At 64.5% G+C, this 51,953-nt stretch carries 51 protein-coding genes, 1 tRNA gene and 1 pseudogene (1 of these 53 only partly in view); 32 read left to right on the plus strand and 21 right to left on the minus strand.

Annotated features, from left to right (window positions below; all coding sequences use genetic code 11):
* The 3 genes from AB4Y92_RS08820 to AB4Y92_RS08830 all read right to left on the minus strand — a co-directional run.
* Positions 1-1,846 carry the 5' portion of a type I restriction-modification system subunit M gene (locus AB4Y92_RS08820; RefSeq protein WP_441819267.1) on the minus strand. 608 nt of this gene lie to the left of the window's left edge, so only the first 1,846 of its 2,454 coding nucleotides appear in the window; it begins with the start codon at positions 1,844-1,846; the stop codon falls past the left edge of the window.
* A 20-nt stretch (positions 1,847-1,866) separates the two neighbouring features.
* Entirely contained in the window at positions 1,867-4,608 is a 2,742-nt protein-coding gene (locus tag AB4Y92_RS08825; RefSeq protein ID WP_441819268.1) for a type I restriction endonuclease subunit R, read from the minus strand.
* 445 nt (positions 4,609-5,053) lie between these two features.
* Positions 5,054-5,140 (minus strand) — tRNA-Leu (locus AB4Y92_RS08830).
* Positions 5,141-5,254: 114 nt separating this feature from the next.
* Between AB4Y92_RS08830 and AB4Y92_RS08835 the strand changes: the two genes are divergently transcribed.
* Together AB4Y92_RS08835 and AB4Y92_RS08840 are read left to right on the plus strand one after the other, a co-directional pair.
* A complete protein-coding gene (locus AB4Y92_RS08835) occupies positions 5,255-5,647 on the plus strand; it encodes a VOC family protein (RefSeq protein ID WP_441819269.1) in 393 nt (130 codons plus the stop codon).
* Between the two features lie 349 nt (positions 5,648-5,996).
* Positions 5,997-7,190 carry a S1 family peptidase gene (locus tag AB4Y92_RS08840; RefSeq protein ID WP_441819270.1) on the plus strand — a complete coding sequence of 398 codons (1,194 nt, stop codon included), beginning with the start codon at positions 5,997-5,999 and terminating at the stop codon, positions 7,188-7,190.
* Between the two features lie 62 nt (positions 7,191-7,252).
* Here AB4Y92_RS08840 and AB4Y92_RS08845 read toward each other — a convergent pair whose 3' ends face one another.
* From AB4Y92_RS08845 to AB4Y92_RS08905, 13 genes are all read right to left on the minus strand, one after another.
* Complete coding sequence (locus AB4Y92_RS08845; protein ID WP_441819271.1) at positions 7,253-7,705, minus strand: DUF2214 family protein; 453 nt, start codon at positions 7,703-7,705, stop codon at positions 7,253-7,255.
* A 247-nt stretch (positions 7,706-7,952) separates the two neighbouring features.
* The gene (locus AB4Y92_RS08850) at positions 7,953-8,549 is read right to left on the minus strand and encodes a cysteine dioxygenase (protein WP_441819272.1); all 597 of its coding nucleotides are present in this window, start codon (positions 8,547-8,549) and stop codon (positions 7,953-7,955) included.
* Positions 8,546-9,706: a homoserine O-acetyltransferase MetX gene (gene metX, locus AB4Y92_RS08855; protein WP_441819273.1), complete on the minus strand. Its 1,161-nt coding sequence runs from the start codon at positions 9,704-9,706 to the stop codon at positions 8,546-8,548. The genes AB4Y92_RS08850 and metX overlap by 4 nt, the downstream gene beginning before the upstream one ends.
* Before the next feature lie 313 nt (positions 9,707-10,019).
* On the minus strand, positions 10,020-11,030 hold the full coding sequence (locus AB4Y92_RS08860) for a tetratricopeptide repeat protein (RefSeq protein ID WP_441819324.1): 1,011 nt from the start codon (positions 11,028-11,030) through the stop codon (positions 10,020-10,022).
* A 26-nt stretch (positions 11,031-11,056) separates the two neighbouring features.
* Entirely contained in the window at positions 11,057-11,506 is a 450-nt protein-coding gene (locus AB4Y92_RS08865; protein WP_441819325.1) for a cytochrome c-type biogenesis protein, read from the minus strand.
* 152 nt (positions 11,507-11,658) lie between these two features.
* Complete coding sequence (locus AB4Y92_RS08870) at positions 11,659-12,225, minus strand: DsbE family thiol:disulfide interchange protein (protein ID WP_441819274.1); 567 nt, start codon at positions 12,223-12,225, stop codon at positions 11,659-11,661.
* On the minus strand, positions 12,222-14,240 hold the full coding sequence (locus tag AB4Y92_RS08875; protein ID WP_441819275.1) for a heme lyase CcmF/NrfE family subunit: 2,019 nt from the start codon (positions 14,238-14,240) through the stop codon (positions 12,222-12,224). The genes AB4Y92_RS08870 and AB4Y92_RS08875 overlap by 4 nt, the downstream gene beginning before the upstream one ends.
* Before the next feature lie 216 nt (positions 14,241-14,456).
* Positions 14,457-14,924, minus strand: coding sequence for a cytochrome c maturation protein CcmE (gene ccmE / locus AB4Y92_RS08880; RefSeq protein WP_441819276.1), 468 nt, complete (start codon positions 14,922-14,924; stop codon positions 14,457-14,459).
* On the minus strand, positions 14,921-15,085 hold the full coding sequence (gene ccmD, locus AB4Y92_RS08885) for a heme exporter protein CcmD (RefSeq protein ID WP_083512512.1): 165 nt from the start codon (positions 15,083-15,085) through the stop codon (positions 14,921-14,923). The genes ccmE and ccmD overlap by 4 nt, the downstream gene beginning before the upstream one ends.
* On the minus strand, positions 15,085-15,861 hold the full coding sequence (ccmC, locus tag AB4Y92_RS08890) for a heme ABC transporter permease CcmC (RefSeq protein ID WP_441819277.1): 777 nt from the start codon (positions 15,859-15,861) through the stop codon (positions 15,085-15,087). The genes ccmD and ccmC overlap by 1 nt, the downstream gene beginning before the upstream one ends.
* 122 nt (positions 15,862-15,983) lie before the next feature.
* A complete protein-coding gene (ccmB, locus tag AB4Y92_RS08895; RefSeq protein WP_057945457.1) occupies positions 15,984-16,661 on the minus strand; it encodes a heme exporter protein CcmB in 678 nt (225 codons plus the stop codon).
* A 47-nt stretch (positions 16,662-16,708) separates the two neighbouring features.
* Complete coding sequence (gene ccmA, locus AB4Y92_RS08900; protein ID WP_441819278.1) at positions 16,709-17,353, minus strand: heme ABC exporter ATP-binding protein CcmA; 645 nt, start codon at positions 17,351-17,353, stop codon at positions 16,709-16,711.
* Between the two features lie 167 nt (positions 17,354-17,520).
* Positions 17,521-17,994, minus strand: coding sequence for a DUF3293 domain-containing protein (locus AB4Y92_RS08905; protein WP_441819279.1), 474 nt, complete (start codon positions 17,992-17,994; stop codon positions 17,521-17,523).
* A 211-nt stretch (positions 17,995-18,205) separates the two neighbouring features.
* Between AB4Y92_RS08905 and AB4Y92_RS08910 the strand changes: the two genes are divergently transcribed.
* The 29 genes from AB4Y92_RS08910 to AB4Y92_RS09050 all read left to right on the plus strand — a co-directional run bounded on the left by AB4Y92_RS08910 (position 18,206) and on the right by AB4Y92_RS09050 (position 47,526).
* A complete protein-coding gene (locus AB4Y92_RS08910; RefSeq protein ID WP_441819280.1) occupies positions 18,206-19,354 on the plus strand; it encodes a pyridoxal phosphate-dependent aminotransferase in 1,149 nt (382 codons plus the stop codon).
* A gap of 373 nt (positions 19,355-19,727) precedes the next feature.
* On the plus strand, positions 19,728-20,210 hold the full coding sequence (locus AB4Y92_RS08915; RefSeq protein WP_441819281.1) for a hypothetical protein: 483 nt from the start codon (positions 19,728-19,730) through the stop codon (positions 20,208-20,210).
* A gap of 95 nt (positions 20,211-20,305) precedes the next feature.
* A complete protein-coding gene (locus tag AB4Y92_RS08920) occupies positions 20,306-21,346 on the plus strand; it encodes a virB8 family protein (protein ID WP_441819282.1) in 1,041 nt (346 codons plus the stop codon).
* A complete protein-coding gene (locus AB4Y92_RS08925; RefSeq protein ID WP_441819283.1) occupies positions 21,343-22,116 on the plus strand; it encodes a TrbG/VirB9 family P-type conjugative transfer protein in 774 nt (257 codons plus the stop codon). The genes AB4Y92_RS08920 and AB4Y92_RS08925 overlap by 4 nt, the downstream gene beginning before the upstream one ends.
* Entirely contained in the window at positions 22,113-23,351 is a 1,239-nt protein-coding gene (locus AB4Y92_RS08930) for a TrbI/VirB10 family protein (RefSeq protein WP_441819284.1), read from the plus strand. The genes AB4Y92_RS08925 and AB4Y92_RS08930 overlap by 4 nt, the downstream gene beginning before the upstream one ends.
* Position 23,352: 1 nt before the next feature.
* On the plus strand, positions 23,353-24,393 hold the full coding sequence (virB11, locus tag AB4Y92_RS08935) for a P-type DNA transfer ATPase VirB11 (protein WP_441819285.1): 1,041 nt from the start codon (positions 23,353-23,355) through the stop codon (positions 24,391-24,393).
* Between the two features lie 142 nt (positions 24,394-24,535).
* Entirely contained in the window at positions 24,536-25,375 is an 840-nt protein-coding gene (locus AB4Y92_RS08940) for a lytic transglycosylase domain-containing protein (protein WP_441819286.1), read from the plus strand.
* A 134-nt stretch (positions 25,376-25,509) separates the two neighbouring features.
* Complete coding sequence (locus AB4Y92_RS08945; protein WP_441819287.1) at positions 25,510-25,878, plus strand: TrbC/VirB2 family protein; 369 nt, start codon at positions 25,510-25,512, stop codon at positions 25,876-25,878.
* Positions 25,871-26,179 carry a type IV secretion system protein VirB3 gene (locus tag AB4Y92_RS08950; RefSeq protein WP_083512509.1) on the plus strand — a complete coding sequence of 103 codons (309 nt, stop codon included), beginning with the start codon at positions 25,871-25,873 and terminating at the stop codon, positions 26,177-26,179. The genes AB4Y92_RS08945 and AB4Y92_RS08950 overlap by 8 nt, the downstream gene beginning before the upstream one ends.
* Positions 26,180-26,310: 131 nt before the next feature.
* Positions 26,311-28,767: a VirB4 family type IV secretion/conjugal transfer ATPase gene (locus tag AB4Y92_RS08955; RefSeq protein ID WP_441819288.1), complete on the plus strand. Its 2,457-nt coding sequence runs from the start codon at positions 26,311-26,313 to the stop codon at positions 28,765-28,767.
* A 244-nt stretch (positions 28,768-29,011) separates the two neighbouring features.
* Positions 29,012-29,683 (plus strand): hypothetical protein, encoded by a 672-nt coding sequence (locus AB4Y92_RS08960; RefSeq protein ID WP_441819289.1) that lies wholly within the window; start codon positions 29,012-29,014, stop codon positions 29,681-29,683.
* A gap of 49 nt (positions 29,684-29,732) precedes the next feature.
* Positions 29,733-30,506, plus strand: a complete 774-nt coding sequence (locus tag AB4Y92_RS08965) for a hypothetical protein (protein ID WP_441819290.1) — start codon at positions 29,733-29,735, stop codon at positions 30,504-30,506.
* A gap of 88 nt (positions 30,507-30,594) precedes the next feature.
* A complete protein-coding gene (locus AB4Y92_RS08970; protein ID WP_441819291.1) occupies positions 30,595-31,674 on the plus strand; it encodes a type IV secretion system protein in 1,080 nt (359 codons plus the stop codon).
* A gap of 65 nt (positions 31,675-31,739) precedes the next feature.
* Positions 31,740-32,234: a DUF4189 domain-containing protein gene (locus AB4Y92_RS08975; protein ID WP_441819292.1), complete on the plus strand. Its 495-nt coding sequence runs from the start codon at positions 31,740-31,742 to the stop codon at positions 32,232-32,234.
* 676 nt (positions 32,235-32,910) lie between these two features.
* On the plus strand, positions 32,911-33,468 hold the full coding sequence (locus AB4Y92_RS08980) for a DUF4189 domain-containing protein (RefSeq protein WP_441819293.1): 558 nt from the start codon (positions 32,911-32,913) through the stop codon (positions 33,466-33,468).
* A gap of 75 nt (positions 33,469-33,543) precedes the next feature.
* Positions 33,544-34,035, plus strand: coding sequence for a DUF4189 domain-containing protein (locus AB4Y92_RS08985; RefSeq protein ID WP_441819294.1), 492 nt, complete (start codon positions 33,544-33,546; stop codon positions 34,033-34,035).
* A gap of 124 nt (positions 34,036-34,159) precedes the next feature.
* Positions 34,160-34,696: a DUF4189 domain-containing protein gene (locus tag AB4Y92_RS08990; RefSeq protein WP_441819295.1), complete on the plus strand. Its 537-nt coding sequence runs from the start codon at positions 34,160-34,162 to the stop codon at positions 34,694-34,696.
* 256 nt (positions 34,697-34,952) lie between these two features.
* Positions 34,953-35,672 carry a hypothetical protein gene (locus tag AB4Y92_RS08995; protein ID WP_441819296.1) on the plus strand — a complete coding sequence of 240 codons (720 nt, stop codon included), beginning with the start codon at positions 34,953-34,955 and terminating at the stop codon, positions 35,670-35,672.
* Between the two features lie 155 nt (positions 35,673-35,827).
* Entirely contained in the window at positions 35,828-37,042 is a 1,215-nt protein-coding gene (locus tag AB4Y92_RS09000) for an XVIPCD domain-containing protein (RefSeq protein WP_441819297.1), read from the plus strand.
* A 225-nt stretch (positions 37,043-37,267) separates the two neighbouring features.
* The gene (locus AB4Y92_RS09005) at positions 37,268-37,918 is read left to right on the plus strand and encodes a hypothetical protein (RefSeq protein WP_441819298.1); all 651 of its coding nucleotides are present in this window, start codon (positions 37,268-37,270) and stop codon (positions 37,916-37,918) included.
* Positions 37,919-37,969: 51 nt separating this feature from the next.
* Complete coding sequence (locus tag AB4Y92_RS09010) at positions 37,970-39,292, plus strand: XVIPCD domain-containing protein (RefSeq protein WP_441819299.1); 1,323 nt, start codon at positions 37,970-37,972, stop codon at positions 39,290-39,292.
* Positions 39,293-39,644: 352 nt separating this feature from the next.
* Positions 39,645-40,151: a hypothetical protein gene (locus AB4Y92_RS09015; RefSeq protein ID WP_441819300.1), complete on the plus strand. Its 507-nt coding sequence runs from the start codon at positions 39,645-39,647 to the stop codon at positions 40,149-40,151.
* A 72-nt stretch (positions 40,152-40,223) separates the two neighbouring features.
* Positions 40,224-41,390, plus strand: coding sequence for an XVIPCD domain-containing protein (locus tag AB4Y92_RS09020; protein WP_441819301.1), 1,167 nt, complete (start codon positions 40,224-40,226; stop codon positions 41,388-41,390).
* Positions 41,391-41,511: 121 nt separating this feature from the next.
* Positions 41,512-42,009 (plus strand): hypothetical protein, encoded by a 498-nt coding sequence (locus tag AB4Y92_RS09025; RefSeq protein WP_441819302.1) that lies wholly within the window; start codon positions 41,512-41,514, stop codon positions 42,007-42,009.
* Positions 42,010-42,051: 42 nt separating this feature from the next.
* The gene (locus AB4Y92_RS09030) at positions 42,052-43,158 is read left to right on the plus strand and encodes an XVIPCD domain-containing protein (protein ID WP_441819303.1); all 1,107 of its coding nucleotides are present in this window, start codon (positions 42,052-42,054) and stop codon (positions 43,156-43,158) included.
* 511 nt (positions 43,159-43,669) lie between these two features.
* Positions 43,670-44,233: an XVIPCD domain-containing protein gene (locus AB4Y92_RS09035; protein ID WP_441819304.1), complete on the plus strand. Its 564-nt coding sequence runs from the start codon at positions 43,670-43,672 to the stop codon at positions 44,231-44,233.
* Between the two features lie 115 nt (positions 44,234-44,348).
* On the plus strand, positions 44,349-44,630 hold the full coding sequence (locus AB4Y92_RS09040; protein WP_441819305.1) for a hypothetical protein: 282 nt from the start codon (positions 44,349-44,351) through the stop codon (positions 44,628-44,630).
* Between the two features lie 39 nt (positions 44,631-44,669).
* Complete coding sequence (locus AB4Y92_RS09045) at positions 44,670-46,343, plus strand: type IV secretory system conjugative DNA transfer family protein (protein WP_441819306.1); 1,674 nt, start codon at positions 44,670-44,672, stop codon at positions 46,341-46,343.
* A gap of 385 nt (positions 46,344-46,728) precedes the next feature.
* Positions 46,729-47,526 (plus strand): amidohydrolase, encoded by a 798-nt coding sequence (locus AB4Y92_RS09050; RefSeq protein ID WP_441819307.1) that lies wholly within the window; start codon positions 46,729-46,731, stop codon positions 47,524-47,526.
* 25 nt (positions 47,527-47,551) lie between these two features.
* Here AB4Y92_RS09050 and AB4Y92_RS09055 read toward each other — a convergent pair whose 3' ends face one another.
* From AB4Y92_RS09055 to AB4Y92_RS09065, 3 genes and pseudogenes are all read right to left on the minus strand, one after another.
* Entirely contained in the window at positions 47,552-48,706 is a 1,155-nt protein-coding gene (locus AB4Y92_RS09055; RefSeq protein ID WP_441819308.1) for an NAD(P)/FAD-dependent oxidoreductase, read from the minus strand.
* Positions 48,707-48,821: 115 nt separating this feature from the next.
* Positions 48,822-48,986: pseudogene (locus AB4Y92_RS09060) on the minus strand (DUF6053 domain-containing protein); the annotation flags it as partial.
* On the minus strand, positions 48,913-49,539 hold the full coding sequence (locus AB4Y92_RS09065) for a TetR/AcrR family transcriptional regulator (RefSeq protein WP_441819309.1): 627 nt from the start codon (positions 49,537-49,539) through the stop codon (positions 48,913-48,915). The pseudogene AB4Y92_RS09060 and the gene AB4Y92_RS09065, both read right to left, overlap by 74 nt.
* Positions 49,540-49,614: 75 nt before the next feature.
* On the opposite strand from AB4Y92_RS09065, the gene AB4Y92_RS09070 reads away from it, so the two are divergent.
* The gene (locus tag AB4Y92_RS09070; protein WP_441819310.1) at positions 49,615-50,082 is read left to right on the plus strand and encodes a nuclear transport factor 2 family protein; all 468 of its coding nucleotides are present in this window, start codon (positions 49,615-49,617) and stop codon (positions 50,080-50,082) included.
* A gap of 131 nt (positions 50,083-50,213) precedes the next feature.
* Here AB4Y92_RS09070 and AB4Y92_RS09075 read toward each other — a convergent pair whose 3' ends face one another.
* Together AB4Y92_RS09075 and AB4Y92_RS09080 are read right to left on the minus strand one after the other, a co-directional pair.
* The gene (locus AB4Y92_RS09075) at positions 50,214-51,431 is read right to left on the minus strand and encodes a serine hydrolase domain-containing protein (RefSeq protein ID WP_441819311.1); all 1,218 of its coding nucleotides are present in this window, start codon (positions 51,429-51,431) and stop codon (positions 50,214-50,216) included.
* Between the two features lie 277 nt (positions 51,432-51,708).
* Positions 51,709-51,953, minus strand: a 245-nt coding sequence (locus AB4Y92_RS09080) for a hypothetical protein (protein WP_441819312.1), incomplete at its 5' end; no start/stop codon positions are given.

Here is a 51,953-nt window from a genome sequence, read left to right on the forward strand (position 1 = left end):
GCTCTTTCTCGCGGGCTAACTTTCTGAAATCTGCCTCTGCGGACTTGGCCGCCTTCCTCCACGCGTCCAGCAATTCGGCATCGGTGATCTTATCAGCCATCCGGGCACCAAGGGTCTCTTCCCAGACCTTTTGCGCGGCAGGTATGAGCGCCTGAATGGCAAGTTCCAGTAGTGCATTGGCGGCGGCGGCTCGCACGCTCGTCTCAGCGGCCTTGGGATCAGCCGGCAACTCAGGAAACAGCTCGTGGATGGCCCACGCCTGGCCGTCCCACATGGTGGTGTCCGGCAGCCCCGCAAATGCTTGCCCTGCGGGTGTCAGTTGATCTGCGGTGTCTCGCAGCATGGCCTGGCGCCAGCGTTCGACATGGAAGCTCGGTTGCAGTAGCGTTTTCTCATGATGCTGCGCGCCCAGGCGGCCCTCGGCGATCCAGGCTTTGAACTTCTCCAGTGCATCCCACAGGTCGTTCTGCTGGCCGGGGCGAGCATTGCGCTTGGCGTCTCTCGTGTAGCCGTCTTCCTCCACCTCGTAGAACCAGACATGCTCGGTGCGCGGGGCCACGGCGCCCGTGAAGTTGGCACGATTGTCTCGCCGGGTTTCCTTGCGGAAGATGAGCACCGAGGTCTTCACACCGGTGTAGGGCTGGAACACGCCACCTGGCAACGAAATGACACCTTCCACCACGTGTTCTGTGAGCAGTTCTCGGCGCAGGCGAACGTGCGCATCAGTGTTGCCGAACAGCACGCCCTCGGGAATGATCACTGCGCATCGGCCGCCGACGGTCAATAAGTCGAGCATCAGCCACAGAAAGAGCAATTCGCTCTTGTTGGTGATGGCGTCGTCCTTCTTCTTGCCGCCGCCGCCAACGCGGGGGAACAGCAAAGAATCAGGCTCCAGGTCGCCGCTGTCCACGGTGCCAGTGAAGGGCGGGTTGGCCAGCACGAAGTCGTAGGTCTCCGGCTCAAGTAGCTGCTTTAGTTGGGCCTTGCCTTCACGCTTGCTTAGCGAGTCTCCTTGCACCAGGTGCGGCTCGTTCAAGTCATGCAGCACCAAGTTCATCCAGCCGATGCGGGCCATGGTGCGGTCGTTGTCTAGGCCGACGAAGTTGACACCACTGTGGATGGCCGAGTATTGCTCGCGCGTGGCTGCAGCGCCATCAGTGCGATGCGGGGTGCCGTCCCACTCCAGCACCAAGTTGTCTTGCGCCGAGTACTTGCGCATCAGGTGCTGCTGGGTGCTGAAGAGGAAGCCACCTGTACCGGCAGCGGGGTCAATCACGCGCTGGCCGGGCTCAGGGTCCAGTAGTTCCACCATGAAGCGGATCAGGTGGCGCGGGGTGCGGAACTGACCGTTCTTGCCTGCCGTGGCTACCTCGCTGAGTAGGTACTCGAAGGTGTCGCCCATGATGTCCTGCGCAGCATTGCCTTCACCCGCGCGGGCAAAGAGCTGGTCGATGGCATCGATGGCGTCGCTCAGCACTTTCCCCTTATTGGGATCGAGCTGAAAGTAGGCATCGGCCATTCGGTTGCTGAGGCTGGCCAGCTCGGTGCCGTCAGCAGTAGCGTTAGTAAAGTGCTTATCTAGTTCGCGAAGCCACGGGAATACCACGTCAATTAGGTGCGTGGGGTTGGTCTTCTCCTGACGGATGTAGCTCCACTTGCACTCTTCATTCGCAATGTAGATCGACGGGAATCCACGCTGTTGGCGCTTGAGATCGATGTCCTCCAGTCGCTTGAGAAACAGGAGGTAGGTGATTTGCTCCACGGCCACCAAGGGATTGGTGAGGCCAGCAGCCCAGAAGCGATTCCAGAGTTCGTCGACTTTTTTCTTAATGTGCGGAGCAAGCATTCAGATTTGTCCTAAAGAAGTCAGGCGGCCTCGTCCAACAACTGGATGGTCAAGGCAATGAGTTCGTTGATCTCCTGAGGCGGAAACAGAGATTCCACGCGGCCGACTCGCGACAGCGGGGGGGTGTTTAGTGCCGCCAGGGTGATGCGGCCATGGCTTTGCACGGCAGCTTTCACCGCACGTAGGAAGTTGAGCTGGTTGGCGCGCAGGTAGCCGTGGCTGGCAATGAATGCGTCAAATGCAGCGTTGATGCGCTGTTCGCGATTAGGCAGCTGAACGCCTTCGCACAGTATGTGGCGTAGAAAATTGGCTAGCGAAGCAGTCGGCGCTTCGAATGCTTTGCGCAGGTTGTCTTCGGTGACGAACAGATCGGCTTGGTTCAGCGTGGTGCCTATACGCTCCAGCTCCTCATTGCTCAGGTCTTCACCATTCTTGAGCTTTGCCAACTCGGGAAGTTGATCTGCTAGGCGACGCACCAAGGCTTCAACCTGTTGGCGGTAACTTTCGGCAAAGGCACCTTCACCGGTAGGGCCGTAGATGATCCAGCTTCGCTGCGTGATGCTGTCGGGCAGGTTGATTTCTAATGTGTGGCCGAGCGCACTGGTGCGGTAATGCATTAGGGGCGCGAATACGGCCTGCAACGTGGCAAGCCGGCCCATGTCCAAGTGCTGCCAGAAACCGGGCGACTGGGCCCAGGCTCGCTGCTCAACGACACGTTGCACATCGGGAATATTGTCTGCCAGGCTAGCTATGGCAGTCTCGATGCGTTCACGCACCGTGGCCTGTTCATTGGCATCACCCTTGAGCCAACCCATGGTGAGCCGCTCGCACCATACGCGGAACTGCAACTCGTCCAGGCCCTCCAATGGCGCCAGGCGCAGCAGCGGGGCAATCGTCTTCGAGAGGTCTTCGAGCGTGCGGGGGCTGGGTGCCGGCCACTGAAGGGCCAGTGTGTCGAGTTCGTCCCAGTGCGGCCTTACGTTGATGCTTTGGCGTGGCAGTGTCTGCAACATGGATTGCAGAGTCGCGATGGCATCGAGCGTGCTTTGGGCTCCCGGCTCCTGGCCGTGGAGCAGTTGCCACACCCCAAGCCGTAAGCGGAAAAGGCGTACGGGCAACGGCTCACTCGGATGATCGACCTCACCGTCGGGCTTGAGCTTGAAGTAGGCGAAGTTCTTCCAGTGGTCGATGATCAGGAAGTCCTTCTTAATCGCGCCAGTGGCCTTGTCCGTATGCAAGCGCGTACCGCGACCGATCATCTGCCAAAACTTGACCTTGCTGAAGATGGGCTTGGCGAACACCAGGTTCTGGATAGCAGGCACGTCAATCCCTGTGTCTAGCATGTCCACCGAAATGGCCACGCGAGGCATGGTGCGGAACTTGAAGTCATCCAGCGTGGCATCGGCGCGCTCCATGTGGCTGTCGATGATTTCGGCCATACCCTGACGTTGTAGTTCTGGATACAAACGATTGAAGCTCTCGTAAACCCGCTTGGCGTGCGCGTGGCTAACGGCAAAGATGATGGACTTGTGGGGTAGACCACGAGCGTCCTTACGGCTCTTGTCCATGAACTCGCGCACCATGGCATCGTTGGTACCTTGGTTGATGACTCCCTTTTCGATGTCAGTGCCTTCGAAGTTGAGCTCGTCGATCTCCACGCCCTGATCGCGGGCCATCTGTTGAAGTGGTTGTGGCAGAGCATCACCTTGAATGCCCTTCAGCTGGAAATTGGTCTGTGCGTCCAGCACTCGATAGTTCACGAGGTTGCGGTCGGCAATTGCCTGTTCGTAGCTATAGTAGTAGCTGGGAGCGCCAGCTCCGCAATCGAACAGTTCGAAAGTGTTGTGGTCGATGTAGTCTGTTGGCGTTGCTGTCAGGCCGAGCTGAATGGCATCGAAGTGGTCGAAGATGGCCTTATAGCGTTGGTAGATGGACCGGTGGCTTTCGTCTGCCACGATCAGGTCGTAGTAGCCTACCGACAGGCGCGAGTACACCTGCATCATGCTGGGATAGGTGGAAAACTGAATGCGCGCGCCAGAGGTCTCGCCGGACTCAATGCGAGCCAGGCTTTCATTCGGCAGATGAGACTTGAATTCCGACATGGCCTGCCGCACGAGTTCGCGGCGATCGGCGAGGAAGAGCACGCGTTGCGCGCGCTTTGAGCGCAGCAGGGTATCGATAAGGGCAATGGTCGTCCTCGTCTTGCCAGTGCCTGTAGCCATCACTAGCAGGAATTTACGTTTGGCGGCGGTCACGCCCTCAGTGACGCGTCGAATGGCCTCGTTCTGATAGTCGCGACCAGCGATATCGGCATTGACGGCGACACCGTGCAGTGGCTGAGCGAACTGGCGCTGATGTCGCAGTCGCTCCAGATCGTCCCGGGTACAGAAGCCAGACACCTTACGGGGTGCGTAGCGTTCGCGATCCCAGAACTGAATCTCTTTGCCGTTCGTAAGGAAGATGAAAGGGTCTTGGCCGTATTTCGACTTGATAGCGTCAGCGTAGTTGGCCGCCTGGCGTTTGCCTGCAATTTCGTCACGCGAAGTGCGCTTTGCTTCAACCACCGCCAATGGCTTGCCGTCGCTGCCGAGTAAGACGTAGTCCGCAAACTGTTGGCCTTTGGAAAGCCCCAGTAGCTCTTGCGTTTCAAGCGCAAACTCTTCGATTAGGCTTCGGCGAGATTTGCTCCAACCGGCTCGCGAAAGCTGCGAATCTACGAGCTGGGCGCGTGTCGTCTCTTCATTGGAGCTTGCAATCGTCACAGTTGGCCTCGATGCCGCCAGTCGGTTGAGATCTAACGAGAGCCAACGCATGGCGGATTGAAGGTGGGCACGCACCACAGGCTCGGCAGCAAGATGTTAGCCACTAGTAGAACGCTCTCCGTTTTTAGCTAACCAACTTCTGCTCCGCCAGAATGGCCCTGATCGGCAATCCGCCGGAAATCTCCTAGAAGGCCTGCCAATTCCTGCTCGATAGGAGGCGTGATGCATCATGTACGAAATGTGTCCGAAAAATGGACACAGTAACTGTATGAGGATCGCGAAAAAGAGGAAACAGGGGCGGCGCCGACTGCTGGTCCTAGCTGATCCTCCGGCAAAGCCGCCATGGGCGAGAGTGTGTGATATGTGCTCCCGCCAGGTTATTCGTACACGCGCAAGTAGCCGAAAGCAAAATGGCTTAGCGTTTTCGCTAAGCCATTGATGTTACTGGTGCCGGAGGTGGGACTCGAACCCACACGCTTTTAAGGGCGGCGGATTTTGAGTCCGCTGCGTCTACCGATTCCGCCACTCCGGCAGCGGGCAGGCAGTATACCCAGCTCGGGGCCGCGAGTCTGCCCCCTTTGCGGTCGTGACCTCCGGCGAATGCGCGGCGGTCTAGAGTGAGTACCCGCCGCCCCGGAGCCATCCCATGGCCAACCTCGCCCAACCGCTGCACAGCGCCTACGTTCTGGCCGTTCCCGACGCGGAAGCGACGGCGCGGTGGTGGCAGAGCATGTTCGGCTTCGAGCGCTGGCTGGAGCCGCCGGGCTGGGTGTTCGTGCGCCGCGGCGTCTGCGATCTGCGCCTGGGCAGTTGTCCCGACGCGCTGGCGCCGCATGAGACCGGCGATCACAACTATTTCGGCGTGGTCCTGGTCGATGCGATCGACGCCCTGTTCGAAGAGGCCCGCGCGCGCGGCCTGAGCTCGCTCGCGCCGCCGCAGGACCAGCCCTGGGGCATGCGCGAGATGATCGTGCGCACGCCCGACGGGCACCGGCTGGTGTTCGCGCAGCAGATGCACGTGGACGTCGAGGAATCCTGAGCGCGACCGGGCATCCCGCCCGGCCGACGCGTCCGCGCCACGAGACGCCACTTCCCGGTTGGCCTGGAGTCCTCGACGCACCGCGCAGAGGGCGCGGCGCCGCGCCTGCCGATCCGCCGTGAAATGTCCGCCGGGCGGCGCTTTGCGCGAATGCCCGTGGCCGCGGCGCGCGCCTTTGTGACGCGATCGCGCCTGCGCCTGTGATCCAGGCAAGCGCGCCGATCCGATCGACGCGCTTAGCTATGCGCGCCCGTCGAACGGTTCATCAGGAAGGACTTCGCGGCGGGTCGCGATCGCGTCCGTGCGCGCTCGCGGATTTTCTCATCGCATCCAATCCAGGAGGTTTTGTATGCAATCCACCGGTTTTTCCTCGCGCCGCTCCGGCGCTCACGCTTGCGCTTTGTCCCTGCTGTGCATGGTCGCTTTCGATGCGGCGGCGGCCGCGGACCTGCAAGTCAGTGCGACGCTTCATCAGGCCGCCCAGCACGATCTGGGCCTGTCGTCGGCGCAGGTCGATCAACTGCTGCAGGTGCAGCGCGATGCGCCCGCGCAAGAGGCGCTGGCGCGGCGCCGTCTGGGCGCCTATTTCGGCGGCGCCTGGGTCGAACGCGCGAGCGACGGCCGTTATCGGTTCGTGGTCGGATCTTCGGACCCGCGCGGCCCGCTCAAGCTCGAAGGCGTGCAGTTGCGCCAGGTCCGCTACAGCCTGAGCGAGCTGGAAGCGGCGAAGGCGCGCCTGGATCGCAGCGTGCGTGCGCGCGTGTCCGGCATCAGCCGGCGGATCGACGGCGTGCATTCGTGGTACGTCGATCCGGCCAGCAATTCGGTGCTGGTCAGCGTCGCGCCCGATGCCATGGAGCGCGCGATCGATCTGGCCGCGGTCAGCGGCGCCGACAGCGGTCTGCTGCGTTTCCAGCAAACGCCGGGCGTGCCGCAGCCGACCGCGTCGGTGTACGCCGGCCGTTCTTACGAGAAGAACGGTGCGCTCTCGTGTTCGGTCGGATTCGCGGTCATGCAAGGCGCGACCAAGGGCTTCGTCACCGCCGGCCATTGCGGGACGGCGGGCGAGGCGATCGGTCTCGACGGCGCGCCGGCCGGCTACTTCGCCGCGTCGGAATTCCCCGGGACCGACCGTGCCTGGGTCGTCTTGAATGCCAATCACGAGGTGTTTCCGCTGATCACCAATTACGCCGGCGGCTTTTTCGCCGTGCGCGGCAGCGTCGAGGCGGGCTATTCCGCGATAGTGTGCCGCTCGGGTTACAGAACCGGCTACCAGTGCGGCTACATCACCGGGCAGAACGTTACCGTCAACAGCACCCGCGGCCTTGTGTTCGGTCTGACCCAGACCAATGCCTGCGCCGGCTTCGGCGATTCCGGCGGCGGCTGGATCGATGTCTATGAGCAGGCGCAAGGCGTGCTGTCGCTGGCCAGCATCGCGGCGGGCGCGCAGAACAACTGCGGCACGGGGATCTTTCAGGCGAGCTGGTTCCAGCCGGTGAACCCGATCCTGCAGCAGTACGGATTGACCCTGGTTACGCCCTGAGTCTTCGGCTCAGGCCGCGGCGCCGCCCGATCGGGGCGGCGTCGCGGATCGCGGCGGTGCGCTCAGAAGCCGCCGAAGCGCGCCATCGCCGCGGCGCAGACCAGGATCACCGCGACCAGGATCAGCTCGAAGCGGATCAGCAGGCGCAGGGTGCGCACTTCGCCCGCGGCCGGCAGGAAGTTCGGATCGGCCTTGAGCGCCTTGCGCCAGCGCAGGAAACGCACGGTCGGCAGGATCGACAGCAGCGCGATCAGGATGAAGGCGCCGAACTTGGCGTGGAACCAGGGGTTGTGCTCGTAGAAGTCGAGGCCTTTGACGCCGAACTTCAGACGCGACAGGCCGACCACCAGCAACAGTATCGCGCTGGTGCCGTAGCCGGAGTCGAGCCCGGCCAGGCGGCGCAGCACCGCCGCGTCGATGGGGCCGCGCAGCAGCACCGATTCGGCCACCAGCATCGCGATCAGGGCGAACACCAGCAGGTGGTGGGCGGAGGCGAGCAACAGATCGGTCAGCATCGGCGGAACTCCGGGCGGCGGCTGGGAGGGGACTGCGAGTGCGATGGTGGGGATCGGCGGGCGGGCGCTGGTGCGGGTGCGCAATGCGTCCGTAGCTGGCGCTTGCGGCCCGTCGCTGATGAAGGGCGCGGGCTCGGGCCGAGTATCCAGGCCACAGCCGGCTTTGCGTACTGACCGATGTCAGCGCGCGGCGCTGAATCCCTCGGCGGGCCCGGCCTGGGCCGGGCGGGTGGCGCCGGGGCGAGGCTCAGGCGGCTTCGTCGGTTTCCAGCGCCTTGTCCACGCGGCGGAACCACTCGCCGTCGTTGGGCACGAACATCGAGCAGCACTCCATCGGCGCCTTGTAGATGTGCAGCGACACCGCCACCGAGTCTTCGCTGGCGTTGCGGATGGTGTGGTACTCGTGCGGCGGAATCAGGCTGCCGGCGCTGCCGGGGCCGGCGTGCATGCCGCCGGCGGCGCGGAAGCGGAAGTTCTCGCCGTTGCGTTCCAGCAGTTCGAACTGGGTGATTTCCAGCTCGCCGTCCCACACGCCTTCCACGCACCACAGGCCGCTGTGATCGTGCATCGGCGTGCCCTGGCCCGGGCCCCAGGTCATCGCCACCACGCTGTAGCCCAGTTGCGGGCTGCGGTAGAGCTCGCGGCGCGCGTAGTGGTCCYGGATCGGGTCGAACACGCAGTCGGGCAGGTTGACGTCGCGGTCGCGGATCATCTTGCACAGGGTGTTGCGCAAGGCCGCGGTGACGGCGTGCTCGTCGCCGGCGGCGACGGCGGCGTCGATCGCGGCGACCAGTTTGTCGTGGCCGGGGAAGTCGAAGTCGGGCAGGGTGTCGGTGGCGTTCATGCCACAGATTCTACGCCCGTCCGCAGCTCGGCGAGAAATCCCGCCACCGCCGGGCCGAAACGGCCGATATCGACCAGGAACGCGTCGTGGCCCTGCGGCGATTCCAGCGGCAGGAAGCGCGAATCGGCGCCGCCGGCGCGCAGGCCGTCGGCGATTTCCTGCTGTTGCTGCAGCGGGAACAGGATGTCGGTGTGCACGCCGATCGCCAGGGCCTTCTCGACCCGGATCGAGGCCAGGCCGCGATGCACCTGTTCATCATTGTCGAGACCGTCGCTGCCGCCACAGTAATCGCCGAGGTCGAACCAGTCCATCGAGCGGCTCAGGTACAGGTAGCAATTGGGATCGAAGCGGCGCACGAAACGGCGGGCGTGACCTTCCAGGTAGCTTTCGACCTCGAACTCCAGGCCGAAGGGTTCCTCGTCGGCGCGATCGGAATCCAGGCGCACGCGGCCGAAGCGGCCGTCCCACTCCAGCGCCGAGCGGTAGGTGATCACGCCGAGCTTGCGCGCCATGCGCATGCCCGATTCGGGGTAGTGGGCGTCGTCGTACTCGCCCTGGTTCCACTGCGGGTCCAGGCGGATCGCTTCGCGCTGCAGCGAGCGGATCGCGATCGAGAACGGCAGCGCGCGCGCCGCGCCGGAGATGTTGATGTGGTTGCGCGCCAGGCCCGGATGGCGCACCAGCAGCGCCAGCGCGGTCATGCCGCCCATCGAGTTGCCGATCACGCAGGCCAGCCGTTCGATGCCGAGCGCGCGCACCACGTGCGCGGCCGCGTCAGCGCCGTCTTCGACCGACAGTTCGGGGAAACTCAGCCGATAGAGCTCACCGCTGGCGGTGTCGATCGAGGCCGGGCCGGTGGAGCCTTTGCAACTGCCCAGCGAGTTCACGCAGATCACGAACCACTGTTCGCTGTCGATCGGCTTGCCCGGGCCGAGCATGGCTTCCCACCAGCCCGGTTCTGGATTGCCCGCGTTGGCCGCGGCGTGCGCGTCGGGCGACAGGCCGGTGACGATCAGGATGGCGTTGTCGCGTCGGGCGTTGAGCTCGCCCCAGGTTTCATACGCCACGCGCGCGCCGGTGAGGGCGCCGCCGCGTTTCATCGGGAACGGCGAGGGCAGGTCGATGTGGCGGGTGCCGGGCGGGATGAATTCGGTCATGCCTTGCTCGTGTGGCCGGCGAAGCCGGTGTCCTTGCGTCGGGTGGAAGCGGCGCCGCGATGAGCGGCGCGAGGGTCGCGTTGCAGCCTAAACCATCGTCGCTGTTCGCGGTCGGGATCGGAATTGCAATTGCGTTATCGGCACATGTCTGGGGTGTGGGTTCAGTGGTGCGTGGACGAAAGCGTCGGGCCTGAAAGGCCCTCCCACAAAAGTTTTCGAAGCAGCGCTTCGGATCACGGTCGCCGCGAACCGGCGAAGTCTTTTGTGGGAGGGCCCTTCAGGCCCGACGCTCTTGTCCCAGTTCCGGCAGACCCTACTCGACCACGCGATCGATAACGACGACGACCTGATCCTTGCTGTCGGTACGCACGCTGACCGGCTGCGAAGCCAGATCGCCGGGCTGCGGAATCGCATTGCCCGAAGCCGACACGCGCGCGAGCACCTGCACCTGTTCGAGCTGCGACAGCTTCATCGTCGGCATCGGGCTGTCGCCGTCGTCGAGGACGACTTCGAGCGGGAATTTACCGGCCGCGTGCTTCTCGACCGCGACCGGCATCGGCGGGCCGGCGACCTGGCGCGCGATCACGAACACGCTCGCGTTCGCCGGCAGCTTGGCTTTCATCGCCGCCGACAGCTCGACCTTGATCTTGAGCCCACCGCTTGCATTGGCAGCGGCGATCGGCGCCGGCGGCGCCAGCGGTTCCAGGCCCGCTTCCTGGCGCGCGCCGTTGATCTGTTCGAGCAGGCTGTGGGCGGTGCCGGCATCGACCACGCTCAGCAGCGGCTCCCAGGTCTGCGCCGCTTCGGCCGGTTGCTCGGCCTGGCGCTGGGCGATGCCGAGGAACCAGCGCGCACGCTGATGCATGGGTTGTTTTTCGATCGCGTGCTTGAGCATGGCGACCGCGTCGGCATCGAAGCGGCGGTCGCGGGTGGCCAGCGCGCGCGCTTCGGCGGCTTCGGCCAGCAGGTCGGGATTGTCCGGCGCGAGCTTCACCGCGCGCGCGTAGGCGTCGCGCGCTTTCGCGCTCAGGCCTTCGGCGGTGTAGGCGCTGGCGAGCAGGCGCCAGCCTTCGATCTGATTCGGATCGCGTTCGAGTTCGGCTTCCAGTTGGGTGACCGCCTCGGCCAGCGTCTCGGGTCCGCGTTGTTGTTGCGGGTTGAACGCGTTCGGCGTGCCGACCAGCAGGTACAAGGCGACTGTGGCCGAGGCGAGGGCGATGCCCAATCCGCCGCCCAGCAGCGGACGCGCCTGCCACAGCGGACGCAGCGCGTAGCCCAGCGCGAATACCACCAGCGCCGCGCCGGACGCCACGAACACGGCCATCGGGGCCGAACCCATCGTCACCGCCATCACCACTCTTGTTCCTCGTCGTTGCGCGCGGAGCCGTCGTGCGCGTTGGCGCCGCGCGCGCGGATCACCCGCGCGACCACGAAGCCGCCGGCCAGCAGCACCAGCGCCGGGCCGAACCATAGCAGCCAGGTCTTGGATTCCATCTGCGGTCGGTACAGCACGAACTCGCCGTAGCGCGCGACCAGGAAATCCTTGATCTCGCCGTCGCTCTTGCCCTGGCGCATCAGCACCAGCACTTCGCGGCGCAGGTCGTGGGCGATCTGAGCGTTGGAATCGGCCAGCGACTGGTTCTGGCACATCACGCAGCGCAGCTCGGCGACCAGGGCGTGGAAGCGGCGTTCTTCGGTGTTGTCGTTGAAGCTCAGCGGTGCGGGGTCGCTGGCGGGTTGGGCGATCGCTGGCTTGGTCAGGGGGAGCGCTAACGACAGGATGAGGGCCGAGGTGGCCAGGAGCGTGCGGGGAAGAGCAAATCCCCCCCGGCCCCCCTTTTTCAAAGGGGGGGGCGCTTCGGCGGGAGGCGAAACGATCGGAAAGCCTGTGCTGTTCCCCCCTTTGAAAAAGGGGGGCAGGGGGGATTTGCTTTTCCCGTTGCCGAGACCCCTCATCGACCCTTCTCGATCTTGTCCAACACCGGCAGCAATTCCTCAACGATGACCTTATCGGTCAACGGCCCGACGAACTTCCATCGCACGATGCCCTGCCCATCGACCAGAAAGGTTTCCGGCGCGCCGTAGATGCCCCAGTCGATCGCCGCCTTGCCTTCGTAATCGGCGACCACGACGAAATACGGATTGCCGAACTCTTCCAGCCAGCGCAGCGCGTCGGCGTGTTCGTCCTTCCAGTTGAAACCGATCACGCGCAGGCGCTTGGTCTCGGCGAAACGGGTCAGCACCGGGTGTTCGTCGCGGCAGGCCGGGCACCAACTGCCCCAGACGTTGAGCAGGTACGGCGCGCCGCGCAGTTCGTTGGTCGACAACAGGCGGCCGGCTTCGTGCAGCACCGGCAGCGAGAACTGCGGGGCGGGCTTGCCGATCAGCGGCGAGGGCAGTTTTTCGCGATCGGGGTTGCGCGCGAGCCACAAACCGTTGGCGAGCAGGATGGCGAGCAGGACGAAACTCGCCAGCGGAAACCAGCGGCCTTTGCCGCTTTTCGGAGTCGGGGTGTTCATGCGTGCTGCTCTCCAGCGATGTTGCGTGCCGCGCTTGCGTGGTTCGGCGTCTCCAGCATGTCCGGATGCGATAAGGGCTCGCGCTCATCCACGCGCGCATCGGCCTTGACCCGGAAACGCCGGTCGGCCGCGGCGACGAAACCGCCGAGCATCATCAGCAAGGCGCCCAGCCAGATCCAGCGCACGAACGGCTTGACGTGCACGCGCACCGCCCAGGCGCCGTCGCCCAGCGGCTCGCCGAGGGCGACGTACAGATCGCGGGTGATGCCACGCGCGATCGCCGCCTCGGTCAGCACCTGGCCGCCGCTGGCGTAGGCGCGTTTTTCCGGATGCAGCACGGTCAGCACTTCATCGCCGTCGAAGACGGTGACGGTGCCGTAATCGGCCTCGTAGTTTGGGCCGACGCTGTGCTTGACGTTGTCGAAGCGGAACGAATACCGGCCCAGGTCCAGGCTCTTGCCCGGCGCCAGCGCGACTTCGCGCTGCACGCTCAGGCCTTCGACCAGCAAGGCGCCGATCAGGAACACGGCGACGCCCAAGTGAGCCAGAGTCATGCCGAGCATCTCGGCGGTGAATGCAGCGCCGTTGCCGCGAACGCGCGTCCACACGAAGCGCGCGGTGCCGGCCGCGACCCAGACCGCGCCGCCGACGCCGGCGGCGACTTTCCACGGCCCTTGCGGCGCGAGGAAATACGCGGCGATGGCCGCGCCGAGCGCGAGCCCGGCCCACGGCACCAGCATCGCCAACGGCCGCGACACTTGCTCGCGCTGCCAGCGGAACAGCGGCCCGAACGGCAGCAGCAACACCAGCGGCGTCATCAGCAACACGAACATCAGCGCGAAGTAGGGCGGGCCGACCGAAATCTTGCCCAGTTCCAGCGCATCGGCCAGCAGCGGGTACAGCGTGCCGAGCAACACCATCGCGCAGGCGGTGGTCAGCAGCAGGTTGTTGGTCAGCAGCAGGGTTTCGCGCGAAGCCAGTTCGAACGGCTTGCCGGCGGCGTCCTCGCCCGACGGCGCGCGCAGCGCGTACAGCAGCAGCGAGCCGCCGATGACGATGCCGAGGAAGATCAGCACGAACAAGCCGCGGGTCGGATCGGCGGCGAAGGCGTGCACGCTGGTCAACACGCCGGAGCGGACCAGGAAAGTGCCCAGCAGCGACAGCGAGAACGCGGCGATCGCCAGCAGCAAGGTCCAGCCGCGGAAGCTGCCGCGTTTTTCCGTGACCGCCTGCGAATGCAGCAACGCCGCGCCGGCCAGCCACGGCATGAAGCTGGCGTTCTCGACCGGGTCCCAGAACCACCAGCCGCCCCAGCCCAGTTCGTAGTACGCCCACCACGAACCCAGGGCGATGCCGAGAGTCAAAAACGCCCAGGCGACATTGGTCCACGGCCGTGTCCAGCGCAGCCAGCGCGCATCGACCTTGCCGTCGAGCAGCGCGGCGATGGCGAAGGCGAACGGCACGCTGAAACCGACATAGCCGGTGTAGAGCATCGGCGGATGGATGATCAGGCCCGGGTCTTGCAGCAGCGGATTGAGGTCGCGGCCTTGCGCCACCGCCGGCAGCAGCCGCGCGAACGGATTGCTGGTGAAGATCAGGAAGGCGAGGAAGCCGACGCTGATCACGCCCATCACCGCGAGCACGCGCGCGATCACCTGCGGCGGCAACGCCTTGGAGAACTTCGCCACCGCGCCCGTCCACAGCGCCAGCACCAGCGCCCACAGCAGCAGCGAGCCTTCGTGCGCGCCCCACACGGCCGAATAGCGATAGGCCATCGGCAGCAGCGTGTTGCTGTTTTCGGCGACATAGCGCAGCGAGAAATCCTGCGCGACGAAGGCCTGGGTCAGGATCACGAAGGCGAAGCCGACCAGCAGCAACTGCGAATACGCCGCCGGCCGCGCGATCGCCATCCACGATTCGATGCCGCGATGAGCGCCGAGCATCGGCAATGTGGCCTGCACGATCGAGATCAGCAGGGCGAGGATGAGGGCGATCTGGCCGAGTTCAGGCAGCATGTCGGGTCGCCTTGTCGCGGGTGGAGCGAAGAGCAAATCCCCCTCGGTCCCCCTTTTGCAAAGGGGGAAGACAAGCGGGCTTCGCTGATGAAATCAAAGTGCGGATACCAATACGGGCTCCCGACTTAAGCGAGCCACCCAAATCACCCCGTGCTGTTCCCCCCTTTGAAAAAGGGGGGTAGGGGGGATTCGCTCTTACTCCAAGACAGACAGAAATCAACGCGCCGCCTCCGCGCCACCAGGCGCGGCGACATCATGCTTCTTATGCGCCTGCCCCATCTTGTCCGCGACTTCCTTCGGCATATAAGTCTCGTCGTGCTTGGCGAGGATTTCCTCCGCGACGAACGTACCGCCCTGCATGCGCCCGGTCGCGACCACCGCCTGCTTCTCGCGGAACAGATCCGGCAGGATGCCGGTGTACTTCACCGGCAGTTCGGCGTCGCCGTCGGTGACGCGGAAACTGGCGTCCATCGAACCGGGCGCGCGCTGGAACGATCCGGCCGCGACCATGCCGCCGAGGCGGAAACGCGCGCGTTCGCCGGCTTCGCCGCGCAGGATTTCAGCCGGCGTGTACAGATAAGCGACATTGCGCTGCAAGGCGGTGGCGACCAGCGCGGTGGCGATACCGGCGGCGGCGACCAGGCCGATCACCCAGAGCAGACGGCGGCGGCGGGTTGGATTCATCGGCTCAGATCACTGTTGGTGCTGCGCGCCGCGCCGCGTGCCGCGCGCTGGCGCGCGTTGCGCAACTCGCGGCGGATCTGCAGCCGGCTGGCGAGGAAATCCCAGCCCAGCACGATGGCGAAGACCGCGTAAGCGGCAATGATGTAGTTCCGGTATTCCATCACCGTGCGTCCTGCGTGCTGGATCGGGTCGGCGGGACGCCGGCGAGTTCGGCCACCCAGGCCTTGCCCTGTTCGCGGCGCAGGTTGTCGGCGCGCGCGCGGGTCAGCAGCGCGCCGATGAACCACAGCTTGGTGCCGACGATCATCCAGATCAGCGGCGCCAGCATGCTCGGGTCCATCGTCGATTTGCCGAACAGGCTGATGGTCTGGCCCTGGTGCAGCGAGTTCCACCACACCACCGAATAACGGATCACCGGCAACAGGGCGACGCCGACGATGGCCAGCAGCCCGGCCGCGCGCGCTGCGGCGCGACGGTCGTCGATGGCGTGATACAGGCCGATCACGCCCAGGTACAGGAACAGCAGGATCAGCTCGGTGGTCAGGCGCGGGTCCCAGTCCCACCACGTGCCCCACATCGGCTTGCCCCAGATCGAACCGGTGGCCAGGGTGATCAAAGTAAAGCCGGCGCCGATCGGCGCGCAGGCCATGGCCAGGATTTCGCACAGCTTGATCCGCCAGATCAGCGCGATCGCGGCGTACAGCGCCATCAGCCCGAACACCGCCATGCTCATCCAGGCGCTGGGCACATGGATGTAGATGATGCGGAAGCTGTCCTTTTGCTGGTAATCGGCCGGCACCTGGAACAAGGCGCCGTACAGGCCCCAGGCCATGACCAGCAGGCCCAGCACGTAGCCCCACACCGCCCAACGCGCGGCGAAGCGGTCGAAGTAAGGCGGCGAGCCGAGTTTGTGGAACCAGCGGACGAGTGGATTCATTCAGTGGTTCGTTCGAAGGTGTTCGGCATCTGGGTCGCTGGGCGGCCTGGACGGTTGGAGCGCGCCAGCCGGGCTGCCGCGCGGGTTCGATCGCATTGAGTTCCGACTGTGCAACCGCGCCGTCAGTTCAGCGCGATGCGAATCGCCGCAGCCGCCGCCAGCGGAGCCAGCAGCAGCGCCACCACCAGGCCGGCGGCCAGCAACAACAGGGCGCCGACCGGGTCCAGTCCCTGGGCCGAGCGGGCCACGCTGCCTGCACCGAACACCAGCACTGGAACGTACAACGGAAGCGCCAACAAGGCGACCAGGATACCAGAGCGCCGCATCCCGACCGTCAGCGCCGCGACCACCGCGCCGAGCAGGCTCAGCAGCGGCGTGCCCAGCGCCAGCGAGGCCAGCAGCACCGGCAGTTGCTCGTGCGGCAGGTACAGCAACTCGCCCAGGAACGGGGTCGCGATCAGCAGCGGCAGCGCGGTGGTGGCCCAGTGCATGAAGGTGCGCACCGCGACCAGCCAGCCCAGCGGCACCGGCGCCAGCATCCATTGCTCCAGCGAGCCGTCCTCGGCATCGCCACGGAACAAGGTGTCCAGCGACAACAGCCCGGCCAGCAGCGAGGCCAGCCACAGCACTCCGGCCGCGACCCGGGACAAGGCCTGTTTCTCGCCGCCCAGGGCCAGCGCGAACAGCACCACCATCAGCAGCGCGAACAGCGCCGGCTGCAGCGCGTCGCCGCGGCGGCGCCAGAGCAGGCGCAGGTCGCGCGCGAGCAGGGCGCGCGCCGAGCCGATCAGGCCGGGCATGGCCGCGCCGTCGCTGGGCGTCTGCGCGAACGACTTGATCTGCGTGTTCATGCGGCCTTCTCCATCACCAGCAGCCGCGTGCGCACCGGCGGCGCCGCATAGGCGCCGTGGGTGGTCACCAGCGCCGCGCCGCCTTCGCGCAGATGCGCCTGGACCATGCGGTTGACCAGCTCGATGCCTTCCAGGTCCAGGTTGGCGTAGGGCTCGTCCAGCAGCCACAGCGGCGCCGGCGACATCCACAGCCGGGCCAGCGACAGGCGTTTTTTCTGCCCGGCCGACAATTGGCGGGCGAGGGCGTCTTCATAGCCGGCCAGGCCGACGATGGCCAGGGCGTTGGACGGCAGCTGGCTGCGCCGGCGGCCCTGCAGGCCGCAGAGGAAATCCAGGTTCTCCATCGCGCTCAGGTCGGCCTTGAGCCCGGGCAGGTGGCCCAGGTAGGTGATCGCGCGCGCGCGCCGGGCCGGGTCGGAGGGGTGGCCGTCGAGTTCGATCGCGCCTTCCTCGGCCCGCAGCAATCCGGCCAGGACCCGCAGCAGCGTGGTCTTGCCGGCGCCGTTGTCGCCCTGCACCAGCAGAGCCTCGCCGGCATCGACGGCGAAGTCCAGCGGCCCGAACACGGGATCGTCGTTGCGCGTGAAGCGCAGACCGCGGGCCTGCAGCAGCGGCGGAGCGTGGTGTTCGGAAGGGGGCATCAGTCAGGGACATACGGCCGACGGGGCCGCGGGACCGGCATTTTATGCGAGTCGCCGGGCCCATAACCGTGGCGGGGCGTCGCGGCGGGGCGGCGGGGGGGGCGGGGGGCGATCGGGGCGGCCGCCGGGCGGGCGACACATATATATGTAGCGGCCGCGGCGGCCGGTCAGTCTTCGACCCAGTCGGTGTGTTCGGCCGGCTCCGCGTCCTGCGGCCGCGCGATCAGCATCCGCAGCCGCACCGGTTCGCCGCGCCGCCAGACCAGCACGCCGGCCTGGCCGAAGTCGCGGGCCAGGGCGTTGGCGGGGGCGTCGTCGAGATCGGCCAGCAGCCAGCCCGGTTCGCGCCACTGGCCGGCCTGATCCTGGGCCCAGGCGGCGTGACGCTGCACGCCGGCGGCGTCCAGGCGCGCGACCAGGCGCTCATCGGCGGCCTGGTTGACGCTGTCGGAATGCGGCTGCGAAGCCGGGTTCCAGGCGCTCACGAACACATAGCGCGCGGCCGGCCAGTACGCTTCAAGATCCCGCGCCGGACGGCCGACCCGCAGCGGCAGCGCGTCGCCGTCCAGGGCCACCGCGTATTCCGCCGCGGCGTAGGCGAGCGCGAGTTCGGCGGCATCGACGACCTGCAATTGGCGCATGTCAGCAGTCTCCCGGGACGATTACGGCAGTGCAAACGGCGCCGACAAGCGGGCGTCGTGCCGACGCTGGACCCTGAGCGGCCGGTCTGTCCACCGTGGCGGCGACATATGGATATGTCCGGGCGTCATCGCCGCCGCCGCGGCCGGTCTAACGAACCGCAACCCACATTCCGTACACTCGGCCTCCTCGCAGGCCTCCCGTTTCCAGCTCATGACGCTAGCCACCAAGTTGCCGAAAGTCGGCACCACCATTTTCACCGTGATGTCGCAGCTCGCACTCGAGCACCAGGCCGTGAACCTCGGCCAGGGCTTCCCGGATTTCGATGTCCCCGAGCGCCTGATCGAAGCCCTCAACCGCGCCATGCGCGAGGGCAAGAATCAGTACGCGCCGATGACCGGCATTCCGGCGTTGCGTCAGGCCATCGCGGCGAAGACGGAAGCCTGCTATGGCTACCGTCCCGACGCCGACAGCGACATCACCGTGGTGTCTGGCGCCAGTGAAGCGATATTTGACGCGATTCATGCGGTCGTGCGTCCGGGCGAAGAAGTGATCGTGCTCGATCCTTGTTACGACAGTTACGAGCCGGCGATCGATCTGGCCGGCGGCGTCGCCGTGCACGTGCCGCTGGACCCGCGCACCTTCGCCGTGGATTGGGATCGCGTGCGCGCGGCGGTGACGCCCAAGACCCGCATGCTGATGATCAACTCGCCGCACAACCCGTCTGGCGCCATGTTCGATGCCGACGACATCGCCCGGCTCAGCGAATTGTTGAACGACACCGGCATCTGGCTGCTGTCCGACGAGGTCTACGAGCACATCGTCTTCGACGGCCGCCGCCACGAGTCGGTGCTGCGCTATCCGCAGCTGCGCGAGCGTGCCTTCGTGGTGTCCAGCTTCGGCAAGACCTATCACTGCACGGGCTGGAAAATTGGGTACTGCATCGCACCGGCCGCTTTGTCGGCCGAACTGCGTAAAGTCCATCAGTACAATAGTTTCTGCAGTTTCGCCCCGGCACAGTGGGCCTTCGCGGAGATGATCGAAGCCGAGCCGGAGCACTATCTGGGGCTCGGCGCGTTCTATCAGGACAAGCGCGATAGTTTCCGCGAGCAACTATTGACCACCCGGCTCAAGCCGTTGCCGGTACCGGGCGGGTACTTCCAGTTGGTCGACTACTCCGAAGTCAGCGATCTGACCGATGCCGAGTTCTGCCGCTGGCTGACCGTGGAGAAGGGCGTGGCGGCGATCCCGCTGTCGCCGTTCTACGAGTCGCCGCCGCAAGGGCAACGATTGGCGCGGCTGTGCTTCGCCAAGAATCGGGCCACATTGGATGCCGCTATCAAGAGGTTGGTCGCACTTTAATTGCATTCTTGAGATGGATATCTCATACACTCTTGTCGTAAGCTTCAGGTTCGGTCTACTCTTTGGGTACGAGTGTCGCTAACGCTCGGAAAGAGTTAGTCGTCAGTAGGGGGAGTTCATGGACAGAACGATCATCGTGAACCGTGCGTCCGGCACGGTCATGCAGTCGCCGCCTGATGCAGCGCGGGCAGACGCTATGCGCCCGCATGCAAGAAGCGTGTCCTTTGTCTCAGTTTGGTCGGCCTTAGTCTGGCCGCCTCAATTCCGATAACACCGCAAACACGGTGCCATGCGCTTGTGGCCGAATAGGTCCGGCGTCACGGCACCGTCCGGACGACTGCGCGCACAAGATCAACCTATGGCAGGGGAAAGCGTGAGAAATTCAATTGCAATCAGCCCGCGTCTGTGGACCGCGATTCTGCTGGCGGTCGCGCTGACGGGCTGCGCCACTCGCCCGGCGCCCGACTTCGGCGGCCGTTGGAAACCGGTGAATCGTTACGCCGAGGTGCCCGACGAAATTCCGCTGCACAAGTCGTACGTGTTCTATCCGTCGCCGATGGACGGCACGTTGAAGAACATGCTGACGCGCTGGGCGAAGGATTCGAACCTGAAGCTGGACTACCAGCATTACTCGGACTTCACCCTGCATCAGGGCGTGGCCCAGATCAACACCACCAGCCTGCCGGACGCGGTCGCGCAGTTGAACACCGCGTACGCCGGCCATGGTGTGGTGATCGCCCGCGAAGGCGACCAGATCGTGGTGCGCTCGGCGGTGTCCGCGCCGGCCGCTCCGTCTGCTTCTTCCGGCGGCCCCGACGCCTCCTCGCACGCCACCGTCGCGGCGCCTACGCCCTGACCGGCCGTCGTCGCACTCAGGCGAAGACATCGCACCGATCGGATCCGGATCCGATCGGTGCGCAGCGAATTTCCATCGATATGGATGCAGCATAGATGTTCGGAAAAAAGAACGTAACTCCGCAGGTGGAAAACGCCATCGCCAAGGCGGCCAACTTCGAGGTCACCGTCGCCGATATGGCCCGGCGCAGCGAGAAGCGCGCATGGGTCGTCGCGTTTACGTCCATCGTGATGGCGCTGATCCTCGCAGGCGGCTATTTCTACTTCCTGCCCTTGAAGGAAAAGGTCCCGTACCTGGTCATGGCGGACGCCTACACCGGCACGGTCACGGTCGCGCGGCTGCGCGACGACTTCAGCAAGAACAGCGTCACCTCCAGCGAGGCGATCAACAAGAGCAACATCTCGCACTTCGTGATGGCGCGCGAATCCTACGATTACTCGCAGATCGGCGACCGCGACTGGGCGACGGTGTTCGCGATGGGCTCGCCCTACGTGACCAAGTCCTACGAGAACGTGTACCTGGGCTCGAACCCGCAGAACCCGATCACCTTGTTCGGCAAGAGCAAGACGATCCGCGTACGCATCCTCAGCATCCAGCTGCATGCCGCCGGCGGCGACAGCGCGGTCAAGACCGCTTCGGTCCGCTTCCAGCGCAGCTTGTTCAACAAGGAAAGCGGCACCCAGCTTCCGATCGACAGCAAGATCGCGGCGATCGAATACACCTACAAGTCCAACCTGAAGATGGACGAGACCAACCGCGTCCTCAATCCGTTGGGCTTCCAGGTCACCAGCTACCGCGTGGACAACGATTACGCGCCGTCGCCGCCGGCCGCTCCGGAATTCCCGGTTGGCTCGCCGCCCGCCGCGGGCGGCGTCCCGGCTGCGGCCGCGCCGGCGATCGATCCGGCCACCGGTCAGCCCATCCCGGGCGCGGCACCGGCTCCGGCCGCGTATCCGCCGGGTACCGTCCCACCCCAACAGCCCGGTGTCGCGCCGCAACCAGGCGTTGCGCCGCAGCCAGGCGTCGCGCCGCAACCCGGCGTGGCGCCGGCCCCGAATCCCGCCAGTCCGGCCGGCGCGCCGACGGCACCTGCACCCGCACCGACCGGTACTGCGAATGGAGTCAGCACCCGATGAACTGCTTGCGTAAACACAGTCTGATCGCCCTGTTTTTGTTGGCGGTCTCCGGTCTGGCCCTGCCTGCCTCAGCGCAGGTGGTGCAGGAATATGAGTACGAATCCAACCGCATCTACCAAGTGCGCACCGGCCTGGGCATCACCACCCAGATCGAACTGAGTCCGAGCGAGAACATCCTCGACTACAGCACCGGTTTCAGCAGCGGCTGGGATCTGAGCCGTCGCGACAACATCTTCTACTTGAAGCCGAAGAACGTTGACGTCGACACCAACATGATGATCCGGACGACGACTCACTCGTACATCCTGGAACTGAAGGTGGTGGCGACCGACTGGCGCGTGCTCGAGCAGGCCAAGCAGGCCGGCGTGCAGTACAAGATCAAGTTCGTGTACCCCAACGGCACCGAATTCTCCGCGGCCAAGGAAGCCAGCGAAGAAGACCAGCCGATGACGGAGTTGAACACGCGGCTCGACAAGAACCGCCTGTACAACTTCGAGTACCAATACTCCAGCCGCAAGAAGCAATCCTGGCTGGTGCCCAGCAACGTGTACGACGACGGCCAGTTCACCTACATCAAGATCAGCGGGCTCAAGAACCTGCCGACCGGCAACTTCCCGGCGGTGTTCGGACGCGAGCGCGAAAGCGGTGAAGACTTCGTCGTCAACACCACGGTCGAGGGCAACACCATCGTGGTCCACGGCACGTACCCCTACTTGATCATCCGTCACGGCAACAACGTCGTCGGTCTGCGCAGGAAGAAGCAGAAATGAGCCAGAACATGCCTCCCAATCAGCCGGGTCAGCCCGAAGGAAACAACGGCACTCCGCAGGAAGGCGGCAGCTACGGCTACGCCGGCGCCAATCCCTACTACGGTCAGCAGGGCGGCGGAGCCGCCGCGCCGGACCTGGACGCCAACGCGCCCATGCTCAAGAGCGCCGATGTGCAGCGGTTGAACCGCAAGGCGCTGCTGTTCCTCGGCGCCATCGTGCTGCTGTTGCTGGCGGCCGCGTTCTTCCTGCTCAAGAGCGCCACCTCCGGTAACGAAGAGCCTAAGAAAGTCGACGAAGAAGTCGTCAACGTGCCGGACGCACCGGTGGGCGCGCAGTCCACGGCGCTGCCGCCGCTGCCGCCGCCGACCGTGCAGGCCGAACCGATCGGCATGGTGCCGCCGCTGCCGCCGGAACAGCAGGAATCGCAGGGCAACGTCGTCGAAGCCGAGCAGCGCGATCGCGGTCCGAGCCTGCTCGAACGCCGCATGGCGGGCGAGGTGGGTTCCTCCGGTGGCGGCCAGGGTGGCGAAAATTCGGCGATGACGCCCAGCCAGCAGTATCTGGCGATGGTCGCGGCGCAGAACGGGCAGGGCGGTCAGGCCGCGCAGCCGGAGAAGCCGGAAGTCGCATCGGCGCAGCCGCTGTACAACCCCGACACGCTGTTGCTGCGCGGCACGTACATCCGCTGCATCATGGAAACCCGCATCATCACCGACATCCCGGGCTTCTCCTCGTGCGTGGTGACTGAGCCTGTGTATTCCGTCAACGGCCGTCGCCTGCTGCTGCCGAAGGGCTCGAAGGTGTCGGGCCGTTACCAGGGCAACGCCGGCGACCTCAAGCGCGTGGCCGTGCTGTGGGATCGCATCACCACCCCGACCGGCCTGGACGTGAACATGGCCAGCCCGGGCATCGACGGTCTCGGCGGCGCGGGCATCCCGGGCCAGTACGACGCGCACTGGGGCAGCCGTATCGCCTCGGCGCTGCTGATCAGCCTGATCAGCGACGCGTTCAAGTACGCGGCGGCGGACAACGGTCCGGAAAGCACCACCGTCACCCAGGGCGGTACCGTGATCACCCAGCCCTACGAGAGCAACACGGCGCGGGCGATGGAACGTCTGGCCAATCAGGCGCTGGACAAGAGCGTCAACCGTCCCGCGACCGTCACCGTGAACCAGGGTTCGGTGGTGAATATCTACGTCGCCAAGGACGTGGACTTCTCCTCGGTACTGCGCTGAGATGGATTCAGATAATTCACCGATCGCACAGGTTTCCAACGACTTCCTGGAGTATCAGTACCAGGTGCTCGGCATCCTGGAGTACATGAGTTCTCCGGACGTCACGGAAATCTGCATCAACCGGCCGGGCGAGCTGTACCTGGAAACCCGCGCCGGTTGGGAGCGTCTGGACGTGCCGAGCCTGACCTACGATCGGGCCCGGCAGTTCTGCACCGCGGTGGTCAACGAGAGCAACACCGGGCAGCGCATCACCGATGCCGACCCGGTGGTCTCTCTGACCTTCCCGACCGGCCAGCGCGCCCAGTTCGTGATCCCGCCGGCCTGCGACTCGGGCAAGGTCTCGATCACGATCCGTCTGCCGTCCAAGCACAGCAAGACCCTGCAGCAGTACCAGGAAGACGGCTTCTTCGAGCAGATCCTGGAGACCACCGCATCGGTCAGCGAGCACGACCGCGAGCTGCTGGAAATCCGCGCCCAGCGCAACTACGCCGAATTCTTCAAGAAAGCGGTGCAGTACAAGAAGAACATCGTCGTCGCCGGCGCCACCGGCAGCGGCAAGACCACGTTCATGAAATCGCTAGTCGGTCACATTCCTGACTATGAGCGACTGGTCACGATCGAAGACGCGCGCGAACTATTCATCACGCAGCCGAATGTCGTGCACTTGCTCTACTCGAAAGGTGGACAAAGCACCAGCAACGTCACGGCCAAGAGTTGTATGGAAGCGTGCCTGCGCATGAAGCCGGACCGGATCATCCTGGCCGAGTTGCGCGGCGACGAGTCTTTCTACTTCATCCGAAACTGTGCGTCCGGTCATCCAGGTTCCATCACCAGCTGTCACGCTGGCAGCACGGCGCAGACCTGGGACCAGCTGTCGCTGATGGTGAAGGCCTCGGCCGAGGGGTCCGGCCTGGAGTTCGCGGTGATCAAGCGTTTGTTGCAGCTGACGATCGATATCGTCGTGCACATCAAGGCCCATGCGGGGCAGCGCTATATCACCGGCATCGACTTCAGTCCGGAGCGCCAACTGGCAGCGAATTGACGACAGCCGGGCAGGGGTTTCGTTGACAAAGCTGGCTGCCGCGTGAATGATAATGTCGGCGACTTGGGTTCGCAGCCCCGCCGGTATCCGTTTAATAGTGAAAGGAATTGTTGCCAGGATTGGCGCAGGGGGGGACTAGGGAATGTTGCCCGGTATAGAACTGACAAATTGCACGGGCTTGGCGGTTCCGCACGAAGTGATGCATCACGTCGTGCGCGTGGAGTCGTCCTTCAATCCCTATGCCATCGGCGTGGTGGGCGGCCGTCTGGTGCGCCAGCCCAAGACTCTGCCCGAAGCCGTCGCCACCGTGCGCATGCTCGAGCGCCGCGGCTACAACTTTTCCCTCGGCGTCGCCCAGGTCAATCGCTACAACCTCGGCAAGTACGGCCTGGACTCCTACGAGAAGGCCTTCGAGGTCTGCCCCAATCTGCAAGCCGGCTCGCGCATTCTGGCCGAGTGCTATCAGCGCTCGCAGGACTGGGGTAAATCCTTCAGCTGTTACTACTCCGGCAATTTCGTCACCGGTTTCCGCCACGGCTACGTGCAGAAGATCTACGCATCGATGCGCGACAACCAGGCCCTCGGGGCCGGTGTCGAAGCCATCGCGGTGATCGGCGATCCCAAGCCGCCTTCCAGCGGCATGAAGGCGGCGGCGATGGCGCCGGCCGCGGCCGCGATTTATGCGCCGGCCCGTCGCAGCGGTTCCTCGCGCATGGATGCCCTGATCGCCTCGCGCGTACGCGAGCCGGACACCGCCGCGACCCAGGCCGCCGCTTCGGCGCTGGTGGCCGCGTCCGCCCAACCTTCCAACCTTGCCGCGGCGATGCCGATGGCGGCCCCGCCGGCGCCGATCGCGCCCGTGGCCGCTGCCGTGCCTCAACCGCAGCAACCGGTCACCGTCTCGCTGGTAAGGCCGGGCGTGACCAGCAACGCGTCGGCGCAAAAACCGCCTTCGCAGGGCGACCAGGCTTTCGTCTTTTAGTAGTCGATCCGCTTCCGGTTGAATCCGTTTCCAGCATTTGAATCCGCATCGATCCGAACCAGTTTCGCCTCCACCGACTGCATCACCCACGTACCTAGCTCGACTACGCCCACAACGAACAGAAGGGATATCTCATGAACTCCAACATTTATTTCAAGAACTTCCTGTCGGCCTTCGCCATGGCCACCGCTTTCGTCGTCCTGCTGATGCTGCCGGAAGTCGGCTTCGCTCAGACCGACGCGAAGAGCCGTGTCAGCAGCTTCTTCACCAATCTGAACTCGCTGCTGAACATCGCCTCGATCGCCGTCGTCACCATCGCGGTGATCTTCGCCGGCTACAAGATCGCCTTCGCGCACAGCAAGATCTCCGACGTCGCCCCGGTTCTGATCGGCGGCTTCCTGATCGGCGCTTCGGCCCAGCTGGCCAAGATGGTCATTCCGGACGACTCCAAGCTCAATGAAGGCGGCGCCGCCATCATGATGATCCTGCAGAACTATGCATAAAAACGTGCTCTTCCGGGGTTGTACGCGCCCGCCCATGTTCCTGGGCGTGCCGTACGTCCCGTTCGTGTTCGGAGCGGGCAGCTGCCTGCTGATCACGTTCTACGCGAATATGTATTTCATAGTTTTGCTGCCAGTCGTGATCTTCATCATGCGTCAGATGGCGCGTCGCGACGAAATGATCTTCCGCCTGCTCGGCTTGCGTCTGCAGTTCCGTTTCAGAATGCGGAACCTGCAGCAGCATCAGGGCATGTGGGTGTTCACGCCTAACTACTATCGCAATCCGGGCGACAAGAAAAGCTGATGATGACCGTAGCCGCCATGCGTTCGCGCATGGTGGCTGCGGCCAGCTCGGGACCGCGCATTAGCCTAGGTTCCGTCATCGGCCGCGACACCCGATTCGTTTCCCACCTCAACGGATACGCCAGCCTCTTCATGTTCACACCCGATACCCCCATCAGCGAATTCATCCCGCTGTCCACGCATGTGGCGCCCACCGTGCTCAAGACCACCGGTGGCGATTTCCTGATGGTGTGGCGTCTGGGCGGTCTGCCGTTCGTCGGCCGTGAAGAGTGGGAGCTCGAACACCGCCACAACACCTTCAACCGGTTGCTGCAGACCCTGCGCGCGCCGGATTTCACCAACGTGGCGTTCTGGGTGCACGACCTGCGCCGCCGCCGCCGCATCAAGACCGAAAACAAGTTCGATCAGCTTTTCAACCAGGACTTGTCCGACGGGTACTTCGCCTCGTTGTCGGCGCAGAAGCTGATGCAGAACGAGCTGTACCTGACGATGATTTTCCGCCCGATCGTCGGCAGCAAGCGTTTCGTCGAGAAGTCCACCAGCACGCAACGGCTGCAGGACCAGCAGGACGAGGCGATCAACAAGATCCAGGAACTCGCCGGCAACGTCGAGGCGGTGATCAAGGACTATGCGCCGGTCCGCCTGAGCATGTACGAAGCCAAGAACGGCATCGTCTTCTCCGAGGCCCTGGAGTTCTTCGGCTATCTGCTCAACCGCCTGGACGAGCCGGTGCCGGTGCTGAGCGCACCGGTCTACAACTATCTGCCGGTCAGTCGCCTGACCTTCTCGGCCAAGAGCGGCGACTTCGTCGTGACCACGCCGACCGGCACCAATCACTTCGGCGCGATCCTCAATATCAAGGAGTTTGCCGAGGGTACTTATCCCGGCATTCTCAACGGTTTGAAGTATCTCGATTTCGAGTACGTCATTACCCATTCCTTCAGTCCGATGGGCCGTCAGGACGCGCTCAAGGCGCTCGACCGCACCAAGGGCATGATGGTCTCCTCCGGCGACAAGGCGGTCAGCCAGATCGTCGAACTCGACTACGCGATGGACCAGTTGGCGTCGGGCAACTTCGTGCTCGGCGAGTACCACTTCACCTTCGCCGTCTATGCCGAAAGCCAGGAAAAGCTCTCGGCGCAGATCGCCTCCGCGCGCGCCGAACTGTCCAACGCCGGCTTCGTCTCGGCCAAGGAAGACCTTGCGGTCACCGCGTCGTTCTACTCGCAGTTCCCGGGCAACTGGAAGTACCGCACCCGCCTGGCCAACGTCAGCTCGCTTAACTTCCTCGGCCTGTCGCCGCTGCATAACTTCGCCACCGGCAAGCAGCACAACAACCCCTGGGGCGACAGCGTCACCACGCTGCAGACCACCAACGGCCAGCCGTACTACTTCAACTTCCACGCCACTCATCCGGCCGAGAATTCGCTCGGTGAGAAAGCCATCGCCAACACCATGGTGATCGGTAAGTCCGGTACCGGTAAGACCGCGCTGATCAACTTCCTGCTCAGCCAGGTGCAGAAGCTCAAGCCGACGCCGACCATTTTCTTCTTCGACAAAGACCGCGGCGCCGAGATCTTCGTGCGCGCCTGCGGCGGCAATTATCTCGCCCTCGACAACGGCCAGCCGACCGGCTTCAACCCGTTCCAGTGCGAGAACACCGAGGAAAACGTCCAGTTCCTCTCCGACCTGATCAAAGTGCTGGCCGCCAAGACCCAGTATTCGGCGCGCGAGGACGAAGACATCCATCGCGCGGTCGAGAACATCCTCGACACGCCGGTGCACCTGCGCAGCATGACCAACCTGCAGAAGAGCCTGCCCAACATGGGCGACGACGGCCTGTATGCGCGCCTGCGCAAGTGGACCGCGGGCAATTCGCTGGGCTGGGTGTTCGACAACCCGGTGGACACGATCAACCTGGAAAAGGCGAACATCATCGGGTTCGACTACACCGAGGTGCTAGACAACGCCGAAGTCCGCGTCCCGGTCATCAACTATTTGCTGCACCGTCTGGAGCAATTGATCGACGGCCGCCCGCTAATCTACGTCATGGACGAGTTCTGGAAGATCCTCGACGGCGGCGGCGCCCTCAAGGATTTCGCCAAGAACAAGCAGAAGACCATCCGTAAGCAGAACGGCCTGGGCATTTTCGCCACGCAGAGCCCGGAAGATGCGCTGGCCAGCGACATCTCCGCTTCGCTGATCGAACAGACCGCGACGCTGATCCTGTTGCCGAACCCCAACGCAAGCCGCGACGACTACATCGAGGGCCTCAAGCTCACCGATGCCGAGTTCGAAGTGGTGCGCAGCCTGGACGAGCGCTCGCGCTGCTTCCTGGTCAAGCAGGGCCATGCGGCGACGGTGTGCCAGCTCAACCTGCGCGGCATGGACGACGCCCTGGCGGTGATCTCGGCTTCGACGGACAACATCGAAATCATGCATTCCGTCCTGGAAAAGGCCGCCGCCAAGGCGGGCGTCACCCAGGACAACCTGACCCCCGAGCAGTGGCTGGCCGATTTCTACGCCAACCGCAAGGGCTCGGGCAAGGGCAAGGCGGTCTCCGCGGACGCACGGACGGAGCGGGCCTGACCCTCGATGGGGTCGGGATCCGTTCCTAGAGATAGCAAGGCACTGACTGTATCGCTGTAAACCGTTCCAGGCTGGGATGCCGGGGCGGCCACTCAAGGAGAGTCGAACGATGCACTTCAAATCATCCGCCTGGCCCTTGCTCTGTTCGCTGCTGCTCGGCGTTTGCGCGCTGTTGGCGCCGCGTCCGGCGGCGGCCCAGTGCTGGTACGACTTCACGTATACGCAGACGTTCTACGGCGCGTGCATGACCCAGGTCACCCAGGGGCTGAACAATATCGAATGGGTCACCGACACGATGACCCAGGTCCAGAAGTACACCTCGTGGCAGGACCAACTGAAGAAGCAGAACGAGCGCTTCGAGCAGTTGCGTTCGGGCGCCTCGCAAATCACCGAGCTGGCCGGCAATCGGGACAAGATCGACGGCCTCAAGGAACGCGGTGAGGAAGACGGCGTCGAAGACGTGTGCGGAAAGAACAAGGGCAGGAGCTACGTCGCCGATGAGCAATACCTGCTTTGCCAGGCCCGGCAGCGATTGGTGAACAAGCGCTTCAACGTGCTGGTGAAGATGTTCAAGGATGCGGAGACCCGCGACAAGAAGATTCAGGACATCCGTTCCAACCGCAGCGGCATCAGCGGCGCCAAGGACAGCGGCCGGCTGATCGGCAACACCAACGCCAATATGCAGATGCGCGCGTCGACCAAGAACGATTCGCAGAATTACATAATGACGATGGAGCTCTATACATCGATGATCGCCGCGCTCGACGAGGAGATCGCGAGGAGTGCGGAGAAGGCGCTGACGGGCAAAGGCGCCGACAAGAAAGGGCCGTTCAATTTGCCGCCTATCGTGAGCTCGGTAGCGCAGGGGCTGACTTTGAAAGTCGCCTTGGCCGCTGCCAGGTCCCGAGACCTCTGAACGCCGGGCGATACCGGATTACCGTCTTTCATATTCAAGGATTTCGATCATGAAGCACACTTCCTCTCAGTCCTTCCACTCTCTGGCGTTGAGCCTGGCCGTGGCCGCATCGTTCGGCCTGATCGCGTTGACGCCGATGCCGGCGCATGCGATCTGGGCGTCCGAAATCACCCAGGGCATGAACAATGCCGAGCTGGTAGCTTCGACGAAGAAGCTCAAGGATCAGTACGACAGCCTCATGGATCAGCTCAATACGCTGCAGAAGCAGTACGACCAGCTGAATCCGGGCAACTTCAATCTCGGCGCAATCACCGGCTTCCGCGACAACAACGCCGAATTCAAGGAGCGCGCGCTTAATTACGGCGATGAAGTCTGCGATAACGCCCGCAACGATGCGGCGACGCAGCAGAAGCAGATCTGCACCAAGGCGGTGGAAATTCGCAACCGTCGCTTCAATGCGATGGTCAAGATGCTCAAGGACGTGAAGACGCGCGACGGCGAAATCAAGAAGCTGCTGGACAAGCGCAAGACCCTGACCGCGGCGAAGGATAAGGGTCAGCTGGACGCGAACACCAACGACATCGCCCGTCTGCAGGCGCAGATGGAAAACGATATTCAGAACGGCAAGTACACCTTGGATACCTATACGGTGATCCTGACCACCTTGAACGAGGACATGGCCGCGACGGCCAAGCAAGTCCTGACCGGCAAGGGCGGCGTCAAGAAGGATTCGCCGTTCAGCCTGCCGCCGATCGTGGGTACGGCCTTGCAAGGTCTTGCGCTGAAGGCCGCGCTCGCCGGCGCGCGTACTCGAGACCTTTGATTCCGACTGCCCGCGCGGCAAGCGCGGCGACAGCTAATGCATAACACCAGGCGGGCCTAGGGGCCCGCCGATGGAGACGGAAAGACGTATGGACATCCACATCGTATCGCTGGGAGCCAGTTCGCTGTCGGGCTGGATGGATTTACACGTGAGCGGTCTGCTGAACTGGCTGGACCTGCACGTGGCCGGCGGTCTGCAGAACATGCAGTTTTTCACCCTGATCAAAGAGCATCTGGACAAGATGATCTTGAAATTTCAGGGGAATCTGCTTAAGCGCGTAGGTCAGTTGATCGGCGCGGTCGCAGCGACGGTGGTGACGTTGTGGATCATCGTGCAGGGCTTTCGCATCGTCACCGGTCAGTCGCGTGAGCCGATGATGAACCTGGTCGTGAATTCGTTGAAGTCGGTGCTGATCGTGGGCATCGCGTTGTCGGCGGCCATGACTGCGGACAAGTCCTACGAAAAACTGACCGATGGTTTGTCTCACGTGATTCGCCAGACCGTGACCGGGCGCGACGACGATGGCCCGTACGCGGACATGGACGAAGTGCTCGGAATCATGCAGGCCGGCCTGCAACTGGTCGGCTCGGTCGATGACGGCCAAGACCCGGAGGCCCAAGAGACCAAAGATAAAGCAATGAATATGCTGGGTGTGGGACTTGGCGGTCCAGTCATCATGGCGATGATCGCGATGATGTTGAACAAGATCGCTATGGCTCTGTTCATAGGCACAGGTCCATTCTTCATCCTGTGCTTGATGTTCGATCAAACCAAAGCCTTGTTCCAGAAATGGCTGTTCTACGGTATAGCGACCATGATGTCGATGGCCGTCTTGATAGTTATGACCACGATTGCCATCGATCTGGTAATAGCAGTAGGCGGGGCGTTCTGGGCGGCTGACTTGCTCGGGCTGGGTAGTAGTAAAGAAAGCTTGATGAGCTTGGCGCTGCAGCAAGGCGGTTTAGGCGTGATCCTATCGACATTGATAATTTCAGCCCCTCCCATGGCAGGAGCTTTCTTCAATGGCGTGCTGGGTCAATACAGTACTTACAACGCACTGCAGGGTCAGGGTGAGCATTTTGGCAAGTCTGCGAGTGGCGGGCAGGCGTCCCAGGCAGCTCCTACCCGACAGATTCACCCTAATGAGGCTTTGGGACGTCCGCAGTAAAGATTGCTTTGCTGCCGCGATGAAAACGTAAACTCGCGTGAGCGATTGCTGGTGGAGGTTCTGTTATGAGAACGATCGGATGGCTTTTGCTCGGTATGGCTCTCGTTGCTTCGGGTGTCGTTCGCGCTGAGCAAGGGTGCTCAGATGGCTTTTATCCTGGCGGTACTCAGCCAGGAGGACAGATCTGCGTGCCGATTCCCGGATACGGAACCTCTGGCGGCGGGGAAACCACCCCTTCTGAGCAGTGGCAGTCGCGTTGGGGAGCGATTGCGACGGATCCTTCAGGGAAAACGGGCATAGCCGGTAATGCCTTAAGTAAGAAAAAAGCAGAGAAGGCCGCAGTAAGCCAATGCCAGGGCAAGGGCGGGTCTGACTGCAGAGTCAAACTTAGCTATCGCAACGCATGTGGTGTTCTTGCCTGGGGCGGTGGATTCATGGCCACTGCCAGCGCGGCGACTTTAGGCGAAGCGTCGGAAATGGCGCTCAAGGGTTGCAGCAAGGACTCTCCGGAATGCGAAGTGTTTTTCTCCGACTGCAGCTATGCACAGCGTGTGCGTTAGTTGGTAACTGCTAGAGAGTTTCTGCCTGGTTTGGCGAAGCATAGGATCGGCGCCTTGGGGCGCCGATTTTTTTGCACTGGCGCGAGTTGGGAGCATAGAGCTGGTCGGCGCGTCATGAGGCACTGCGTCAACTGCAGCAGGGATTGGTATATAGATATCAAAAGAATTGCTTTTGGCTTGCTGTTTTTGGTGTTGTTTATGTGCTGCGGCATTGCGGCTGCCGAACGGGGTTGTCCTGACAGATTTGTCCTCAAGGCGGCAACAGCCGGCACCCTTGGGTAGAATCATCAATGCATACCGATGCCGGACTTCTGCGGACCTGGAGTTACGAGCGCTCCGTCTGCACCCTCTGCCCAGTGAGCTAAACGTTGGGGCGCCATCGCATACGATCCGACCACGAGCATGGCGGGGTTGCTAGCGGTATGACCAGTAAACAAAAAGCTGTCAATGATGCTTTAGCGCACTGCAGATAATGAACTGAAATCTCTCATCAGATTGACATTTCTTTTGTGCTCGTAGGGGGCAGCGCCTGCGAAGTCTCTGACGTCTTTTTGCATGCTTAATGTGCTGGGCCTGCACTTTAATTCCACATCGGTGGAACAATAAAAAGCGCATCGGAAGAGATATTGCTTCGGTTATAATTCGCGTAAATCTAATGCCAACGGAGTCCAATGACATGAACGTCGAAAGATCCTCGGCCGTCCTCGCCATGATCGCGCTGCTCGCGACCTCTTCGATTTACTCTTCAGCCGTCAAGGCAGAGCAGGGATGTCCTGACGGATTTGTTCCGAATGCCGCGCCGACCGGTATCCCCGGGCAAAACCAATGCATACCAGGCCCTCCACAGGGATACGACAGCGGAAACGGATATTCATCAGGGGCGAGCCACCATGACGGACATGGGGCATTCGCCTTCGATCCGGCGGCGATGGCGGTAGGTGCCAGCGATATTAAGACGGCTTTCGCGCGTTCGTGGCAGGCCAAATGGTCCGCGCTTAGAAGCTGCAAGAAAAATGGCGGAGCCGACTGCAAGATCATCGCAACGTTCGAGAACGAATGCGCAGCGGCAGTTCTGGGAGCGACCGATAGCAAGAATGCCAAGGTCACCATTTATGTCGGTAAGGGTCCGAGCATCGACGACGCGCAGAGCGACGCGGAGCAGCGTTGTAAGGCTGCCGGTTCGCCGGTATGCAAGGCCGCCTATTCGGATTGCGCGATGCCTTGGCAAGATTAGGCCGATAACAGCGATCGCTTGCCAGGAATAAGTTGTCCTACAGGCAGGGATGCCAAGTTAGGTGGAGGCTTTGCAGTGAAAACGGTTGGATGGCTTTTGCTGGGTTTAGGTAGCATCGCCTCGATCCCCGCTCATGCGGAGCAAGGATGTTCGGATGGCTTCTATCCTGGAGGTACCCAGCCAGGAGGGCAGACCTGCGTCCCGATCCCTGGATATGGGACTTCTGGCGGCGGAGAGACTCCCTCTGAACAGTGGCAGTCGCGTTGGGGGGCGATTGCGACGGACCCGTCGGGGAATACGGGCATAGCCGGAAATGCGCTAACCAAGAAAGCGGCAGAGAAGGCCGCCGTGAGCCAATGCCAGACCAAGGGCGGGGCTGACTGCAAGGTCAAACTTAGTTATCGCAATGCGTGCGGCGTTCTTGCTTGGGGCGGCGGTTTTATGGCCACGGCCAGCGCTGAGACTTTGGGCGAGGCTTCGGAAATGGCACTCAAAGGTTGCAGTAAGGATTCTTCAGAATGCGAAGTATTTTTCTCTGACTGCAGCTATGCGCAGCGAGTGCGTTAGTCGATATCTGCGAAAGAGGGTTGGCGCAACATGAGATCGATGCTTTTGACAGTGTCGGATAGGTGGGTTCACCGCGACGTGTTGTAGAGGCTCGGTATCGAAAAACTGCAATGGAGATGGATATATGGATATCAAAAGCGGTGCTGGCAGCTTATTGTTTTTAGCGTTGTCCATGTGCTGTGGCACTGCGGCGGCAGAACAGGGATGCCCCGATGGATTCACTCCTAACGCTGCGCCGGTTGGTACTGCGGGGCAGAATCAGTGCATCCCGATACCGGGGCTGAGCAGGCCCAACAGCGGCGGCAATTACGGTCCCAGTGGCTGGAAGAGCGCCTGGGGTTCGATCTTTTTTGATTCCGAAAATTCGATCGTCGGTATCGGCGAAGGCGAGAAGAATCGCAGCCGGGCTAGAAAAGCCGCACTGGAACATTGCAAGTCCAAGGGCGGCAAGGATTGCAAAGAGGTCTTGAGCTACCGCAACCAGTGCGCTGCTGTCGTTTGGGGTCCGTCGCCGACGGGGCAGGGATTCGTCATGGACACCATGACCGCAGACACCTTTGCCGCGGCCGCTGTGAGCGCGAAGGGACAATGCGAGCCGCGCTCGGCCACGGGCAAGTGCGAGATCTTCTATTCCGGATGCAGCGAGGCAACGGCCTATTGACGAGGAACCTCGGCAGGGAGGCAGGGCGCGCCAGACCGACGCAAGCACGTTCTAATCGTCAAGATTGCACGTCAATCGTGGAAGCCCTTGCGATGACCGCGGCCACAGCCGCGGTCCCTGTGTCGACAGCGCACATCTCGCGCGGCCGCTCGCGGCACTCTGCTTTCAAATCCCCGTGGCAGACGGCTGTGCTACAACTCCCCGCACCCCGCGCCGAATCCCGGTAGCCACGATGAAGTACTCACCACATTGCGCAATGATGCTCGCCGCCGTGCTGATGGTAGGCTGTAAGCCTGCTTCGGCCCCGTCGTCTGCTCAGACTTCGGCGGCCGCCGCGCCGGCGGCTCCGGCGGTCGCTGCGGCGGCGCAAGCTCAGCAAGGAAAGCAGGAAATGGGTTCGCTGCAAGGTCTGCTGGATGTACTCGGCGCCAAAGACGGCGCGGCCTGGTCGGCCTTCGACCACGCGGTCGGCGTGCAGTGGCGCGATCCCGCGCCGCAGGACAACCCCGATTCGAACTCGCCGCGCAACGCGCGCTATCGCAGCGGCACCTTGTTGCTCGCCGGCTTCGGCATGGTCCAGGTGCCAGACGGCAAGGCCGGCGCCGAGGCGGGGACGCGGCAGGCCAACGAAGGCGAGGTCGGGGTGACGCTCAATGGCGATGCACAGAACGTGCATTCTGTGTCGCTCGTCAAGTTTTACGCCAGCGACGATTACCAGGGCATCCTGCAAAAACAGCTGGGGCCGGGCGCGTCGTTGAAGCCGATCGCGGGCCAGTGCGAGCTCGACTACGGCACCACCTCGGAAAACACCCAGGCCAATCAGTTCTTCGAGCTGTCCTTGACGGGCTCGAAAATCGTGTATGCTGAAGTCTACGTGGACGACGGCGGCAACCAAGGCCCCGGCACGACCACCTTCGAATTCACCCCCGACAAACCGGCGCAGAAGATCGCGTCGATGCGTTGCAAGGAGTCATAAGACCCTTAGCTGGTGCGACACGCGGTCTCTCGCAGACCCTCACAACTTGATTCGTCCTATCCAAAAGGAACAGCGTTATGGCTGATAGACGAGAAAAGGCAGTGGCCACTGCCCATGAGTACCACCAGGGTACGATCGCGAGCTTGGACGCTGCGATGACCCGACGTCTGGTTGCTTCCACGGTCCTGACCGAGAGCAACGGCGGTGATTTAGGGATCACCAACAAACAAGGCTATGTCGGTCGCTACCAGGCGGGAGCCGGTTGGCTGGCCGATGCCGGCTATGTCGACAAGCACAAGCTCGACGCTGCGATGAAACACGACGGCTTCGACCCCGAGAAAACCCGCGGGGCGGAGTGGAAGTGGGCGAGCAGCGGCGGCATGACGCGCTTCCTTGAAGACAAGTCGAACTGGAACCAGGGCCTGAGCCTGGACCAGTACAAGGCCTCGCCGGAACTGCAGGACAAAGCCTTCAAGACCAACAGCGACCAGGCCTATCGCCAGGCGCTGAAGGACGGCGTGCTGCACGCCGACGACAAGGCCGAGACCGTTGCCGGTTTCCTCAAGGCGCGCCACATCGCCGGCTACGGCGGCGCCAAGGCCGCGGTCACCGGCGGCCGCGTCAGCCGCGATGCCAACGGCACCAGCAATTACGATTACCTGCACGACATCACCCGCAATCGCGACGGCCTCAATCAGTTGATGGCGCGCGATCCGAAGACGCATGCGCGCATGGACGAGTCGCGCAGCGAACCGGCGCAGGCCAATGCGATGGCCGACGGCGTGCTCAAGCACGGCGAGCGCGGCCAGGACGTGCGCGCGTTGCAGGAAACCCTCGCCAAGCTCGGCTATCGCGACGCGCAAGGCCATGCGCCGCGCGCCGATGCCGACTACGGCGATCGCACCCGCGAAACGGTGCAGTCGTTCCAGCGCGCGCACGGGCTCAAGGACGACGGCATCGCCGGTCCGGACACGTTGCAGGCGCTCAAGCACGCGGCGCAGACGCCGTTGCTGTCCAATCCCGCGCATCCCGACCACGCGATGTACAAGGGCGCGCTCGAAGGCCTGGAAAAAATGGGCCCGCAAGCGTTCAAGAATCGCGACGAACTCGAACGCACGGCGGCGACGCTGGCGTTCGAGGCCAAGGTCAGCGGCCTGAGCAAGATCGATCACGTCGTTCCCACCGCCAACGGCGCAGGCCTGTTCGCGGTGCAGGGCGGTCTGGACGATCCGGGGCATAAGCGCATCCACGTCAGCAAGAGCCAGGCGGCCGAACAGCCGGTCGAGCAATCGACGTTCCAGGCCGCGCAGGACGCTCCGCAACTCGCCGCTCCCACCCCAGACAACAAGCCCAGAACCCAAAGCGCCTGACCGGGCGGCGCCGCCGCGCGCGCGATCGAATCGGATCCTCGCGATCCGCCTCGGCCGCGAATCGCGCAGCGGTACCGCTACGGGGCGTATCGGACGGGCACGCGTCTTCGACGACATCGGCACGGCCATTCGATCCGCCCCCGGCGCGCACGCAGCGTATCGGCGTGCATCGACATCGCTCAGTGCCTATCCGCAACAACCCGTTCAGATCAGTCAAGGAACGTCATGAAATCTGCGAATTTGTTAGCCATCGCTCTGCTCACGGCCCTGGTCGGTTGCAAGGCCGCCGACGCGCCGGCCGGCGATGCGACGAAGACGACGCAAGCCACGGTCGCTTCGCCTACCGCCGCCGCGCCTGCATCGACGCCGGCGGCGACTGAGCCGGCACCGGCAGCGGCCGGCGACGGCCGCTCGCTGTGCGCTGCAGGCGAGAGCGTGGTGTTCTCGTGCACCTTGTCCGGCGACAAGAAGTTCGCCTCGCTGTGCGCGTCCAAGGGCGTCAGCGATCAGGCCGGTTATGTCTACTTCGCGCAAGGCGCGGCCGGACATGCCGACTTCGTTTATCCCGCGGACAAATCCGCGCCGGCCGGCCGCTTCAAGCGCAGCCATCTGGGCTTCGGCGGCGGCAGCGGCGGCTTCGCGTATTCGTTCGAAGACGCCGGCCGCAAGCACATCGTTTATTCGATCTCCGGCGAAGGCCTGGAAGACCAGGGCGTGATCGTGGCCGCGGCGCAGGACCTGGCGAAAGCCGATTCCGCGCTGGCCTGCGAGAAGGGCAGCGTGATCGAAGACGAGGACGACGCGTTGTTCAAATACACGATGAGCTGGCCCAAGGACGAAGCCATCGAAAAGAACGGGCTGCCGCCCAAGAACTGACCGGCTGCGTTCCAGCCCGCTTATTACCTAATCAATCAAGGAAGGATTTTCATGTCTACACCGAACAACCGCGATTTCCTGCTGCTCAAGGCCTACGAGTCGGGCATCCGCGAACCGAAAGAACTCGCCGTTTTCATGGGCCAGATGCAGATCGAGTCCGGCGGCTTCAAGAGCATGAACGAGAACCTGCACTACAGCGGCGCGGGTCTGATGAAGAACTTCAACGGCCGCAACGGCATGGACACGCAGGCCGAGGCCGATGCGATCGCCGCCGGCGGCCAGGAAGCGGTCGCCAACGCGATCTACGGCGGCAAGTGGGGCGCGAAGAATCTCGGCAACACGCAGGAAGGCGACGGCTGGAACTTCCACGGCCGCGGCTACGTGCAGCTGACCGGCCGCAGCAACTACGCCGCCGCCGGCAAGGAACTCGGGCTGGATTTCACCGCCAATCCGGGTCTGGCCGCCGATCGCGACACCGCCGCGAAGGTCGCCGTGCACTACTGGCAGAGCCGCGTGGTGCCGCACGGCCATCAGCACGACGTCAAGGGTTCCACCCACGACATCAACGGCGGCGAAAAGCATTTGCCCGAGCGCCGCGCCGCCGCCGCGCAGTGGGAAAAGATGCTGACGCCGGAAGTGATGGAGCGCCTGGCGCACGGCGAAGTGAAGCTGCCCAAGAGTGTCGGCGGCCACGATCCGATGGCCGATGGCAAGCTCAAGCTCAACGAGCGCGGCGAAGCGGTGCAGCACATGCAGGAATCGCTGAAGGCGCTGGGCTATCGCGACGCGAAGGGCGGCGAGCTCAACCCCGACGGCCACTTCGGCAAGAAGAGCGAGGATGCGCTCAAGCAATTCCAGCGCGATCAGGGCCTCAAGGACGATGGCGTCGCCGGCCCGGCCACGCTGGACAAATTGAAGGAAGCGGTGAAGCAGCACGCGCAGGCGCCGGGTCAGGCGCCGCAGCACGCCGAGCCTGCGCGCGCGCCGTCGCTGGCCGATCCGGCCAATCGCGATCACGCGATGTACCAGCAGGCCCTGGACGGCTTGCAGAAGCTCGGTCCCAACGGCGGCTTCAAGAATCACGGCGAGATGGAACGCGCCGCCGCCACGCTGACCTACGAATCGCGCGTCCACGGCATGACCAAGATCGATCACGTCGTGCCCAACGCCGATCGCAGCGGCTTTTTCGCGGTGCAGGGCGGCTTGAACGATCCGGCCCATCAGCGCGTGCTGACCGACAAGCAGCAGGCGATCGGCCATTCGGTCGAGCAGACCAGCGCGCAACTGCGCCAGGACGTGCCGCAGCCGCAACAGCCTCAACAGCAGCCGGCGCAGGAAGAGCGCCAGCAGCAGCCGCGGACGATGGCGGCGTAAGGGTAAGACCGCTCGCCCCGGCAGGAGGCCAGGGCGGGCGGATGTGTTGGGGATGGTGCGTCCGCCGGTCGATCCGGCGGGCGCACCATCCCGGCCCCTCGCAGGGGCGCAGTTGTTCCGTGTTTGCGCTTCATCACCACTCGACAGTTGGAACCGGCCGATGACTACGAACCGCTATGCCCCGTTGATCGCTGTATGCGCTTTGTCGCTGGCGTTGCTGGCCTGCCAGAAGCAGGGCGCCGCGCCCGACGCCGCGCCGGCCGCGCCCGCGGCGGCAGCGCCCGCAACCCCCGCGGCCGCGCCTGCGACCGCACCCGTCGCCAGCACTCCCGCCCCTACGGATACCGCACCGATGACTACCGAAATTCCTCAAGGCTTTTCTTCCTACGCATCCGAATCCATCGGCGACGGCAAGCAGTGCGTGGCCGGCGCGACCCGCGACGAGGACGGCATGAACCAGCGTCCGGTCGCCTACGTCGCGCAGACCGCGGGCAAGCCGGTGTGGACCAAGTCGCTGGATCTGCCGGCCGACACCTACCAAAGCCGCGCCACCCACTGCGTGCGCGAAGGCGATGCGGTCTATGTGTTGCTGCAATCCGACACCCAGCCTGAGCAAAGCTTGTCGCAGACCTTGCTCAAGGTGGTGAAGCTCAGCCTGAGCAACGGCGCGGTGCAGGCCAGCGGCGATGTCGCCGTGCCCGGCGCGCAGGGCGCGTACTCGGCCTTCGTCGAAGAAGGCGCGCAGCACCTGCGCTGGGACAACGGCGCGCTGCAGGTCACGGGCCAGTACTTCAGCCTCAGCGATCCGGACAAGCGCAGCGATTTCCACGCCACGCTCAAGGCCGACCTCACGCATTGACGCGCATCGCGCGCAACCGGTTTTTCATCCCGGATCGATCGCTGTGTCGATCCAATCAGAAGGAGTTTGATCATGGGTAAGAAAGAAGAATTCATCGCCGACCTGTACCCGGCCGCGATGCGCGTGTCCAAGCAGACCGGCATGTCGGCCGAGCTGATCCTGGCGCAGGCCGCGCTGGAAACCGGCTGGGGCGAGAAAGTCCTGCCGGGCACCAACAACATCTTCAACATCAAGGACAGCAAGGGCTGGGACGGCCCGACCAAGACCTTCAACGTGTGGGAAATCGAAGGCGGCAAGAAGGTCTGGAAGGACCAGGATTTCCGCGTCTACGGTTCCATCGACGAAGCGCTGACCGACCGCGTCAAGTTCCTGAAAGAGAACGGCCGTTACGCCAAGGCCGGGCTGTTCGACGAAGGCACGCTGGGCAATCTGGAGAAGGAAGCCAAGGCGCTGCAGAAGGCCGGCTACGCCACCGACCCGGGTTACGCCAAGCAGCTGGGCGAAGTGTTCAACGGCCCGACCATGCGCCGCGGCATCGCCCTGGCCAACGGCCGCGACCACGGCGGCCCGGACCATGTCGAACCCAAGCCGGCCGACGCCAAGCCCGCACCGGCCAAGCCGGTCGATGCGATGGCCGACGGCAAGCTCAAGCTGGGCGAAGAAGGCAAGGCGGTGACGGCGCTGCAGGAGCGCTTGAACGAACTGGGCTTCCGCGACGCCAAGGGCCAGCCGCTCAAGCCCGACGGCGATTTCGGCGCCAACACCAAGCACGCGGTGCAGGCGTTCCAGCGCGCGCACGGTCTCGACGACGATGGCGTGGCCGGCGCCAAGACGCTCGACGCGCTGAAGAAGGCCGGGCAGACGACGCTGCTGTCGGATCCGGCCAACCGCGATAACGGCATGTACCAGCAGGCGCTGCAAGGTCTGGAGAAACTCGGCCCGCAGGCCGGTTTCAAGAACCGCGAAGAGCTCGAACGCGCCGCCGGCACCCTGACCTACGAGGCGCGGGTGAGCGGTCTGACCAAGATCGATCACGTCTCGCTGAGCGCCAACGGCAACGGCCTGTTCGCGGTGCAGGGCGAGCTGACCGATCCGGCCAACAAGCGCGTGCACGCTGACAAGGCGCAGGCCGCGGGCCAGCCGCTGGAGCGTTCCAGCCAGCAGCTGCAGCAGGACGTGCCGCAGACGGCGACGGTGGCGGCGCCCGAGCCGGAAAAGACCCGGGTCCAGGTCGCGTGATCCCCGCCGCGGCCGGCCCGATCGRCCGGCCGCGGCGGCAGGTTGCGATGGCGTGGCGCGCTGCCCAGACGCGGTCCGGGCTTGCTGCGAGAGTGCGAAGTTTCAGCAGGGAAATCGAACGATGAAATTCAAGCAGATCGGTGTATGGACAGCGGCGCTCGCGATGGCGATGGCGTTGGGCGGGTGCGAACTCGCTTCCAACAGCCAGCCCGCATCGGCCGCGGGCGACAAGAACGCGAAGCCGGCCGCGGCCGCGCCGGCGCCGCCGGCCCAGGCCTGCCCGTCGCAGGATTTCGACGTGTTCCTGAAGGCCTTCGCCGACGACGCGCAGATCCAGCAGGCCTACACCCAGCGGCCGCTGCAAAGCGAGACCATCGACGCCAACGCCGATCCCGAGCCCAAGCCGGTGACCGCGATGCTCGACGGCGACGCGCTGCATTTTCCGCTGATGCCCAGCGCGGCCAAGCAACAGGCTGACGGCCTGGTGCTGAGCCAGACCGAGCTCAACGGCGACAAGGAAGTGATGCTGGCCAAGCCCGACACCGACTACCAGCTGTCGTTCTTCTTCCGCAAGGGCGAGTGCTGGACGCTGTACCGGATGCGCGACGACTCGCTCTGACGGCAGCGCCACCCAGCCCCGCATTCCCTTCAGGAGATCGCAATGTCCTACCAAGACGTCATGAACACGATCCTGCCGCAGCAGCAGGGCCGTGAGGCGCACATCACCGGCCACTACGGCGAGCATCGCGAAAACGGCGCGCACGGCGGCTCGGATTTCAATTACCAGGGCGGCCAGGCCGGGGTGAATCTGACCCATCCCACCATCCATTCGCCGATCGGCGGCACGGTGGAATTCGTCGGCGGCCGCTACGGCACCATCACCATCCGCGATGCCGAGGGCAACAGCCATCAGCTGCTGCACACGCAGAGCCAGTCGGTGGTGGTCGGCCAGCGCGTGGAGGCCGGCAGCGAGATCGGCACGATGGGCGGACGCGGCCCGCGCGGCGAGGAGCAATACGCCCAGCACGTGCATTACCAGATGAAAGACGCGCAGGGCCGCAGCATCAATCCGGAAGAATTCTGGAATCAGCGCCAGAGCGTCGGCGGCCGCACCGCGGCGCAGGCCGACGACGGCGTGCTGCGCAAGGGCGAGAACGGCGCGGAGGTGCGCAAGCTGCAGGAGGATCTCAATCGCCTGGGCTATCGCGACGAACACGGCCAGCCCTTGAACGCAGACGGCAACTTCGGCGACCGCACCCGTCAGGCGCTGCAATCGTTCCAGCGCGAGCACGGCCTCAAGGACGACGGCGTCGCCGGTCCGCGCAGCCTGGACGCGATCAAGCACGCCGGGCCGCGCCAGGACGATCGCAGCAGCGGCCTGCTGTCGAATCCGAGCCATCCCGACAACGCCATGTACCGGCAGGCGCTGGACGGCCTGGAACGGCTGGGCCCGCAGGCCGGTTTCAAGACCCATCAGGATCTGGAACGCGCCGCCGCGACGCTCACCTACGAGGCGCGCGTCAGCGGCATGAAGCAGATCGATCACGTGGTTCCGAACGTCAACGGCACCGGTGTGTTCGCCGTGCAGGGCGCGCTCAACGATCCGGCCCATCACCGCGTGTTCGCCGACAAGCAGCAGGCGATGAGTCAGACGGTCGAACAGTCTTCGCAGCGTTTGGCGCAGGACGTGCCGGCCTTGGCGCAGCAGGCCGAGCAGCACACGCAACAGCAGCAACATCAACAGCAGCAACGCATGACGATGGGTTGAGTCCGGCTTCGGCCGGGCGAGGCGGCGCATGGAAGCGTCGCGGCAAGACAGGATGCAGGGGAGGCCGCCGCTGGGACGCGGCGGTGTTTCCACAGGCTGATCCGGACCGGCGACCGCGTCTTCGGTGGAGGTGGAACGGCGGTTCGGATTGGAGTGCCTCGCAGGCCAGGGACGGTTAAGCAGTCGCTGCGGGGTTCGCGACATGGAGGTCGATGCTTCGCCCGCAAGGGCGGAGGGGCACGGCAGGTTCGGTCACTAGGGAGGCCGAACCTGCCGCTGCCGCTTACTTGCCTTCGGGCATGCGCGCCGCTCGCGGCGTTGCGCGACGGCCGGTTCGACCCGGGCCCGGGCCCGGGGTAGGCTCGACAAGGAACGCGCCCGGCTGCGGCCGGGACCGCATCGGGTCGGGCGACACGCGACAGCCGCACGCCGCATGCGTGGCGGCGACACCGCTCCGGCCGGCATCCGGGGCACAACATCACCGGACCGGAATGTCCGGACGGAGGCAGCGATGAGCTCCAATCCACCGGATCAACAGCTTCGCGTCAGCGCCGACGACGCCAGCCACACCCTGGACGACATGCGCCGGGCGCAGCAGCGCAATTTGCTCAGCAGCCCGAACCATCCGCAGCACGACCAGTTCTCGCAGGTTCGCGTGTGCCTGGACAAGCAGGAAATGGCGCGTTCCTACAGCCCGGGCGAACGCGACAACCTGGCCGCGGCGCTGGCCCTGGAAGCCGCGCGCGGCCGTCACGGCGTGGACCACGTGGTCTTCAGCCACGACGGCGCGCGCGCGTTCGCGGTCGAGGGCGAACTGGATTCGCCGAGCCGTCAGGTCAGCTACGTCGATGCCGGCCAGGCCGCGCAGCAATCGATCCAGCGCAGCAGCGAGCAGTTCGCCCAGCTCGCGCGCGAGCAGGAACTGCAGGACCGCCAGCGCGAACTCGAACGCCAGCGCGACGCCGAGCGCAGGCGCGAGCGCGAACAGCAGGACCCGGACGGGCAGGCCGCCGCGCGCAGCACCGAGCGCGAGCAGCCCTCGCTGCTGCGCAACCTGTTCAAGGACAAAGACTGATCGCCCCGGTCCGTCGCCGAGCGCGGCGGACTGGACTGAATCCACATCCGGTCAGCCCCCGCTGATCGAGCCCGCCGGACCCAGGTCCGGCCCGCGCAGGCATCGGAGGCCCGCAATGAACGAATATCGCCATCACATCCAGACCCGGGGCCACTATCAGATCGTCGCCCTGACCCGGGACTCGGAGTACGAACAAGACGACGTCTACGCCTACGCGATCATGTCCTCGGCCGGCGTCAAGCTGCACCAGGAGGTCACCCTCAGCGAGGCCCAGATCTGGCTGGACGACCGCATCCTCAAAGATTTGATCGACAGCAGCGACGTTTCGCCGGATATGATGTCCCCATCGCGCCGGGTGGAGCGTTCAGGGCTCCGCAGTGGCCGGAAGCGAAGCTGACCGACAGCGGGGTCGGGGAAACAAAGCAGGAAACAAAACGTGAAAGGGAAGCCGATTGTTGCCCTGGTGGCATTGCTGTTGTTCATTGCCGCGGGCGCGTATCTGTCCGGATACGTAACGTTGTTGTTGCTGAAAGTCGAAGCCGCCGTCAAATGGAATACGTACCTTGAGTACGTCAAGGCCTTGCATCTGCCGCAGGTCCGGCCGTATGTGGGCAAGATCAAGGCCGGCGGCTTCATCGGCTTCGGCCTGCCGCTGGCCGCGTACTGCGGCCTGCTGTATGTGATGTTCATGCCGAAGAAGCAGTCGATGCACGGCGACGCGCGTTTCGCCACCGCCGGCGACTTGAGCAAGAAGGACATGTTCAAGTCCACCCCGACCAGCATCGTGGTCGGCAAGTACAACGGCCGGCTGGTCCAGCTCAGCGGCCAGCAGTTCGTGATCCTGGCCGCGCCGACCCGTTCGGGCAAGGGCGTGGGCATCGTGATTCCGAACCTGCTCAACTACCAGGCCTCGATGGTGGTGCTGGACATCAAGCAGGAAAACTTCGACCTGACCAGCGGCTGGCGTTCGCAGCAGGGGCAGGAAATCTTCCTGTTCAATCCCTTCGCCGAAGACCGCCGCACCCATCGCTGGAATCCGCTGACTTATGTGTCGGCCGATCCGGCCTTCCGCGTCTCCGACCTGATGAGCATCGCCGCGATGCTGTATCCGGACGGCTCGGACGATCAGAAATTCTGGGTCAGCCAGGCGCGTAACTGCTTCATGGCCTTCACCCTGTACCTGTTCGAAGCCTACGAAGACGCGAAGAAAGTCGGCTTCCCGTTCGGCACGCTGCCGACCCTGGGCGCGGTCTACCGCTTGTCCTCGGGCGACGGCAAGAGCGAGCTCAAGCCCTTCCTCAAGGGCCTGTCGGAGCGGCCGTTCCTGAGCAGCAACGCCCGCGCCGCGTTCGGCAACATGCTGTCGCAGGCGGACGAAACCTTCGCCTCGATCCTGGGCACGTTCAAGGAGCCGCTCAACGCCTGGATCAACCCGGTGCTGGACGCGGCCACGGCGACCGACGATTTCCTGCTGACCGACCTGCGCAAGAAGAAGATGACGATCTACGTCGGCATCCAGCCCAACAAGCTGGCCGAAAGCCGCTTGATCGTGAATCTGTTCTTCAGCCAGATCATCAACCTCAACACCCGCGAACTGCCGCAGAACAACAAGGAACTCAAGCATCAGTGCCTGTTGCTGATGGACGAATTCACCTCGATCGGCAAGGTGGACATCATCGCCTCGGCGGTGTCGTACATGGCCGGTTACAACATCCGCCTGCTGCCGATCATCCAGAGCATGTCGCAGCTGGATGCGACCTACGGCAAGGACATCTCGCGCACCATCATCACCAACCACGCGCTGCAGATCATCTACGCGCCGCGCGAGCAGCAGGACGCCAACGACTACTCCGACATGCTCGGCTACACCACCGTGCGCAAGCAGAACATCACCCGCGGCAAGGAAATCTCGCGCAGCGAGTCGGAAGAGCGCCGCGCGCTGATGCTGCCGCAGGAACTCAAGGCGATGGGCTTCGACACCGAGGTGTTCCTGTACGAAGGCATCCCGCATCCGGTGAAGTGCGACAAGATCAAGTACTACCAGGACAAGCTGTTCACCCAGCGTCTGCTGCCGAAGGTGACGGTGCCGATGCTGGATGTGAAGGTCTGACCGACCCGATTGGCCGGTCCCAGGCGCCACCGCGATCGCCGATCGCGGTGGCGTTTTTGTTTGTGGGCAAGCCGGTAAGTCCCGGAGCCCCTCTCCCGCTCGCGGGAGAGGGGTTGGGGTGAGGGCGCGAGCCGTCGCAGAAAAAGCATTTCGTGCCTACGGCACTCATTCCTCACCCCAGCCCTCTCCCGCGCCCCAAAGGAAGTCACCTTGGGTGGCAAGCGGGAGAGGGAGAAGGAATGATGCGGTTTTGTCACGGCTGCCGCGCCATGCCCGCGAGTTCTGACGACAGGACGAACCCGCCCAAATTTTGAACCGGCGACGCGATCTGCCGCGGCGCTCGCGCGTCATAATGGCGGCAGCACGCACGTCAGGCCGAACCGTCATGAAAGACCTCCGCGTATCCCTCGTTCAAGGCGCCACCCGCTGGCACGACCCCGCCGGCAATCGCGAGTACTACGGCGATCTGATCGCCTCGCTGCACGGCATCACCGATCTGGTGCTGCTGCCGGAGACCTTCACCAGCGGTTTCAGCAACGAAGCCATCGGCAGCGCCGAGACCATGGACGGCCCTACAGTCGCCTGGATCCGCGAGCAGGCCGCCAAGCTCGGCGCGGCGGTGACCGGCAGCGTGCAGCTGCGCACCGACGAAGGCGTGTTCAACCGCCTGCTGTTCGCCACGCCCGACGGCGAGCTTCAGACCTACGACAAACGCCACCTGTTCCGCTTCGCCAAGGAGCACGAGCGCTACGCCGCCGGCCGCGACCGCCTGACGGTGGAGTGGAAGGGCTGGCGGATCTGCCCGATGGTCTGCTACGACCTGCGTTTCCCGGTGTTTTCGCGCAACCGCTTCGATGTCGAGCGGCCCGGCGAGGCCGACTTCGATCTGCTGCTGTACGTGGCCAACTGGCCGTCGGCGCGCGCCTATCCGTGGAAGACGCTGCTGCGCGCGCGGGCGATCGAAAACCTGTGCTACGTCGCCGGCCTGAACCGCGTCGGCGACGACGGCAACGGCCTGCACTATGCCGGCGACAGCGCGGTCATCGATTTCCTCGGCCATCCGATCAGCGAATGCACCGACGAGGAAGTTGTCGTCACCACGACCTTGCAAGCGGCCGAGCTGGCGGCGCATCGCGAGCGTTTCCCGGCGATGCTCGACGCGGACCGGTTCGAGTTGCTGTGATCCGCGCTTACGCGCGCAGCGACGCTCAGTAATCTTCCCCGGCGCGCGAACGCACCGCGCCGGCTTCGATGTCGGCCTCGCTGACGCCGCGCTTGTGGAAATACACCTGTTCGGCGGCCCAGCGCAGCGGCGCGGAGTGCAGCAGCAGGTCGAACGGCCAGTCGAACTGGAAGCGGTCGAAGGCCCAGCGCAGCGCGCGCTTGCGGCGGAATTTCGGCGCCGCGTCCTGGGCGATGGATTCCGGCGCCGGACCGATGCCGCGCGCGTGCAGGGCGATCGCCTGGCCCAGGGTTTCGCCGTGCGCCCAGGCCGAATGGATGCCGCCGGCGGTCACCGGCGAGACGATGCCGGCGGCGTCGCCGGTCAGCATCACGCCGTCGCGCGCGAGCGGGAACACCGGCCCGCCGCAGGGAATCAGGCCGGCGCGGGTCGCGGTGGATTGCAGTTGCGCGCCCAGGCCGACCACGTCGCGGACGCGGGCGAGGAAGCCGTCGATATCCGGCACGCGCGCGCGCTCGGGATCGTGCCGCAGCGCCAGCCCGGCCTGCACGCCGGTCGGATTCTGCGCGACCCAGCCGATGTAGCCCGGCGCGTAGCGCTTGCTGACGAAGCAGTGCAGGGCGCCCGACTCGGGCAGGGTGGCCTGCGGGAATTCGTATTCGATGCCGTACAGGAACTCATGCGTGCGGCCGAGCCCGGTGCGCTCGGCGACGCGCGATTTCGCGCCGTCGGCGCCGACCAGGAAACGCGTGCGTCCCACGCCTTCGATGCGCCAGCCCTCGCCGTCGCGCTCGGCCTGAGTGAACGACGCGCCCAGGCGCAGATCGACCTCATGCCGCACCAGTTCCTGCGCCAGCCAGCGCATCAGCCGCGGCGTGTCGGTGGTCAGGAAGTAATAGCCCGGCGCGCTCAGCGCCATGCTGCGCAGCTTGGGCGAGTACAGCCGCACCCGTTCGACCCGGTGCAGACAGCCGGCCGGCGCGCGGCTGAGCCAGGTCTGCTCGGCCGCTTCCTTGACCACGATACCGGTGGTGCGCAGCTTGTCGCCCGGATCGCGCTTGCGTTCGAGCACGACCACGCGCAGGCCCGCGCGCGCCGCCGCCAGCGCGCAGGCGGCGCCGGCGAAACTGGCGCCGACGACGACCAGATCGCAATCGTAGTGAGCGGTGTCCTGGTTCATGGGCGGACCTGTGCGTTGGGGGTTGCGCACAGTGTCGGCGCGTTGCGCGAAGGGCGTATGGCGGCTGTGTGAAGTGCCGGCGCAGGCCTGAGGCCTTCAGGCCCGATGCTTTTCGTTCCAACGCCGCGATCTGACCGGAGAGCATCGGGCCTGAAGGCCCTCCCACAAAAGACTTCGATGGCGTCGAGAGCGCTTGAGCGACGGATTCAGGCCCGGGGCTTTGCGGCCTGTCGAGAGGCCGCGGGCGCACAAATGGCTTCGACCGCGGTCTCCAGGCCATCGAGCGCGGCCCGCGGCGTCGCCTCGCAAGCCGCGCGCACGATCGCTCCGTCCACCGCGATCGCCAGCGCGCCCGCGCGTGCCTCGCGCCGGCTGCCGGGCGGCAGCAATCCGGCGATGCGCGCCTGCATCTGCCGCTTGTGCTCGCGCGAACGCGCCACCGCTTCGGGCAGGACCGGGCCGATCTCGGCCACCGCGTTGATGAACGCGCAGCCGCGGAACTGCGGATGCGCKAACCATTCGCCCATCGCCGCGACCAGCGCCGCGGGGTTTGAGCCGAAGCGGAGCAGGGCGCTGTCGAACCAACTCATCCAGCGTTCGTGTCGGTAGTCGAGAAAGGCCAGGATCAGCTCGTTCTTGCTCGGGTAGTGCCGGTACAGCGTCACCTTGGTCACGCCGGATTCGGCGATCACCTGGTCGATGCCGGTCGCGCGGATGCCCTGCAGGTAGAACAGGTCGTGCGCGGTGTGCAGGATGCGTTCGCGGGCGCTCGGGACCGGGTCGGTTTTGCCGTTCATGGCGCGATGGTAGATCGGTTCGCGCAGCTTCGCCATCGATGTAGACAGATCGGTCTACCGGCGTTAATTTATTCGTGTAGACAGATCGGTCTACTTACTTTGGAGCCGCTCATGGAAACCCGTCCACCGTTGCCGCCGTTCACCCGGGACAGCGCCGTGCAGAAAGTCCGGCTGGCCGAAGACGCGTGGAATTCGCGCGATCCGGCCCGCGTCGGCCAGGCCTATTCGCTGGACACGCGCTGGCGCAACCGCGCCGAGTTCGTCCAGGGCCGCGAGCAGGCGGTGGCGTTCTTGCAGCGCAAGTGGAGCCGTGAGATCGAGTACCGCCTGATCAAGGAATTGTGGACCTTCGAAAGCCATCGCATCGCCGTGCGTTTCGCCTACGAATGGCGCGACGATTCCGGCCAGTGGTACCGCAGCTACGGCAACGAGAACTGGGAATTCGGCGACGACGGTTTGATGTCGCTGCGGCTGGCGAGCATCAACGACAAGCCCATCGCCGAAAGCGAGCGCAAGTTCCATTGGCCGCAAGGACGGCGTCCGGACGAACATCCGGGGCTGAGCGAACTGGGGCTTTGACGGCGCGAGCGGTGTGAAATCATGGCTGCATCGCGATCGCGGCTCGCACCGTTCCCGCAGAAATTACGACGCCGTAAACGAACAAGGGCGCCGAAGCGCCCTTGTGCCGTACACCGATACATCGCTGCGGATCACTTCGCCGCGGCCAATCCCGCATACACCGCGTCGCGCAGATCGAAGGTGAACTCGCCGTCCATTCCTTCGATCGCGGTGTTGGTCAGCGCGACCACGCTGAGCCCGCGCTGCGCATCGACGAACCACGAGTGTCCGTACACGCCGCCCCAGGCGATGGTGCCGCGCGACTGCGGCGTGCCGCTCGCGGCCGGATCGCTCAGCACCGCCCAGCCGTAGCCATAACCCCAACCCGGGTCGAGGCCGTCGAGCGGGGCGGGCACGTGCTCGCGCATCATCGTCGCCACCGACTCGGCCTGCAGAATCTCGCCGCCGCCCCGGCGCAGCGTTTCCAGCAGGCTCAGCACGTCGCCGGCGGTGCCGGCCAGGCCGGCGCCGCCGGAGGGATACGAAGCCGCGTTCTCCAGACGGTTGGGCGCGTAGCGCAGCGCGCCATCGAAAAACGGCAGCACGGTTTCGTCGTGCATGCGCGCCGGGCGCCGCGAGCCGTCGGCGGCGAGGCCGTCGCTGTAGGGCGTGGCGGTGCGTTTGTGGTCGACGATGCGAAACGCGGTGTCCTTCATCGCCAGCGGCGCGGCGATCAATTCTTCGATCAACGCCGGCAACGGCGTATCGGTGGCGCGCGCCATCGCTTCGCCGAGCACGTCCAGGCCGATCGAATACTTGAAGCCCTGGCCGGGCGGAAAACGCAACTGCGCCCGGCTCAGGCGCCGCAGGTTCTCATCGATGCCCAGGCCGGGCTGATCGAAGCCGTCGGAGACGTTCAACTGGTCGTAATCGCTGCCGGTCGGCTCGACGAAGCGATAGCTCAGGCCGGAGGTGTGGCTCAGCAACTGGCGCAGGGTGATCTGCGGTTCGCTGCCGTCGGCCAGACGCGGGCGGAACTGCGGCAGGTAACGCGTCACCGGCGCGTCCAGGTCGATGCGGCCTTGTTCGGCCAGCTTCATCGCCGCGGCGGCGACGATGGGCTTGGTCACCGAGGCGAGCAGGAAGATCGCGTCTTCACGCATCAGGCGGTCGGATTCGCGATCGGCCAGACCGGCGGCGCGGCGGTAGACCAGCTGGCCGTCGCGGGCGATCAGCACCACGGCGCCGACCAGACGGCGTTCGGCGATGGCGCGGTCGATCGCGTCATCGACGCGGTCGCGCAAGGCGGTCGGCGCGGGATGTTCGGCGATGGCGGTCGCGGCGACGGACTCGAGAACGGGCAGATTCATGGGGATTGCCTGTGCCTTCGGTTAGGTGCGTGCAAGCTGGGCGCTAATGATGCAGTGCACAAGTGACCGGGGTGAAACACTGCGATGCCGTGATCGGATTGCCTTGCCGAGCGGTTCGAGGCCGGCGCGGCGCGAACGGCGGCGAACCTGTCCGGATCGGGTCAGCGGCTGTGCCGATGTGGTTTCGTATGCGCGAAGCCGGGCCGCGCCTTCCCGGACCGTGCCGAGTTCCCCCAGCCGTCATCCCCGCGAAGGCGGGGATACAAAGACTTCAGCGTCATGCCTCGGTGAAGCCCTGGATCCCCGCCTGCGCGGGGATGACGGTGACGAGGCCGCACAAGGGCGATCCCACGAAAAACAAAAGGGCGCCGAAGCGCCCTTTGTTCGCTACCGATCCGGCCGCTGACCGCGGACCGGATCGTGTCGTCGCCGACTCAGCCGCGCGGGCCGCGGCCGCCGCCGGGACGTCCGCCGCCGCGCGGGCCGCCGGGACGCGGGCCGTTCGGGCGGGCGGTGTTGCCG

It is taken from the genome of Lysobacter sp. TAB13, from assembly GCF_052113885.1.
GTDB classification, from domain to species: domain Bacteria; phylum Pseudomonadota; class Gammaproteobacteria; order Xanthomonadales; family Xanthomonadaceae; genus Lysobacter; species Lysobacter gummosus.

Coding starts and splice junctions, on each gene's coding strand:
- AB4Y92_RS08835 (WP_441819269.1), top strand. CDS start 5,255: ATGGCCAACCTCGCCCAACCGCTGCACAGCGCCTACGTTCTGGCCGTT.
- AB4Y92_RS08840 (WP_441819270.1), top strand. CDS start 5,997: ATGCAATCCACCGGTTTTTCCTCGCGCCGCTCCGGCGCTCACGCTTGC.
- AB4Y92_RS08845 (WP_441819271.1), bottom strand. CDS start 7,705: ATGCTGACCGATCTGTTGCTCGCCTCCGCCCACCACCTGCTGGTGTTC.
- metX (WP_441819273.1), bottom strand. CDS start 9,706: ATGACCGAATTCATCCCGCCCGGCACCCGCCACATCGACCTGCCCTCG.
- AB4Y92_RS08860 (WP_441819324.1), bottom strand. CDS start 11,030: ATGGCCGTGTTCGTGGCGTCCGGCGCGGCGCTGGTGGTATTCGCGCTG.
- AB4Y92_RS08870 (WP_441819274.1), bottom strand. CDS start 12,225: ATGAACACCCCGACTCCGAAAAGCGGCAAAGGCCGCTGGTTTCCGCTG.
- AB4Y92_RS08875 (WP_441819275.1), bottom strand. CDS start 14,240: ATGCTGCCTGAACTCGGCCAGATCGCCCTCATCCTCGCCCTGCTGATC.
- ccmE (WP_441819276.1), bottom strand. CDS start 14,924: ATGAATCCAACCCGCCGCCGCCGTCTGCTCTGGGTGATCGGCCTGGTC.
- ccmD (WP_083512512.1), bottom strand. CDS start 15,085: ATGGAATACCGGAACTACATCATTGCCGCTTACGCGGTCTTCGCCATC.
- ccmC (WP_441819277.1), bottom strand. CDS start 15,861: ATGAATCCACTCGTCCGCTGGTTCCACAAACTCGGCTCGCCGCCTTAC.
- ccmB (WP_057945457.1), bottom strand. CDS start 16,661: ATGCCCGGCCTGATCGGCTCGGCGCGCGCCCTGCTCGCGCGCGACCTG.
- ccmA (WP_441819278.1), bottom strand. CDS start 17,353: ATGCCCCCTTCCGAACACCACGCTCCGCCGCTGCTGCAGGCCCGCGGT.
- AB4Y92_RS08905 (WP_441819279.1), bottom strand. CDS start 17,994: ATGCGCCAATTGCAGGTCGTCGATGCCGCCGAACTCGCGCTCGCCTAC.
- AB4Y92_RS08910 (WP_441819280.1), top strand. CDS start 18,206: ATGACGCTAGCCACCAAGTTGCCGAAAGTCGGCACCACCATTTTCACC.
- AB4Y92_RS08920 (WP_441819282.1), top strand. CDS start 20,306: ATGTTCGGAAAAAAGAACGTAACTCCGCAGGTGGAAAACGCCATCGCC.
- AB4Y92_RS08925 (WP_441819283.1), top strand. CDS start 21,343: ATGAACTGCTTGCGTAAACACAGTCTGATCGCCCTGTTTTTGTTGGCG.
- AB4Y92_RS08930 (WP_441819284.1), top strand. CDS start 22,113: ATGAGCCAGAACATGCCTCCCAATCAGCCGGGTCAGCCCGAAGGAAAC.
- virB11 (WP_441819285.1), top strand. CDS start 23,353: ATGGATTCAGATAATTCACCGATCGCACAGGTTTCCAACGACTTCCTG.
- AB4Y92_RS08940 (WP_441819286.1), top strand. CDS start 24,536: ATGTTGCCCGGTATAGAACTGACAAATTGCACGGGCTTGGCGGTTCCG.
- AB4Y92_RS08945 (WP_441819287.1), top strand. CDS start 25,510: ATGAACTCCAACATTTATTTCAAGAACTTCCTGTCGGCCTTCGCCATG.
- AB4Y92_RS08950 (WP_083512509.1), top strand. CDS start 25,871: ATGCATAAAAACGTGCTCTTCCGGGGTTGTACGCGCCCGCCCATGTTC.
- AB4Y92_RS08955 (WP_441819288.1), top strand. CDS start 26,311: ATGTTCACACCCGATACCCCCATCAGCGAATTCATCCCGCTGTCCACG.
- AB4Y92_RS08960 (WP_441819289.1), top strand. CDS start 29,012: ATGACCCAGGTCACCCAGGGGCTGAACAATATCGAATGGGTCACCGAC.
- AB4Y92_RS08965 (WP_441819290.1), top strand. CDS start 29,733: ATGAAGCACACTTCCTCTCAGTCCTTCCACTCTCTGGCGTTGAGCCTG.
- AB4Y92_RS08970 (WP_441819291.1), top strand. CDS start 30,595: ATGGACATCCACATCGTATCGCTGGGAGCCAGTTCGCTGTCGGGCTGG.
- AB4Y92_RS08975 (WP_441819292.1), top strand. CDS start 31,740: ATGAGAACGATCGGATGGCTTTTGCTCGGTATGGCTCTCGTTGCTTCG.
- AB4Y92_RS08980 (WP_441819293.1), top strand. CDS start 32,911: ATGAACGTCGAAAGATCCTCGGCCGTCCTCGCCATGATCGCGCTGCTC.
- AB4Y92_RS08990 (WP_441819295.1), top strand. CDS start 34,160: ATGGATATCAAAAGCGGTGCTGGCAGCTTATTGTTTTTAGCGTTGTCC.
- AB4Y92_RS08995 (WP_441819296.1), top strand. CDS start 34,953: ATGATGCTCGCCGCCGTGCTGATGGTAGGCTGTAAGCCTGCTTCGGCC.
- AB4Y92_RS09000 (WP_441819297.1), top strand. CDS start 35,828: ATGACCCGACGTCTGGTTGCTTCCACGGTCCTGACCGAGAGCAACGGC.
- AB4Y92_RS09005 (WP_441819298.1), top strand. CDS start 37,268: ATGAAATCTGCGAATTTGTTAGCCATCGCTCTGCTCACGGCCCTGGTC.
- AB4Y92_RS09010 (WP_441819299.1), top strand. CDS start 37,970: ATGTCTACACCGAACAACCGCGATTTCCTGCTGCTCAAGGCCTACGAG.
- AB4Y92_RS09015 (WP_441819300.1), top strand. CDS start 39,645: ATGACTACCGAAATTCCTCAAGGCTTTTCTTCCTACGCATCCGAATCC.
- AB4Y92_RS09020 (WP_441819301.1), top strand. CDS start 40,224: ATGGGTAAGAAAGAAGAATTCATCGCCGACCTGTACCCGGCCGCGATG.
- AB4Y92_RS09025 (WP_441819302.1), top strand. CDS start 41,512: ATGAAATTCAAGCAGATCGGTGTATGGACAGCGGCGCTCGCGATGGCG.
- AB4Y92_RS09030 (WP_441819303.1), top strand. CDS start 42,052: ATGTCCTACCAAGACGTCATGAACACGATCCTGCCGCAGCAGCAGGGC.
- AB4Y92_RS09035 (WP_441819304.1), top strand. CDS start 43,670: ATGAGCTCCAATCCACCGGATCAACAGCTTCGCGTCAGCGCCGACGAC.
- AB4Y92_RS09040 (WP_441819305.1), top strand. CDS start 44,349: ATGAACGAATATCGCCATCACATCCAGACCCGGGGCCACTATCAGATC.
- AB4Y92_RS09050 (WP_441819307.1), top strand. CDS start 46,729: ATGAAAGACCTCCGCGTATCCCTCGTTCAAGGCGCCACCCGCTGGCAC.
- AB4Y92_RS09055 (WP_441819308.1), bottom strand. CDS start 48,706: ATGAACCAGGACACCGCTCACTACGATTGCGATCTGGTCGTCGTCGGC.
- AB4Y92_RS09070 (WP_441819310.1), top strand. CDS start 49,615: ATGGAAACCCGTCCACCGTTGCCGCCGTTCACCCGGGACAGCGCCGTG.
- AB4Y92_RS09075 (WP_441819311.1), bottom strand. CDS start 51,431: ATGAATCTGCCCGTTCTCGAGTCCGTCGCCGCGACCGCCATCGCCGAA.